Source organism: Enterovibrio sp. FF113, assembly GCF_041439165.1.
GTDB lineage: Bacteria > Pseudomonadota > Gammaproteobacteria > Enterobacterales > Vibrionaceae > Enterovibrio > Enterovibrio norvegicus_A.
This window is the reverse complement of sequence record NZ_JBGONO010000001.1, coordinates 309,436-367,106: the sequence shown is the minus strand read 5'-3', so window position 1 is coordinate 367,106 and position 57,671 is coordinate 309,436. Positions and strand designations below refer to the sequence as shown.

The 57,671-nt window shown below is 46.1% G+C and carries 53 protein-coding genes (2 of these 53 only partly in view); 28 read left to right on the top strand and 25 right to left on the bottom strand.

What is annotated here, in order from left to right; translation table 11 throughout:
• Positions 1-406, top strand: partial view of an alpha/beta fold hydrolase gene (locus tag ACED36_RS01755; RefSeq protein WP_016961549.1) — the 3' end only. It extends 512 nt beyond the left edge of the window; only the last 406 of its 918 coding nucleotides appear in the window; its start codon lies beyond the left edge, outside the window; it ends in the stop codon at positions 404-406.
• A gap of 52 nt (positions 407-458) precedes the next feature.
• Here ACED36_RS01755 and speB read toward each other — a convergent pair whose 3' ends face one another.
• Positions 459-1,373, bottom strand: a complete 915-nt coding sequence (speB, locus tag ACED36_RS01750) for an agmatinase (RefSeq protein WP_016961550.1) — start codon at positions 1,371-1,373, stop codon at positions 459-461.
• A 284-nt stretch (positions 1,374-1,657) separates the two neighbouring features.
• Here speB and ACED36_RS01745 point away from each other — a divergent pair, with 284 nt between their 5' ends.
• On the top strand, positions 1,658-2,785 hold the full coding sequence (locus tag ACED36_RS01745; RefSeq protein ID WP_016961551.1) for a patatin-like phospholipase family protein: 1,128 nt from the start codon (positions 1,658-1,660) through the stop codon (positions 2,783-2,785).
• A 128-nt stretch (positions 2,786-2,913) separates the two neighbouring features.
• Here the strand turns inward: ACED36_RS01745 and ACED36_RS01740 are convergent, their stop codons facing one another.
• Positions 2,914-4,548, bottom strand: coding sequence for a methyl-accepting chemotaxis protein (locus ACED36_RS01740; protein WP_016961552.1), 1,635 nt, complete (start codon positions 4,546-4,548; stop codon positions 2,914-2,916).
• 506 nt (positions 4,549-5,054) lie between these two features.
• Between ACED36_RS01740 and ACED36_RS01735 the strand changes: the two genes are divergently transcribed.
• The 5 genes from ACED36_RS01735 to ACED36_RS01715 all read left to right on the top strand — a co-directional run bounded on the left by ACED36_RS01735 (position 5,055) and on the right by ACED36_RS01715 (position 9,453).
• Positions 5,055-5,390, top strand: coding sequence for a zinc ribbon domain-containing protein YjdM (locus ACED36_RS01735; RefSeq protein ID WP_016961553.1), 336 nt, complete (start codon positions 5,055-5,057; stop codon positions 5,388-5,390).
• Positions 5,391-5,594: 204 nt separating this feature from the next.
• Positions 5,595-6,950 (top strand): AarF/ABC1/UbiB kinase family protein, encoded by a 1,356-nt coding sequence (locus tag ACED36_RS01730; RefSeq protein ID WP_016961554.1) that lies wholly within the window; start codon positions 5,595-5,597, stop codon positions 6,948-6,950.
• A 132-nt stretch (positions 6,951-7,082) separates the two neighbouring features.
• Positions 7,083-7,718 (top strand): YdcF family protein, encoded by a 636-nt coding sequence (locus ACED36_RS01725; RefSeq protein WP_016961555.1) that lies wholly within the window; start codon positions 7,083-7,085, stop codon positions 7,716-7,718.
• Positions 7,719-8,164: 446 nt separating this feature from the next.
• Complete coding sequence (locus tag ACED36_RS01720; RefSeq protein WP_371732659.1) at positions 8,165-8,686, top strand: type II secretion system protein; 522 nt, start codon at positions 8,165-8,167, stop codon at positions 8,684-8,686.
• A 293-nt stretch (positions 8,687-8,979) separates the two neighbouring features.
• Complete coding sequence (locus ACED36_RS01715; RefSeq protein ID WP_016961557.1) at positions 8,980-9,453, top strand: GNAT family N-acetyltransferase; 474 nt, start codon at positions 8,980-8,982, stop codon at positions 9,451-9,453.
• A gap of 310 nt (positions 9,454-9,763) precedes the next feature.
• Here ACED36_RS01715 and ACED36_RS01710 read toward each other — a convergent pair whose 3' ends face one another.
• Positions 9,764-12,016, bottom strand: a complete 2,253-nt coding sequence (locus ACED36_RS01710) for a peptidase U32 family protein (protein ID WP_026023857.1) — start codon at positions 12,014-12,016, stop codon at positions 9,764-9,766.
• Between the two features lie 180 nt (positions 12,017-12,196).
• Between ACED36_RS01710 and ACED36_RS01705 the strand changes: the two genes are divergently transcribed.
• Together ACED36_RS01705 and ACED36_RS01700 are read left to right on the top strand one after the other, a co-directional pair.
• Positions 12,197-12,850: a glutathione S-transferase gene (locus tag ACED36_RS01705; protein WP_371732650.1), complete on the top strand. Its 654-nt coding sequence runs from the start codon at positions 12,197-12,199 to the stop codon at positions 12,848-12,850.
• A 215-nt stretch (positions 12,851-13,065) separates the two neighbouring features.
• Complete coding sequence (locus ACED36_RS01700; RefSeq protein WP_017003343.1) at positions 13,066-13,554, top strand: ABZJ_00895 family protein; 489 nt, start codon at positions 13,066-13,068, stop codon at positions 13,552-13,554.
• A gap of 40 nt (positions 13,555-13,594) precedes the next feature.
• On the opposite strand, the gene ACED36_RS01695 is transcribed toward ACED36_RS01700, so the two are convergent.
• Positions 13,595-14,590 carry a DMT family transporter gene (locus ACED36_RS01695; RefSeq protein ID WP_017003344.1) on the bottom strand — a complete coding sequence of 332 codons (996 nt, stop codon included), beginning with the start codon at positions 14,588-14,590 and terminating at the stop codon, positions 13,595-13,597.
• 149 nt (positions 14,591-14,739) lie between these two features.
• Here ACED36_RS01695 and ACED36_RS01690 point away from each other — a divergent pair, with 149 nt between their 5' ends.
• Positions 14,740-15,195, top strand: a complete 456-nt coding sequence (locus ACED36_RS01690; RefSeq protein ID WP_026023860.1) for an Lrp/AsnC family transcriptional regulator — start codon at positions 14,740-14,742, stop codon at positions 15,193-15,195.
• Between the two features lie 123 nt (positions 15,196-15,318).
• On the opposite strand, the gene ACED36_RS01685 is transcribed toward ACED36_RS01690, so the two are convergent.
• Entirely contained in the window at positions 15,319-15,792 is a 474-nt protein-coding gene (locus tag ACED36_RS01685; RefSeq protein ID WP_016961563.1) for a peroxiredoxin, read from the bottom strand.
• Between the two features lie 837 nt (positions 15,793-16,629).
• On the opposite strand from ACED36_RS01685, the gene ACED36_RS01680 reads away from it, so the two are divergent.
• From ACED36_RS01680 to ACED36_RS01655, 6 genes are all read left to right on the top strand, one after another.
• Entirely contained in the window at positions 16,630-16,917 is a 288-nt protein-coding gene (locus ACED36_RS01680) for an acyl carrier protein (protein ID WP_241819116.1), read from the top strand.
• The gene (locus tag ACED36_RS01675) at positions 16,910-18,160 is read left to right on the top strand and encodes a beta-ketoacyl synthase (protein WP_371732649.1); all 1,251 of its coding nucleotides are present in this window, start codon (positions 16,910-16,912) and stop codon (positions 18,158-18,160) included. Before ACED36_RS01680 ends, ACED36_RS01675 begins: the two co-directional genes overlap by 8 nt.
• Before the next feature lie 26 nt (positions 18,161-18,186).
• The gene (locus ACED36_RS01670; protein WP_371732648.1) at positions 18,187-18,696 is read left to right on the top strand and encodes a 3-hydroxyacyl-ACP dehydratase FabZ family protein; all 510 of its coding nucleotides are present in this window, start codon (positions 18,187-18,189) and stop codon (positions 18,694-18,696) included.
• Positions 18,697-18,931: 235 nt separating this feature from the next.
• On the top strand, positions 18,932-19,282 hold the full coding sequence (locus ACED36_RS01665) for a GNAT family N-acetyltransferase (RefSeq protein ID WP_016961567.1): 351 nt from the start codon (positions 18,932-18,934) through the stop codon (positions 19,280-19,282).
• Complete coding sequence (locus ACED36_RS01660) at positions 19,275-19,883, top strand: GNAT family N-acetyltransferase (RefSeq protein ID WP_016961568.1); 609 nt, start codon at positions 19,275-19,277, stop codon at positions 19,881-19,883. Before ACED36_RS01665 ends, ACED36_RS01660 begins: the two co-directional genes overlap by 8 nt.
• Positions 19,880-20,491, top strand: a complete 612-nt coding sequence (locus tag ACED36_RS01655) for a CPBP family intramembrane glutamic endopeptidase (protein WP_016961569.1) — start codon at positions 19,880-19,882, stop codon at positions 20,489-20,491. Before ACED36_RS01660 ends, ACED36_RS01655 begins: the two co-directional genes overlap by 4 nt.
• On the opposite strand, the gene ACED36_RS01650 is transcribed toward ACED36_RS01655, so the two are convergent.
• The 4 genes from ACED36_RS01650 to ACED36_RS01635 form a co-directional block, all read right to left on the bottom strand.
• On the bottom strand, positions 20,486-21,730 hold the full coding sequence (locus tag ACED36_RS01650; protein WP_016961570.1) for an ABC transporter permease: 1,245 nt from the start codon (positions 21,728-21,730) through the stop codon (positions 20,486-20,488). The genes ACED36_RS01655 and ACED36_RS01650 overlap by 6 nt on opposite strands.
• Positions 21,727-22,389: an ABC transporter ATP-binding protein gene (locus ACED36_RS01645; protein ID WP_017006517.1), complete on the bottom strand. Its 663-nt coding sequence runs from the start codon at positions 22,387-22,389 to the stop codon at positions 21,727-21,729. Before ACED36_RS01645 ends, ACED36_RS01650 begins: the two co-directional genes overlap by 4 nt.
• Complete coding sequence (locus tag ACED36_RS01640) at positions 22,376-23,497, bottom strand: efflux RND transporter periplasmic adaptor subunit (RefSeq protein WP_017006519.1); 1,122 nt, start codon at positions 23,495-23,497, stop codon at positions 22,376-22,378. The genes ACED36_RS01645 and ACED36_RS01640 overlap by 14 nt, the downstream gene beginning before the upstream one ends.
• A 124-nt stretch (positions 23,498-23,621) precedes the next feature.
• The gene (locus ACED36_RS01635; protein WP_241823952.1) at positions 23,622-25,319 is read right to left on the bottom strand and encodes an ABC transporter ATP-binding protein; all 1,698 of its coding nucleotides are present in this window, start codon (positions 25,317-25,319) and stop codon (positions 23,622-23,624) included.
• A 927-nt stretch (positions 25,320-26,246) separates the two neighbouring features.
• On the opposite strand from ACED36_RS01635, the gene ACED36_RS01630 reads away from it, so the two are divergent.
• From ACED36_RS01630 to ACED36_RS01620, 3 genes are all read left to right on the top strand, one after another.
• Positions 26,247-26,540 (top strand): hypothetical protein, encoded by a 294-nt coding sequence (locus ACED36_RS01630; protein ID WP_016961576.1) that lies wholly within the window; start codon positions 26,247-26,249, stop codon positions 26,538-26,540.
• A 178-nt stretch (positions 26,541-26,718) separates the two neighbouring features.
• Positions 26,719-27,141 (top strand): VOC family protein, encoded by a 423-nt coding sequence (locus ACED36_RS01625; protein ID WP_371732647.1) that lies wholly within the window; start codon positions 26,719-26,721, stop codon positions 27,139-27,141.
• 222 nt (positions 27,142-27,363) lie between these two features.
• A complete protein-coding gene (locus ACED36_RS01620) occupies positions 27,364-28,179 on the top strand; it encodes an alpha/beta fold hydrolase (protein ID WP_371732646.1) in 816 nt (271 codons plus the stop codon).
• A 130-nt stretch (positions 28,180-28,309) separates the two neighbouring features.
• Here ACED36_RS01620 and ACED36_RS01615 read toward each other — a convergent pair whose 3' ends face one another.
• Positions 28,310-31,285: a methyl-accepting chemotaxis protein gene (locus ACED36_RS01615; protein WP_241823329.1), complete on the bottom strand. Its 2,976-nt coding sequence runs from the start codon at positions 31,283-31,285 to the stop codon at positions 28,310-28,312.
• 333 nt (positions 31,286-31,618) lie between these two features.
• Here ACED36_RS01615 and ACED36_RS01610 point away from each other — a divergent pair, with 333 nt between their 5' ends.
• Positions 31,619-32,029 carry a hypothetical protein gene (locus ACED36_RS01610; protein WP_241823330.1) on the top strand — a complete coding sequence of 137 codons (411 nt, stop codon included), beginning with the start codon at positions 31,619-31,621 and terminating at the stop codon, positions 32,027-32,029.
• 93 nt (positions 32,030-32,122) lie between these two features.
• Here the strand turns inward: ACED36_RS01610 and ACED36_RS01605 are convergent, their stop codons facing one another.
• The 10 genes from ACED36_RS01605 to ACED36_RS01560 all read right to left on the bottom strand — a co-directional run bounded on the left by ACED36_RS01605 (position 32,123) and on the right by ACED36_RS01560 (position 41,601).
• Positions 32,123-33,154, bottom strand: coding sequence for a YeiH family protein (locus tag ACED36_RS01605; RefSeq protein WP_371732645.1), 1,032 nt, complete (start codon positions 33,152-33,154; stop codon positions 32,123-32,125).
• 322 nt (positions 33,155-33,476) lie between these two features.
• On the bottom strand, positions 33,477-34,646 hold the full coding sequence (locus ACED36_RS01600) for a UxaA family hydrolase (protein ID WP_017003358.1): 1,170 nt from the start codon (positions 34,644-34,646) through the stop codon (positions 33,477-33,479).
• Positions 34,647-34,649: 3 nt separating this feature from the next.
• On the bottom strand, positions 34,650-34,937 hold the full coding sequence (locus tag ACED36_RS01595; protein WP_016961583.1) for a UxaA family hydrolase: 288 nt from the start codon (positions 34,935-34,937) through the stop codon (positions 34,650-34,652).
• Between the two features lie 39 nt (positions 34,938-34,976).
• Positions 34,977-35,999 carry an alcohol dehydrogenase catalytic domain-containing protein gene (locus ACED36_RS01590; RefSeq protein WP_017003359.1) on the bottom strand — a complete coding sequence of 341 codons (1,023 nt, stop codon included), beginning with the start codon at positions 35,997-35,999 and terminating at the stop codon, positions 34,977-34,979.
• A 57-nt stretch (positions 36,000-36,056) separates the two neighbouring features.
• The gene (locus tag ACED36_RS01585) at positions 36,057-36,836 is read right to left on the bottom strand and encodes an SDR family NAD(P)-dependent oxidoreductase (RefSeq protein ID WP_016961585.1); all 780 of its coding nucleotides are present in this window, start codon (positions 36,834-36,836) and stop codon (positions 36,057-36,059) included.
• 13 nt (positions 36,837-36,849) lie between these two features.
• A complete protein-coding gene (gene hisD / locus ACED36_RS01580) occupies positions 36,850-38,151 on the bottom strand; it encodes a histidinol dehydrogenase (protein WP_016961586.1) in 1,302 nt (433 codons plus the stop codon).
• A 122-nt stretch (positions 38,152-38,273) separates the two neighbouring features.
• Complete coding sequence (locus tag ACED36_RS01575; RefSeq protein ID WP_016961587.1) at positions 38,274-39,584, bottom strand: TRAP transporter large permease; 1,311 nt, start codon at positions 39,582-39,584, stop codon at positions 38,274-38,276.
• A gap of 9 nt (positions 39,585-39,593) precedes the next feature.
• Positions 39,594-40,109 carry a TRAP transporter small permease gene (locus ACED36_RS01570; protein WP_016961588.1) on the bottom strand — a complete coding sequence of 172 codons (516 nt, stop codon included), beginning with the start codon at positions 40,107-40,109 and terminating at the stop codon, positions 39,594-39,596.
• Positions 40,110-40,192: 83 nt separating this feature from the next.
• The gene (locus ACED36_RS01565; RefSeq protein WP_016961589.1) at positions 40,193-41,347 is read right to left on the bottom strand and encodes a TRAP transporter substrate-binding protein; all 1,155 of its coding nucleotides are present in this window, start codon (positions 41,345-41,347) and stop codon (positions 40,193-40,195) included.
• Between the two features lie 26 nt (positions 41,348-41,373).
• The gene (locus tag ACED36_RS01560; RefSeq protein ID WP_017003360.1) at positions 41,374-41,601 is read right to left on the bottom strand and encodes a hypothetical protein; all 228 of its coding nucleotides are present in this window, start codon (positions 41,599-41,601) and stop codon (positions 41,374-41,376) included.
• Between the two features lie 233 nt (positions 41,602-41,834).
• Between ACED36_RS01560 and ACED36_RS01555 the strand changes: the two genes are divergently transcribed.
• A complete protein-coding gene (locus ACED36_RS01555; RefSeq protein WP_017003361.1) occupies positions 41,835-42,890 on the top strand; it encodes a LacI family DNA-binding transcriptional regulator in 1,056 nt (351 codons plus the stop codon).
• Positions 42,891-42,993: 103 nt separating this feature from the next.
• On the opposite strand, the gene ACED36_RS01550 is transcribed toward ACED36_RS01555, so the two are convergent.
• Together ACED36_RS01550 and ACED36_RS01545 are read right to left on the bottom strand one after the other, a co-directional pair.
• A complete protein-coding gene (locus ACED36_RS01550) occupies positions 42,994-43,563 on the bottom strand; it encodes a hypothetical protein (protein ID WP_016961592.1) in 570 nt (189 codons plus the stop codon).
• A 2-nt stretch (positions 43,564-43,565) separates the two neighbouring features.
• Entirely contained in the window at positions 43,566-45,710 is a 2,145-nt protein-coding gene (locus ACED36_RS01545) for an LruC domain-containing protein (RefSeq protein WP_371732644.1), read from the bottom strand.
• Positions 45,711-46,150: 440 nt separating this feature from the next.
• On the opposite strand from ACED36_RS01545, the gene ACED36_RS01540 reads away from it, so the two are divergent.
• The 7 genes from ACED36_RS01540 (at position 46,151) to ACED36_RS01510 (ending at position 54,853) form a co-directional block, all read left to right on the top strand.
• On the top strand, positions 46,151-46,705 hold the full coding sequence (locus ACED36_RS01540; protein WP_016961594.1) for a response regulator transcription factor: 555 nt from the start codon (positions 46,151-46,153) through the stop codon (positions 46,703-46,705).
• Positions 46,706-46,800: 95 nt separating this feature from the next.
• Complete coding sequence (locus ACED36_RS01535; RefSeq protein ID WP_016961595.1) at positions 46,801-47,370, top strand: chemotaxis protein CheW; 570 nt, start codon at positions 46,801-46,803, stop codon at positions 47,368-47,370.
• 3 nt (positions 47,371-47,373) lie between these two features.
• On the top strand, positions 47,374-49,536 hold the full coding sequence (locus ACED36_RS01530) for a CHASE3 domain-containing protein (RefSeq protein WP_371732643.1): 2,163 nt from the start codon (positions 47,374-47,376) through the stop codon (positions 49,534-49,536).
• 23 nt (positions 49,537-49,559) lie between these two features.
• Positions 49,560-50,453: a protein-glutamate O-methyltransferase CheR gene (locus ACED36_RS01525; protein WP_371732642.1), complete on the top strand. Its 894-nt coding sequence runs from the start codon at positions 49,560-49,562 to the stop codon at positions 50,451-50,453.
• Positions 50,446-52,029 (top strand): chemotaxis protein CheB, encoded by a 1,584-nt coding sequence (locus tag ACED36_RS01520; protein ID WP_371732641.1) that lies wholly within the window; start codon positions 50,446-50,448, stop codon positions 52,027-52,029. Before ACED36_RS01525 ends, ACED36_RS01520 begins: the two co-directional genes overlap by 8 nt.
• The gene (locus ACED36_RS01515; protein WP_371732640.1) at positions 52,029-53,834 is read left to right on the top strand and encodes a chemotaxis protein CheA; all 1,806 of its coding nucleotides are present in this window, start codon (positions 52,029-52,031) and stop codon (positions 53,832-53,834) included. Before ACED36_RS01520 ends, ACED36_RS01515 begins: the two co-directional genes overlap by 1 nt.
• A gap of 65 nt (positions 53,835-53,899) precedes the next feature.
• Positions 53,900-54,853: an Hpt domain-containing protein gene (locus ACED36_RS01510; RefSeq protein ID WP_016961600.1), complete on the top strand. Its 954-nt coding sequence runs from the start codon at positions 53,900-53,902 to the stop codon at positions 54,851-54,853.
• Between the two features lie 150 nt (positions 54,854-55,003).
• Here ACED36_RS01510 and ACED36_RS01505 read toward each other — a convergent pair whose 3' ends face one another.
• From ACED36_RS01505 to ACED36_RS01495, 3 genes are all read right to left on the bottom strand, one after another.
• Positions 55,004-56,389: a methyl-accepting chemotaxis protein gene (locus ACED36_RS01505; protein ID WP_016961601.1), complete on the bottom strand. Its 1,386-nt coding sequence runs from the start codon at positions 56,387-56,389 to the stop codon at positions 55,004-55,006.
• 4 nt (positions 56,390-56,393) lie between these two features.
• Positions 56,394-57,536, bottom strand: a complete 1,143-nt coding sequence (locus ACED36_RS01500) for an ABC transporter substrate-binding protein (RefSeq protein ID WP_016961602.1) — start codon at positions 57,534-57,536, stop codon at positions 56,394-56,396.
• A 126-nt stretch (positions 57,537-57,662) separates the two neighbouring features.
• Positions 57,663-57,671 carry the 3' portion of an ABC transporter permease gene (locus tag ACED36_RS01495; protein WP_017003366.1) on the bottom strand. Its footprint extends 1,107 nt past the window's final position, so only the last 9 of its 1,116 coding nucleotides appear in the window; its start codon lies beyond the right edge, outside the window; its stop codon occupies positions 57,663-57,665.

The following is a 57,671-nucleotide window of genomic DNA, read 5'->3' as shown; positions in this document are numbered from 1 at the left end:
ACCGCATACCTCACAGCAGTGGCAAACCATGATTTCAGCCTCGATCAGACGGTTGGATAACGGTCACTACACGACGCATTATGACCCCAATATTCTTGCTGGATATGATGAAAATGCACCTGTATTGAATCTTTGGCGTCAATTTACCAAGCTAGGACAGCCAACGATGTTGATGCATGGTTTGCATTCCGACGTGCTCACTAAAGACATCGTTAAACGCATGCGCATAGTGCAGCCTGCGATGGCAGTGAATTACTATCTTGGCTGCGGTCATGCGCCCAATATGTTTTTTAAATCTTACCGGCAGGATGTGATGCACTTTATCGAAAATCATTCTTTGCCACTTCAGCCGAATGAACGCGATATACAGCCAGCAGCCGATGAACAAAAACGAAACGCGGGTTAACAATGAGGGGTGGAAACGCGCGTTCGTCGCAGCTGTTAACGGATATTTCTTACTACTTCGATGCCCAAAGGTGAAGCAACTCTGTGGCGATGGTTGCTCCCGCCAATGCGGTGATCTCTGAATGGTCAAAAGGTGGGCTCACTTCAACCACGTCCATTCCCACCAAATTGATACCACGCAATCCGCGTAGAATTCGTAGCGCTTTATCAGAGGTCATGCCTCCGATCACTGGTGTGCCTGTGCCCGGGGCAAAGGCGGGATCTAAGCAGTCAATATCGAAAGTCAAATAGACAGGCTGGTTGCCCACCAATGCTTTGACGTGGTTGGCAATATCCTCGGCGGACATATCAATGGCGGCTTCCGCGCAAATCACATTGAACGCGTGATTGTCTTTGTCATAATCGGTACGGATCCCGATTTGTATCGAAGAAGATGGGTCAATCAACCCTTCTCTCGGGGCGTGATAAAACATGGTGCCGTGATCGTAACGACTACCTTGGCTGTAGGTATCTGTGTGTGCGTCGAAATGGATCAATGCCATTTGACCATATTTGGCATAGTGGGCGCGAAGCAGGGGGAGCGTCACAAAGTGGTCACCGCCGAGCGTTAGTAAGGCTTTGTCAGAGGCTAGAATTTGACTTGCCGCGTCCGTTGCCATAGCAACGAAGTTTTCACTGTCACCACAGGTAAAGACCAGATCTCCGGCGTCAACAATATTGCATCGATCTCTAAGATCAAACGGCCAAGGATAACGAAAACCCTCCCATGCAAGATTCACCGATGCGCGTCTTACCGCATCTGGGCCCAAGCGTGCACCCGATCGCCCCGTTGTCGCCATGTCATAAGGCATCCCCAAAATGACGATATCCGCTTCCGTCTCGGTGGGATCGTTGACCATGGGGAGACGGAGAAACGAGTAGGGATTGGAATAAAGTGAGTCATCTTTTCTCGAAAATACGTTTTCCATTGTCGCCTCTTTTTCACGTTCGTACGCTTTTTTTCAAGCGCAATTGGGTCAGGCGCGATAACCATTACTTATCAAGTAAACGCGTGCCTTTCTTCAAGGTAGCAGCAAGGAGAAAATGCTTTGTCTATTTTCTGCGGCAGTCAGCCATTGTTTGTAATAAAGCGATGGGACTGCAACAAACTGTGATTCCATTCGGTTTGTTGTCCGGTGAATAGAAACCTTCACCATGATGTCTTGAATAGTGGTCTATACAGAGTGCAGAACTTTCACATTGAGGGAATATCATGGCGACAACACGTAGAAAGAAAAAACCGACAGTTTGCTTAGTGCTTCAAGGCGGTGGCGCACTCGGTGCTTACCATATTGGTGCGTATCAGGCGCTTGAAGAAGCAGGGTTTACACCTGATTGGTTTGCGGGGATTTCTATTGGCGCGCTAAACGCTGCGATTCTTGCGGGGAATGCGCCAGAGCAACGACTGACTAAACTTGAGCAATTTTGGGAGCGCATATCACGCCCCGGCACAGACATTGATATACCGCCTGTGATGGCGCAAACATTCAATAATGCGAGCGCACAGCAGGCATTATTGTTTGGTCAGCCTGATTTTTTCACACCGCGCCCGATTAGCCCTTTACTTGCTCCTCCAGGTGAAGGCGCAACCAGCTTTTATGACACAACACCGTTGTTTTCCACGTTGAGCGATCTAGCTGATTTTGATCTGATCAATAAAGGTGAAGCGCGTTTGACCGTTGGTGCAACCAGTGTGACTAATGGCGACTTGGTTTACTTTGATAGCCGTACTGACACGATTGAACCTGCGCACGCAGTCGCCAGTGGCTCATTGCCTCCCGGTTTTCCCGCCACCAAAGTGGGAGATGATTATTACTGGGATGGCGGTGTGGTTTCCAATACACCATTGAACGGCATTCTTGACTTGGCAGGCGATGACGAATTGCTGATCTTTATGGTGGATTTGTGGAATCCGAAAGGTGAGTTGCCTCAAACCATGAACGAAGTCTTATGGCGAGAGAAAGAAATTCAATACGCGAGCAGAACCAGTGAACATATTGAGGCACTGGTGGCCAAGCGCAATCTCGATCATTTGCTGACTAAAGCCCCAGAACTCTTAACCAGCAAGGACGTACCAGCGGCGACCAGCCTTAAGGCGGATAATAAAATTGATATCGTGCATATTACATTTGATCCGATACAAGGCCATATCGCACTGAGTGATACCGAGTTTTCCCGCCGTTCCATTCGTCTGCGCCGTGAAAGTGGTTACACAGATATGAAGCAAGCGTTGGAAGCGTCTCCTTGGACGCAGCCAAACGAAGGTTTACCTGCTCATGTTCACCGTCGTCAATGTCATGGCGGATGGCTGGAAAAAAAGAAGCTAGATAAAGTGTCGTAGAAAAAAAACTGCGGTAGTTCAACGTGCAGTTTCTAGTATAAAAACAGTATAAAACGCAAAAAGCCCCGGTCTCGGGGCTTTTCACTTTCTCACACAGGCAGTGGAGGAACGAAGTGTGAAAAATTCGGTTAAGCGGGCGCAGACACTTTAAAGCGTCCCACAGAACGCCTAAATTGACTCACAAGGCCGTTTACCTCGCGGGCCGAACCTTGTACATCAAACGCGGATTGGTGGTTGTTTGTTGCCATGTCAGCGATGTCTTGAATCCGTCTTGCCAGTTCTTGGTTCGCGCTGGATTGCTCATGTAGCGATCGCGACACTTCTTCAATGATATTGATGAGATCTTGCGATTTCTGGTGCATTTCACGCACAGATTGCTCGGCGGAGTGGGTTTGCGACATATTGTCATTGACCACAAGCACACTGTCTTCAATATGGCTGACCGTGGCTTCAATACCTGAGCGCAATTCCTGAATCGTGGACGCTATTTGTTTGGTCGAATCTGACGTGCGTACCGCGAGGTTTCGTACTTCATCGGCAACAACAGCAAAACCACGTCCTTGATCGCCAGCGCGCGCCGCCTCTATTGCCGCATTCAACGCGAGAAGGTTGGTTTGCTCAGCCACATCGTTAATGACGCTGATAATGCCTTCAATCTCTTTCGAGTGTTGATCAAGTTCCGAAACGGCACTGCTAGAGCGCTGAGATTTCTCCGACATTTGGTCCATGTTTGCAATGGTTTGGCGCATGTTGGTGGCACCTTGCTGCGCTTGAATACCACTTTCGTCAGAGAGCGACTTCATTTTGTCCGCATCATGGGAAATGGTATTAATGCTGGCAGAGAACTCTTCCACCAAGGCCGCGATACTGCCTGTGTCTTCAGATTGACGGGTGGATGCCCCAACAATGTGGTCTGAAAGATCTTCCAGTTTCGCGACTTCATTATTCAGCTGATTTGCGCCAGACGCGATACTCGTTAGCGTTTCTTCAAAGGCATTCATCAAGTTGTTAAATGCGCGGCCAAGATCGGTGATTTCATTTTTGCCTCTTGGGCGAAAGCGAACAGTGAGATCAAGATTTTTTTCCGCGCTTTGCAGCAGGTTTTTCAAGTTATTGATCGGCGTTGTGATGCTATTAGCAATCGTAAAAGAGATAGCCATCAATACTGCGGCGATAGCGGCGACTAACAACAATAAGCGGCGAACATCTTGATAAAATACTGTATCGACGTCATCCACATACAAGCCTGTATTTAATACCCATCCCCAAGGTGTAAAGGGAAGGGAATAGGCCACTTTGGGATAAGGCGTATCGTCTCGTCCTGCTTTTTTCCAATGGTACTGCACGAAGCCACCCCCGTTTTTTGCCACTTCCACTTGATCTCTGATGATATGAACGCCGTTTACATCTTTCAAATCAGCCAGATTCTTACCAATCAGATTGGTCGCGATAGGGTGGTGAACCATGTCCGAGTTCATGCTGTAAATCATGAAGTAGCCATTTTCGCCGTAGCGCATGGCATCAAGCGCGTTGACTGACTGTTGCTTGGCTTCCTCCATGCTGATATCACCGGATTGCGCTTGTTGATAAAGCCGTGTCACCAAGGTCTCCGCTGTTTCGACAAGTACTTGGATCTGATTCTTACGTTCTTCCAGCATGTTGTCTCGTTTCACGACAAGGGTAATCGTCGTGACTGAAACCAAAGACAGCACCGCAATGGCAATGATTAATGACAATCGTTGCCGAATGGACAAGGCATTCATGATTTCCTTCCTTAAATGATATTTAACTCATTAAATAAAATGAAAATTATCTGCCATGAGTCTAGCAATTCGCGTCAATGCTGCTCGGTTTTCATACAGGTGTTTAAACGGTAAAAGCACGTGATAGAGAAAGTGTTTTTCGTCTATTAAAATAGGCATCAAGAAAAACAAAGGGCTGGCGAGTCATGGTTAACGAAATTATTCACCACATGAATTTTTTGTTGCGAATTATCTCATCTCAAATATGTGAACTGGTACGGTTTGGCATGTAGAGAAAGAGGCGAAATTTGGGAGGGGAAAGGCAATTTCGTAACAAGACATGGGGCAATAAGTAAGCGATAAGTAAGAGATAAGTGAATGGGAAGAGTGAGATAGGAATAGGCGCTAAGGGAACTAAGCATTAACCCTATAAAAAAAGCGTGCTTATCACGTTTGGCTATATCCGTGCTGCAATGATTGGTTTAGACTACCGCCCTCTTTACCCATGTGAACCGAGGTAATCATCAATGTCTCTACCAAATTGCCCACAGTGCAACTCTGAATACACCTACGAAGATGGCGCACTATATGTCTGCCCTGAGTGTGGTAACGAGTGGTCACAAGATGCATCTGCTGATGCTGACGACGTTAAAATCATCAAAGATTCTAACGGTAACGTCCTGCAAGATGGTGACACAGTCACAGTCATCAAAGACCTGAAGGTGAAGGGTTCTTCACTGGTGGTTAAAGTGGGTACGAAAGTTAAAAACATCCGCCTGGTAGACGGTGACCACGACATCGATTGTAAAATCGACGGTGTTGGCGCGATGAAGCTGAAATCTGAGTTCGTGAAAAAAGTGTAATCCACACAACATTAACTGAAAAAGCCGCGCCTTGACGTAAATTCAAAGCGCGGCTTTTTTGTCTCTGCTGTTTTATCCCGGTTGAGTTTACCCACTGATTCGTACCGGCGACTTGCCTTTATTGGCGTTGGTTAATATCGTCAAGAGTGAACGATTCTTATCGAGACTCGTATTGGAAGGTAAATCAAACACGCTGGAGGCATTGTGGCTGGGTACGATAACGGAAAAGACGGTAAGAAAATTCCTAGTAATAGACTCAGCCGCGTCGGCATGTTCGGTTCTGTGGTCACCAAAGTCGCCACCAACATGGCCGCTGAAGGTGCCAAGCAATTCTTATCGGGTAAACGCCCTTCAGCGAAAGATTTGCTGCTGACCCCCAAAAATATTTCCAGCATTACCAACCAACTCGCGCAACTTCGCGGCGCGGCCATGAAGGTTGGGCAATTGCTGAGTATGGATGCGGGAGATGCGCTACCCAAAGAGCTTACTGACATTCTTGCCAAACTGCGTTCCGATGCAGCCCCAATGCCTGCAAAACAATTGGCGTCGGTGTTGGAAACTGAATGGGGGAAAACCTGGCAACAGCACTTCATTTCATTCACGTTCAAACCCGTTGCGGCCGCTTCTATTGGGCAAGTCCACTTTGCGTATGGTGATGATGCCTCAGAACTGGCCATTAAAGTGCAGTACCCCGGCATCAAAAAAAGCATCAGCAGCGATGTAGACAATGTTGTTACTCTGCTGCGTTTGACCGGTTTAGTGCCGAAAGAAGTGGATTACAAAAGCCTGTTAGATGAAGCGAAAAAGCAGCTTCATGATGAAGCTAACTACGAACTCGAAGCGGAAATGGGCGACACCTTTTATCAACTACTCAAAGATGACAACCGTTTCATCGTGCCCAAAGTCTATAAAGAACTCACTACGCCTTCCATTCTGACCATGAGCTTTGAACAAGGCGAGGCGATCGAGAACTTGCAAGATTTACCTCAAGTGGCGCGGGATAATTTGGTGACTAACTTGTTTGAGCTTCTGTTTAAAGAAGCGTTCCAATTCAAACTGGTACAGACTGACCCTAACTTCGCCAATTATCTTTATCAAAAAGAAAGTGGGAAAATCGTGCTACTCGATTTCGGCGCGACGCGACGTTACGGTGATGCGATCAGCGAGGGTTATCAAAAACTGCTGACATGCGCTGTGAACAACGACAAAGATGGTGTGTCAGATGCCATGGCACACATCGGATTTTTCAGTAACCATATCTTCCCCGAGCAAAAAGCCGCGGTGGTGAACATGGTGATGATCGCTTGCGAGCCGATCCAATATGACGGCGACTACGACTTCGGCAACACTGACCTCGGCAGTCGTATTCACGAAGCAGGCATGGCACTGAGCATGGAGCAAGGCTATTGGCACACCCCGCCAGCCGATGCATTGTTTCTGCACCGAAAAATCGGCGGCCTGTTTCTACTTGCCGCACGGCTAAACGCCAAAGTGAATTTGCGAGAAGTCTTTAAACCGTTTCAATGGGAAACCCCGCCAACGTGCAAGCGAGCAGGTTAGGTGCGAAAGCAACCAAGCATTTAAAATTACAGGCTTAGGGTCATACTTTTGATCACCCTCTTTTGAAAATTAGGGTGGGTAGGAGTAAAAGCGAAGTAACGTTTACCCAAGTTCATACAAAGGACAGCCTGTATGCCAAGCCGCATTTATAAACATCTCGAAACCCTTTGGGATTATCACCAACTTGGCCATGCTCCTCAGCCTTCAGATTGCATCTTCATTCTTGGCAGCAACGACGTACGCGTCGCGGAATATGCCGCTGCACTTTATCGCCAAGGCTTCGCACCTTACGTGATGGTATCCGGCGGATTTGGGCGATTCACTAAAGATGAATTCGACAAAACCGAAGCGGAAACCTTTGCCGACGTCCTCATGGACGAAGGCGTACCAGAATCCGCAATTATTCTAGAAACCAAGGCCACGAACACTGGCGAAAATGTCTCTTTCGGGTATCAAGTCATGCTCGAAAAAGGGCATGATTTCAAACGTTTTTTATTGGTTCAAAAGCCCTTCATGGAACGTCGCGCTTACGCCACTTTCGTTAAACAGTGGCCGGGTCAATACAACAGGGCGTTAGTCACTTCACCGCCGCTCTCGCTGGTGGAATACCCAACAGACAACATTCCCTTTGATAGGGTGGTAGAAGCCACGCTGGCAGACTTCGAACGCGTAAGAGATTACCCCGCCCAAGGCTATCAAATTGAACAAACTATTCCTGCGCATGTTACTGCTGCTTATGATGAGATTAAAAAACAGGGGTTGTGGTGAGAGCAGTGGGTAATTCGCTGGCATAACAACCTTAAAAATACCGGTTCGATCAGTGTGGTGAGCCATAGCGTTGATCGAACACTTCTCCACGCTTGAAAAGCCGGTGACATGCTTACCATTTAACCTATTTCCTAACAATCTAATAAATATAGAGTAAAAGCTTGAAGGTGATTCAAAGTGCAACGAGAGCCCGTCGTGTTTCTTGAACATTGTGATATGTTTAGTTTCATAAATAGGGCGAAGATGGCTGATTTCTCGTCGTTTTGATTTTTCCGGAGACATTCATGCGTTGTGGTAAATATATTTTTGAATCAAAGGGAAGTAGTCTTTTAAAGGCAATAGCTTGTTGTTAGTGGGTGCAATGGTGCGTTTTAATACACCGTTTTAATGTCTAGTAAATGTGATGGTGCGAGAGCGTATTAATAGAGGTTTAACGATATAGTGTAATATTAAAATGGAGTTTTGTTTATTACAGGAGGTTTGACATTTTAAAGGGTCCACGAGGGTTTACATTAATAGAATTGATAATGGTTATAATTCTATTAGGGGTTGTATCCGTGACAGCACTGCCGAAATTTTTTGATATGAAAAGTAACGCAAGAACGGCATCTCTTAAGGCTGTAAAAGGGACGATGAGAACTGCAGTCGATTTTACTTATAGTAAATCTGCAATTAAAGGCAATCACAATTTAACTGCTGGATCAGATGTTTATGTTGAAATAAACGGGAACCCTGTCTCAATAAAATTTGGAACTCCGCTTGCCAATTATGACGGTGATAAAGGTAGTTGGGATGATTTGATTCACTTAGATTACGAGGTGTTTTCAACTAAAATAGTGTCGGGGCATTTTGTTGTTTTTCTTAAGGGAAGCGCGGTTCCAATTAGCCTAAATGACGAATGCATTGTTCTCTATAAGCAAGCGAATAAAATTGAAAACCCTCCAAAAATTAAAGTAAATGGTTGTTAATTACAAGAGGGTATTGATATGCACATGAATAGTATTTTAAAGAGATGAAAATTCGTCCGCGTTTCGACCCGTTATATAATGTTACCCAGCAATGTTTCCTGCTTGATCTTGGCATATACATCAAAAGGATGGTTAGGTCGAAAAGTCAATTCTAATAGCTTTCTTGTTAATGCCCAGATGCCACAATATACAGTTGAGACAAAGATGGAATCCTCGGGTGTTTCTGTTGACACCTCGCATGTCTATCCTCTTTAAGGGGAGACCATGCGATTGGTTCTGAGTTGGGAGTGAAAATGGAATTTAGGTTTGAAAAAGCGAACCCAGAAGATCTAGATGCGATCCTCAAGTTAGGTGAATCAAGCAATGAAGAACACGTTGTTCCTCTACTCAGTGCTGATGGGAAGAAAGCGTTTCGAATAGCGTTTACGGCCGATATTAACAACGTAAAAGATGCCCAAATTTACTCTGTGATCAAAGCGACTGTTGACGACGAAATTATCGGTTATGTCGCTTGGCGGGATGAAAGTTATATTGGTCATCTTTATGTTAAAACCGAATATCACGGTTTTGGTGTGGCTAGGCGTTTAGTTGAAGAAATGAAAGCAGCAAGTGGCGCAGCGTTAGTTCGCGTGAAGGCATCGATTTATGCGCTTGGCTTCTACAAGAAGGTGGGATTCGCACCAATATCTGACGAGTTAAGCATAAACGGTATTCGTTATGTTCCAATGGTACTTGATGTTGAGCAGAACAAAGAGCAGCGTATTTAAGCGGGTTGCTTTACGCGTAGTTCGCTTTGCCCTTGAGAAAATTGAGCGACGGGTATTTGAAAGCGACGACCAAGTATAGAAATCCAAGTTGTGCGTTGTAACGAGAGGTCAAAGATCAAGAAGTCGATTGTTCCCGAGGAATTTAAGCACTATTTCGATGATTGGCACTTTTCCCCGTGGTCGAATCAGATGGAACGGTGTACTTAGCTGGCCTACTGCCGCAAGAAAAGATAAGCCAATTAGCCGCGATTCATCATCGCGGCTTCGTTGACTTTTTAATGCGCCTCAACAAGGTTAACTAGGGGCAGTCTTACAAACCTTGTTGGTATTGATCGTTGGTGTTGATTGGCACCATCGTGAACAACTCTTCTCGAACACTGACATCGCCATTTACGAGCTTTTCGAAGTGCTTAACGAGTTCAACTTTGTCCGCTTTTTCTTTCGAGCCGCCACCGATGTTGGTCAAATCAATAAAGAACTCATCAAACAAGTCAGAGAAATCTGTCACGATGTCCATGTTTAGGAATTGTTCGTGGTTATAGATGCTTGGGTAGCCACCTTTTTGCTTATCAACCGCAAACGAAATGCCTTTTACATTGGTAATCGTCGTTGCTTTCTCACATCGCAACATACAGCCCGCTTCAATCGCCGGTTTGTTACAGCCCACCGTTTGTTGGAAGAAACACTGACGGCTTGTCATCATCAGAATCGGGTGATAAATGCTGTAAGCCAACTTGAAGTTTTCAGGACGACGAATGTGTTTAATCTGACCTTTGTTGATCTCGTTTGAAATAAACGCACCCGCACAGTTTAACGATTCTTTCATCGTGACTAACGCGTGTGAGTTTGTTGTGTTCAGGAACGGACCCGCAACCCATTCAATGCCCATTTCATAGGCCTTATACGCAATACCCGTGTTATTGGTGACGATGCGTGCTGGTTTGACTTCTTCTAGCACTTTTACGGCTTCATCGTAGTCTTTACCAATCAACACTGCAGGGAACCATGGGATCAAGCGTGGGTTTTCTAAGAAGATGTTGATGTACTTGCGATCGCGTTTTTTGAAGCTTTCAGGGAGCTTGAAGTAGATATCAGCATCCGTGACATCGCATACATTTAGGTCTGCGGTATCTGCAATCAGCATAGAGAGTTTTGGCTTCTCTTCTACTTTTGGCTGTTGTGGGAATGCAGGGACGTCCACGTGCTTAATAACGTCTTTAGATCCGTTCATTAAGAATGCAACGCGATCTTTCATTTCCGTCAGTTCTCGGAATGGGATCGCTAAGTTTTCGCCTAAGTTAGAGAAATCATAACCGAGTAATTCGTAGTTAGGATTGATCACACCTTTAAAGCGTTTTTCTAGCTCTTTTGAGGTGATGGCTTTTTCGCCCGCTTCTCTGAGCAGTGACGTTGATGTCACTTCAAACACTTGTTGGTCTTGTTCACTTGGCGTGACAACCACAGTGAGTGGCTCACCCAGCGTTGCCTTGAACGCAATGGTTACGGCAATTTTGTCGATACTGAGCGTTTTCACTTTTTCTTCGAGTGTCGCGCCAATAGCATTCTTGTCGTTATAAAGGTCGGTTCTGACTTCTTGAATTTGAACCACGTCAATCGCATTGCTCTTTTCAACCGCATAGTTAACGCTGTTGTCACGAGGGTTATCGATAAACATGTCTTTGGTTAAATTGCCTTTTAAAAATTTGTTGGTTAAACCACGGTTGAATACTTTATGCAGATTGGAATCATCTTCATACAACTCACCCGTCTCAACAAATTTATTAATATTTTTACGCCAGTTTTCAACAACCGTATAAACGTAGTGAGCACCTTTAATACGGCCTTCAATTTTCAATGAGTCAACTTGCGCATCCACCAGTTCAGGCAGGTCAAAATACGCGGAGTTATCTTTTAGGTTTAGTGGGTACTTAGTACCGACGTTGGTCACTTCGTATTCGTCACGACACGCTTGGCTGCAACGACCACGATTACCTGAGTTACCGACGCTCACAGAGCTTGAGTAACACTGACCAGAGAAAGCAATACATAGCGAACCGTGAACAAAGACTTCCGTTAGCATGTCATGTTCATGCGCCACAGCTGTCATCTCTTTGATTTCGTCGATATTCAATTCACGAGATAAGTTTACGCGTGAAGCACCGACTTTTGATAAAAAGTGAAGCTGGCCTTCATTGTGGGTCGTTAACTGAGTCGAGGCGTGAACATCTAACGTTGGGAAATGCTTTTTAACGAGGTTAAACACACCTAAATCTTGAACAATGATGCCATCGAGTGTCGTGTTCACTAATTGATTGAGTAACTTCACGAGTGATTTTATTTCATGTTCTAGGATAACAACGTTTAAAGTCAGAAATACTTCACAACCGTATTCATGAGCTAATCGTAATACGCCATTTAACTCATCAAATGAAAGATTGGATGCACGGTTACGGGCATTGAAAATGTCTAAGCCACAATAAACGGCATTTGCCCCTGCTACGATGGCTGCTTTGATCGCTTCTACATCGCCACCAGGTGCCAATAATTCAATTTTTCTACTCATTGTGAGATTGCTCGCTTCGTTTTTTGTCATCGAATTTTTTGAGGAGGCATTCTACTCGCCTCACGCTTTCATTGCCACTCATTAGGCTTTTGTTGATCTAGGTCATGTCTGCACAGGCGTGAATCCCATTGCCAATTCAGTTACCATTGAGCTATTGCGTTCTTTTTTAAGTCTTTCATCATGACAATGCCGATCCTATATTCATTGAGACAGTGCCCATACGCAATGCGAAGCCGTCTTGCCATTTTACATGCTGGCCAAATCGTCATTTTGCGCGACATTGATATGAAAAATAAGCCTGAAGACATGCTGTCTGTATCACCTAAAGCCACGGTGCCGGTATTGGTGCTGGGTGATGGCAACGTGATTGATGAAAGTATTGAAGTGATGGTTTGGGCGCTAACGCAATCTGACCCGAGAAACCTACTTTATTCGCACGATAAAAATCAGTTACCCGCCATGCTTGAGTTGATAAGAAGCAATGACGTGACGTTTGTCGGCGCATTGCAAAAATACCGAGCGGCTTCTCGTTATCACGATGACAATAAAACAGAGCACCGCGATACATGTTGTGAGTGGTTGATGCCTATTGAACAGAGGTTGTCTCAGCACGCCTACATAATGGGAGAGCAACCGAGTTTGGTTGATTACGCCATCTTGCCATTTATTCGCCAATTCTCCCGTGTAGATAAGAAATGGTACGCCCAAGCGCCATTACCGAATCTACGAGCTTGGCTAACCAAGCATTACAACGATCCGACGTTTTCTAAAGTGATGGTGAGTTATCCCAAGTGGAAAAAGGATGATAAGCCAGTTGTATTTGGTGATGTATAGAACCCTATGCCGCCCAAACTCTAACTTCCCCGATTAAACAGTTGCAACGCCTCATTCAATACTTGAACTCCCTCGTGAATGACACTGTCACTTGTTGCGTCTCCCATAAATGAGTCTGTCATCACATGGAGGCAGTGATTTAATACGCACCGTATTAAATCATCATAACAACAACACACCACCGTCAGATTAAATGGCTGTACAAGGACGTAACCATGACCGCAAACGAACACATTGCAAACTTTCAAACCAACACCAAGGAACCCAAACTTTGGCAAGTATCTCTCTCCTTATGCCTTATCTCTGTGCTAATGGGGATCACCATTTTGGCCGTCGAGGTCATCTTTGGCTTAGAAATGCCAAATTCCGGCGTGCTTTCTACCGTTATTCCTACCATGATGACGGGCTTTTACTTTGGTCATAAAAACGAAGCCTTGATGGTTTCCAGAACGCGTTGGCTTGCCGTGATGGTTTGGACTGGCATGAGCTTGCTCTATGTTGCCGGCCTTATGCGGTTTTACGATTTTACGTTAGCCGACCTGACCGCTGAGTTTGGTAGTTTGTTTGTGTGGATCGGTTTTGCTTTCATTTTGATCATGACAGTAGTGAGTTACTTCATGATCAAATCTGGTGAGAAGATAGGCATTAAGAACAGGGTTAAGGTGAGGGAGAAACAACTAGCTAAAGAGAAACAAAGCGAATAAATAGTTCGCTCTGAAACTCTGATAGCTGGCATCACAGACATTATTTTTGGTGCGAGGGCGGTTGATAGTGCATTGAAGTATCTTGTTTCAAGAAGATATTACTCGCCACTAAGCTTCCTAAGCACACAAACACCAGCGCGAGACTTGTCATTGCATCAGGTTGTTCGTTGAAAATTGGAATGGCGAGCAGGGTAGCAATAACAGGTGTCGCACTACCAAATGCCGCACTTCGTTCCGCCCCGAGTTGTTTAACGGCATATAAGTAAGTGCAAGACGCGAGAATGCCCGCCCCCACGCCCTGCAATAACGTATGACTGAGCACGTCTTTCCAAGGCCATGCTGAAGCGGGAGTGCTGCTCAAAGTGCTTGGCAGCCACCCCGCACTAATGGCAACGCCTAAAGTAAGGCACGAAATGACCGCCAATATGCCCGAACATGCAAGGGCTTCAAGGTTGGCGACACGCGCACAAATCGTGAACGTCGCCCACATCAGGCTGCCAACCAAAAACAAGAGATGTCCCTTTGATTGCGCCCAGTCATAATCGCCCCCGAAGCTGCTTCCTAGGTTGGTGGCGAGAAAAAGTGCTGTTCCGATGGCAATAGCGATTAGCCCAATAATGCGGTGTGAGCTTAAAGGCTGCTTAAAAAACAATACGGCAATGGCGGTCACAAATAGCGGCAGCGTGCCCGGTACGAGTGCGCTGCCATGTGAGACAGGCACTGTTTGCATGGCGGTACTGGCGACCAGTAGATAGGGCAGTCCACTGCCGATGAACATGCCAATCAGGTATTTATTTGGAATGGCTCTAATCTGGAGTCGAGCTTTATAGACGAACGGTGCAAGCAACAACGCGGGAACTAGAAAGCGCATCAACGCGAGATCGGCAGGTTGAAGTTCTGAATTCGCACCGCCTTTTAACGAAATAAAAAAGCCAGCCCAAAGCAGCAATGTCGCCAACATGGCGAGATAGCCGGCTGTTTTGCTTTTTGAAGATGATCTTTCTGGTGTTTTTGACGCTAGCTGACTTGTCGTCATGAGTGATTCCATTTCTGCACATGATCCTAAAACGCTATTATCGTGCACCACGATTGGCGATAGGTGGCAACTTTGAGCTTCATATCGTTATACGTTGATGGTTTCCGCTATTATTTTTGTATATTTTGATGATTAGCGGCGTGTGGTTGATGGATCGTATTGATAAGCAACTTTTGGAATTGATGCAAAAAGACGCGAGACTGACAACTGCAGAGCTTGCGGATTTAGTCGGGCTTTCACCGTCGCCCTGTGCAAGGCGAATCAAGCGGCTTGAAAAGGACAAGATAGTCGGGGGTTATCACGCTTCACTTTCTCGCGATAAAATTGGTATTGCGATGACCATGTTTGTTGAAGTGAGTTTGAACAATCACCAAGTGACGTCAGTGGATGATGTTGAACAAGCCATTAGCGATATGCCGGAGGTGGTGAGTTGCCACGTGGTGTCAGGCGCTTACGATTATTTGCTGGAAGTGGTTGCGAAAGATCTGGCTGGCTATGAGCAATTTACCCGCAAGCTACAATGCCTGCAAAACGTGAAAGACATTCACACGCAATTGGCGATACGAAAGGTGAAAGATCGCGGAATTTTACCCATCTATATCTAATACTAGCGTTTAGATCCGAGTGTTTTGGACTTGCGGTGTAATGCCAGTAGTTTGATGTTAGCGCTATGTTCAAGTGACAAAAAACGGAAGCTGACGCTTCCGTTTTTTGTTCTACAAAGCGAGTTACAGCGCAGTAAGGATAGCTTCAGCTGAACTCACTTCAAACGTTTTTGGTGCTTCAACGTTGAGTTGTGTCACGACACCATTTTCAACAACCATTGCGTATCGTTGTGAGCGAATACCGCCAAACGTTGCGGTGTCCATTTCTAATCCTAATGCTTTCGTGAAGCTGGCGTCGCCATCCCCAAGCATCATGATTTCGTCCGCATTTTGTGTTTCTCCCCACGCTTGCATCACAAACGCATCGTTAACAGACACACAGATAATGCTGTCGACGCCTTTTGCCTTAATTTGGTCGGCCAGTACGATGAAACCAGGCAAATGAGATTCTGAACAAGTGGGTGTAAACGCGCCAGGAACAGCAAACAAAACGACTTTTTTGTTGGCAAATAATTCGTTGGTATCGTGATTCATCATGCCATCTTTGGTGAGCTCGCTCAAAGTGGCAGACGGGAGGGTTTGGCCTTGCTGAATCATGTTAGCTGTCCTTATTGTTGTGATTGCAACCAGACTAGCCCGATTCGCCGTTGAATACCACGGAGAGAAACTAGGTGTATAAATTGATAACTGTCAGTATCCTCTCTAAGTCATCAAATGTACTCGCAGAATAACGACTACCATCAACTAATCTACTGACCCGCAGTGACATTTAGTTAGCAAAGCACTGAAGAAATCTTTAGGTTCAGTCGACGCTTTAATCTTGAAAATTTTCGGCAACGTATTTATTCAAGTTTTCAAACTACACCCGATAACAGAGCGGTGATTCAAATTAGCTGAAGTTCGGTGACAAACACGTTTAACATTGCACTTATCAATATGCATCATCGATAAAGATGCGATGTATCATATTGGGTAGTAGGGGGGTGTAAATCGTTTAAATGACGATTGTGTCTTTTATTTGAAATCTGAGTAATGTGTTTTTTACCATCAGTCTCTAATTTGGCTATAGTTGATATCTAATTTTTAGACGATTGTTTATAATTAGTGTGTCAGTAATTATCATGAGGTTTGGCTTATATTTTAAGTTGGAACATTAATGGATGACAATTTAGGGAAATGTGCTCTCACCCTGTGAGGGTTTCTGATAACCTCACGGAAAACACCCCCTGAAAGCAGTGCGCGCAGCGTTTTATTGGGTAAAAGAAACTGAAGGCGCACAGTGTTGCGCAGGATTTAAAATGGCGCTTAGAGCAGCGCATGCATGTCTAAGATAATTGACGCTGATAAAAGCCCTTGTTAGTATTTTAATGAAAAATATATAACACAGAAAATACGTTGCTAGTGTGGCCGTTTATAGACTCGGGTGGTAATAGAATGAGCTTTATTATAAAAGAAACACAATATTTAACAGACTCAATAATATTGGAAATCATGAGTCGATTAGAGTCCGAATCAGAAAGTGCCATTGCAGCGAAAGACATTCTACCCTCAATGTCACTACGTGGTGATCTTGGAATGGATTCCATGCAGGCTGTGTCATTGACACTCGACTTAGAAGATTCTCTTTCAATCTCTATCGATGATGAAGACTTAATTAAACTTGACACTGTTGGCGATCTTTTAAACATCATTGAATCCAAGTTAAGTGAAAAAAATGGATAATCGTAGACGTGTTGTGGTGACCGGTGTTGGTGTCGTTTCATCAATAGGCAATGATTTTGACACGTTAACGGAATCTTTGAAGCTTGGTCGTAGTGGCATTCGCGCAATGGAATCTTGGTCTGAGTATGGATTAACGAGTCGCGTTGCTGGTTTGGTGCATTTAGATGAGTCCAAAATACAGTCTGCGAACATCCCTTTGAAACTCCGAAGAGCGATGCCCACCTCAACGTTGTATTGCAGCGTTGCTGCCAGTGATGCTATTTCTGCCTCTCGTTTAACGCCAGAAGAACTCGCAGACCCGCGAACAGCTTGTCTTGTTGGCAGCGGTGTGGCTGATGTGAGTGTGATACACAGAGAAGGGGCAAGGTACTACGATGGTCAGGTTCGTAGAACTGAACCCTACACTGTCCTCAAATCCATGAGCAGCACGGCGAGTGCAATACTCACTAAACTCTTTGGTATTACTGGGCGAAGCTATTCAATATCGTCTGCTTGCGCTACCGGAGCACACAATATTGGGCATTCGTACGAACTCATACGTGATGGGGTTATAGATAGAGCAATAACCGGCGGTTGTGAGGAAGTGAACGAGCTGATTGTTGCTTCTTTTCAAGCCTTGAGAATGGCGCTGTCTACTGGCTTTAATGACACGCCAGAAGGCGCATCTCGCCCTTATGATCGTGATAGAGATGGCTTTGTGAACAGTGGTGGGGCTGGCGCGCTTGTATTGGAGTCGCTCGATTCCGCCTTAGCGCGTAACGCGCCCATTTATGCTGAAATCGTGGGCTATGCAGCGAATTCTGACCCGTACGATTTAGTGCTCCCTCAAGCCGATGGCGGGACATTTGTCGACTGTATTGCCAGTTCATTAGAAGACGCGGGAATGTCCTCTGCCGATATTGACGCTATTAATACGCATGGGACAGGAACAGTGGCTGGTGACGTGGCCGAGGTTAATGGTTTACGTAGAGCATTTGGAGGCAATGTTCCGAGGTTCTCGTCTACGAAATCTATGACGGGGCATGCGATTGGCGCAGTAGGGGCCATTGAGTTAATTGCCTGCATTGCGATGCTGAAAGAAGGCTTTATCGCGCCCTCCATCAATATTGATAATATCGACCCTTTGTTTGCTGATATGCCCATCGTGCGCGAAGCCACACAGGCTGATCTGAAAACAGTCCTGTCTTTAAATTTTGGCTTTGGTGGCACGAATGCGGCCACTATCCTGCGAAAAATGGACTGACATTGCTGTGTCAGTGAGTAGGGTATATGAATAGAAACATCATTGATGGGCTGAGGGATACGCAAGGCGTGCTGGGTAAAGCGGCTATTCGCTCGATTTTACCCTATGGCGATGCATTCTTATTTGTGGATTCAGTCAGTGAATTGACCGAGTCTAACGTCGTCGCGCAATACAACATACCTGAGTCCTCTGAGCTGATTAACGCGCATTTCAAACACGTTAGCATGATGCCGGGCGTTTTGATGGGGGAAGCACTCGCGCAAGCCGGTATTGTTTTACTGCATTACCGAAGTGAGTTTGAAGAAGAGACGGATATCATTGCGAGTACCGTGAATCAAATGCGGTTTAAGTCGCCAGCGCTACCTGGGGATACCCTAGAAGCGCATGTCAGCATAAAAGCAATCAACCGTTTAGGTGCAAGGTTAACCGGCAAGTCCTATGTAAATGGGCGCGAAGTGCTGTCTGCCACGTTTGATCTTACGTTTATAAAACGGAAAAATCTTATTGAACATATTTCTCAACATGTCACGCGTTGAGAGTATGTTGCATCAAATGTCTCCTATCTGATCGCTAATTTATTTAAGCAAACGTGAATATAAAAAAACGTTTAAATTAAATGATTAAATGATTAAATGATTAAATGATCCAAAAATATGAGTGGTGATTTTAGTGTTGTTTAGATTGGCAACAGTGGATGATTTTTTAAATATAGAATCATCGTATTTCAAGTGTTCGACGTATAAAAATCTTGCTTATCCTCTTGGTTGTTCAATGTCAGAGCTTGATGCTGCGTTGGGTGATGGTGATTTTGTTGTTTTTAATGAAAAAAAGACCAAGGTTGGCTTCGTTAGAATAAAAGCCATGTTCGAAGGTATTGCCTATCTTGATATCCACTTGTTACATGATTTTGCTGATGAACATATCCAGGCAGTGATGAGTTGGCTAGCTGAACAATACCATCTCGGTAAGTATTACGTTCAGTTACTCCCCAATGAGCAGCGAGAAATAGATTGCTTAACACGTCTAGGTTTCAGTGAAGAAGCGCGACTAAGAAACCAGATTTTTGTTGAGGGCGCGTATTACGATTTATTAATGATGGGGAGTGAGGATAAACGTGTTTGATAGTGTTCGTGGAATCTATTGCGCTTTGCGCCGTCCAAATATCGAAGATATAGATACAATAGCTCGCTGGTTGGATGATCCTTACCTTAATTCGACGGTCTTTGATAGCTCTACCTATGTCAATGGTGCTAAGGAGCAAGCCATGGCGTGGCTTGAACAGAACGCGACTGTCTATGGTGCAGAAAGCCTTTTAGGATTGGTGTGTTCTGTCAAAAGCGGTAAACCAATAGGGATGGTCTGGTTCAATAACATTGACTGGAAAAGCCGTACTGCCGATCTTCGCTACTTAGTCGGCGAAGAGGCGTACCGTACCAGCGTCTTTGGGCCTGAGATAGCACTGTTAAGTCTTCAAATGGCATTTCAAGTCATGAATTTACATAAAATCTATGGCTATGTTTTATCCGGAAATGAGGATTCAATTCGTCTTGCGGAGTTTGGTGGAATAAAAGAAGGGGTACTTAAAAATTACGTTCCTGTCGGTGATGGATGGAACGACTACCATCTTTATGCCATGTTTTCAGATGACTTCCGAGATTTCTTACAAAAACACAAAGAGGGTGTTTTACGCCGTCACTTTAAAAAAGGGATTTTCCAAGAGTGAGTTTGCTCGCTCTACTGTTTATTGCAGTTATCGTTTTGTCTTTTCTTTATCCGCGAGTCATTGGGGATCGTCTAGCTTTCTTATTAATGCTGCCCGTGATCGCTTATACGCTCTATTTCTATATAGATTGGCAGGTTATACCTCTATTTGAAATGAGCGCGCTTGTTGTAGGTGGCATATGTGCTGGTGTCGCCTTGCTGTTCGCCGGATTGCCAATAAGTTCACCTGAGCCGATAACATTTGTTATTAACTGTTTTCAAGGGTTTAAGCTTCTTAAGAAGAATCGAGACTATCTCTTATTTCAAGTTGGGATCACGTGTTACGAAGAGCTCATATGGCGAGTGTTTTTAATTAGTACATTATTATTGGTGCTTCCACCATGGGTTGCAATCTGTCTCTCTTCGTTACTATTTTGGGTCGTTCACGAGGAAAACAGACCGTTAGGATGGCATTCGCTAGAGTTCTTTCTCTTCGCGATATTGCTTGGCGTTGCTTACGCTGTGACTGATTCAGTGCTATTTGTTTGGATTATCCATTTAACCAGAAATGTCCTTGTCCTGTCAGCGACATATTATGAAGAGCAGCAAGCGAAAGCCATGCCTTCATGAATCCCTGAGCGCATCCACTGGCTTCATTTGTGCCGCTCTTCTAGCGGGTAAATACCCCGCCACCAACCCAACCAATATCGACACGCAAAGCGCAATGCTTACGCCTAGCACGCCGGGAAACAAGGGAAAGCCAGTAAAAAAATTCAATACAACACCGATGAGCATCCCAACGGCTAAACCCGCTAACCCCCCAATCAGACAAATGAGTACCGATTCGATGATAAACTGAATCATTATGTGGCTTCGATGTGCACCAATTGCCGCTCGAATACCAATTTCTCGTGTTCGCTCCGCGACAGCAGTACTCATGATGCCGGCAACACCGATGGCTCCTACAATTAAAGCACTAGAAGCGGCAATAATGCCGACAATCGTCACGCCGCCAAGAATATTGTCAGTGGTTCTGATGTAAGACGCGAGGGTTCCGCTTTCATATTCAAACACGCCTTGATAACGTCTCGATAGAACACCTTTTAGCTGGGAAGCCGCCGCTTCAGCTGACTCAACCGTTGAGGCTTCAGCTTGAATGTAGTTCACGTCGTTGTTGCCGTTAAGTGCCTGTACCAAAGGGTAACTGACCAAAATTCGATTGTTCACATCGCCTCCAGCAGAACCAATGCTAGCGAGTAAATCCCGACTTTTAGCGCGCAGAACACCAATAACTTGATATTCACGGCCTGATATTCGAAGTGCACGACCTAAGGGGTTAACGATGCCCGGGAACAGGTCAGACGCAACGGTTTCGCCAATCATTGCAACAGGCCGACGATTTCGGATTTCTATTTCTCTAAGGCCTCTTCCTATACGTAACTGGTCATTGTTGATGGTTAAATAATCCCGATTAACACCACTCACTTGTGCGTTGCTATATCGATTACCAGCTTGAACGATAGGTGCTTGTCCCCGAGGGGTAACGATAGGGCTGATGAGGCTGACAGATGGGCAGCAATCTCCTTGAACGGCAATCAAATCATTGTTATTGATGCCCGTCCCTGTTCGTGTTCGTTTGTGTGGATCTTTGTTGCTTTGCGCGCGATATACCCAAACAGACTTGAGACCAAATGTTTCTAGTTCCTGCATGACGAATGCTTTCCCGCCCGTACTCACGGTATCCACTGTCATCACTGCGGCTATACCCACAGCAATGCCAATCATACTGAGCATTGATCTGCCCCAGTTTGCCAGCATCGCAAGTCGTGCTTCAATAAACAGATCAGGCAGAATTCGCCATCCTTTCATATCACTATCCTACCGTCTCGCATGTGTACGACTCTGTCAGCCGTTTTGGCTAAATGTGCATCGTGAGTGACCATGACAATGGTATGGCCCTCAGCATGAAGCGCCTTAAACAAATCCATAACCTGCTGCCCGGTATGGCTGTCTAAAGCACCTGTTGGCTCATCCGCAATAAGCAACTTAGGCTTGTTAACTAACGCTCGCGCAATAGCAACACGTTGTTGCTGGCCGCCTGAAAGTTGGTTGGGTAAATGCGTTGCGCGATCTGCTAGGCCTACGCGTTCAAGCGCGGCAAAAGCAAGCGCTTGACGCTGTGAGGGCGGGGTACCTTGATACACCAACGGAAGCATGACATTCGCTAACGCATCGCGGCGTGATAGCAAATTGAATGATTGAAAGATGGTTCCAATCAATGAAGAACGAAGCGTAGCAAGTCCATCAGAATTAGCGGTATGAACAGCCGTGCCGTCTAAATGGTAGGTGCCTGTATCAGCGTTGTCTAAGCAGCCAATAATGTTGAGTAGGGTGCTCTTTCCTGAACCAGAGGCACCCATTATCGTCACAAACTCCCCGCGTTCTATCTTCAGATCAACACCCCGAATGATGGGTAAGGGAGTGTCTCCGCGGAAATAGGATTTATGCAAGGATTCAATGTTGATCATGGTTTTCTATAAACCTTGCTGTGCGCCCATTCTCAAGGTATCCGCTATCAAACAACGCAACCCTTTGCCCTTCTTGAACGCCACTGAGTATTTCGACGTGTGTGTCGGTTTCTAATCCTGATTCAACAGATTGTAGGTGGATGGCACCTTGTTCAATCAGTGCAACCTCAAAAACGCCAGGTTCGCGTTCGCGCAGCGCGCTGTAAGGCAGGCTGAGGGTGTTTCCACGTTCTTCTATTACGATTTCAATATCGATCTGTTGTCCCAATAGCAGTTTTGGGGCATCTGTGCCCAACCCCATGCGCACGGGAAACGTATTTAAGTATCGTTCTGTTGTGCGTTCGATAGCGGGACCAATCCAATGAATCTGTGTTTGCCAACCTTGGTTGGGAAAGGCATCAGATTTCACATTAACGACTTGGCCAACGTGAATCCTGCCACTGTCAACGGCATCTAAATTCGCCTCAATTTCCCATCCTTTAATGGCGACGAGTTGGAAAAGTTGTGTTCCGGCTTCAACCCATTGCCCTGATTCAGTCCATTTATCAATGATAACGGCATCAAAGGGCGCATCTAGCTTTTGCCAGTCTTGCTCAATAGCACTCATTTGGGCATCTGCTTGGGCAATAGCAACGGCTGCTTGCGCCGTTTCCATTTCAAATCTGACCTGATCTAGCGCTTCGACAGAGACGAGATTTCTATCAGATAGCTCTGATACTCGGTTGTAGCGTTGCTGCTGCTCCTTCAAACGAACAATTTCTTGCTGAACAACAGCGTTGGCGCGTTTGAGTCGAGTCATGGATGCACGGTTATCCATGGAGGCCAGCGTGTCATCTTTCTTTACCCGATCACCACGAGCAACATAGACCTGCTCGACGCGGCCATTTACTAACGCAGTCAAAGAAACGGTACGGTCATTAATAACCTCACCAGTCACTCGAATGATGTAGGCCATATCATTACGTTGCACTTGCACCCCCGATAGGTTCAGCGGTGGCTTGTCGTAGAAAAAGTAGCCCGCAGTAGCAGCGAAAACCAGAACAACGATAGCGAACATGCGCTTAAAATAGCCTTTCATTGATCGTTTACCAGGCTGCTTAAGTTTCATAAGAGATGCATTCAATTATCTATCCCTAATAATTAACAAATCATGACGAGGTGGCTTATTCGATGTTTCCATATCAAAGAGAGCAGTTATTTATTTTTCGTAGATAAGTCAAACTGTCATCCAATTAAGCTTCTTTGGTGGCAGTTTCTGTGACTCGAGTAGAGTTACGTAAACTATCATTTTCAAGGTAAACGACGCGATCGACTGCATCAAATAGGCGATCATCATGGCTTACAATCACAACAATTTTTGACTGTTTTTGTGACCTAATAATATCGATGAGCAACTTTACAGCTTCACTGTCTAAGTTGTTCGTAGGCTCGTCCATTAGCAGAATAGGTGTATCCCGCAGTATGGCTCGTGCCAGGCCTAATTTTTGAATTTGGCCTCCCGATAATTCTGAATGCGCATCTTTAATGACATGATCAATACCTTTATCTAGTCGATCAATCCACTTATCCAGACCGACTAGAGACAGAGCTGTCTGAATTTTGTCTTGATCAATATCCTGGCCGAAAGTAACGTTATTTCGAATGGAGTCAGAAATAATGTGGATTCGTTGTGGGACCATCGCAATACACTGAGACCGATTTGATAAGCCGTTTAGGTCAATGGTATCTAGTTTTATTTGCCCAGATTGAGGTTTTAGCTCTCCACTCAGGATGGTGAGTAGCGTCGACTTGCCAGCACCGTTACCACCATTAACCAAATGCGCTCGACCTCTATCGAAAACCAAGTCTAGGCGAGTGAATAAGGGGTAGTCATGATGATAGGAAAAACTCATGCCTTCTAAACTCATTGATTCAAATACGGTGAAATGTTCTATTTTTGGGTCAGAATTATCAGCTAAACCTTGTTTAGGCGGTACCTGAGATAAATCGCATAATTCTTTTACGCGCATTAACGCTGTCAATTCATTGGGGAGGCTTGAAACAAACTCAATAATTCTAATAAGAGAGGGCACCATCAAGTTTAGCGTTGCTGTGTAGGTGATTATTAAGCCTATAGTGAGTTGCTCCTCAATGACCATGGCACCGCCAAGATACCAAATGATGACCATAGCTAGCATGGGAATCCCCATAATAATCATGCTAACTTTTGTGTCATAGAGTTGCCGGATATAACGTTTACTTTCCAATCGCTCAACGGCTTTTCGACAATGAGTAAGGAAAAAATTTTCAGCATCGTATATCTTTATTTCGGCATCAGCTTCAATGGTTTCTTGTATGACAGTGAGCTTTTTTGCGGAGGCATCAGTTTCATCTTTAGAAGAGGACCACAATGCACTGTCGAACCTCATGTAAACAATGACAGCAGCAGGCAATAGGACAAGAAGTATTGAACTTAATTGCCAGTTCAAGAAAAAAACGATCACGAGCAATACGATAGATAAGACGATGTGATGAATTGCGCCTGATAACCCATAGGGCATAATGACTTCAAACTGGTCGATATCTCTTGTAACTCGAGACAACAAATCGCCGTTATTAATTTTGAGTCGATGATTATAATTCATGCCCAGTATGCTTTTAATGACATCCTGGTTAAAGTCAATCATGATCTCTTTCCGCACCTTTAGGCGAAACCATGCGTTAACATAATTTAGTATTAGGAAGCAGCTATAGAGAATAGCAAGTAAAAAAACGGCCTTTAGAAGTAAATTAGAATCTTCACCAGGTAGAACCTGATCGATGATATAACCAGATAGGTAGGGGAGTGGGGCTTGAAATGCTGTTAACAATAAAGCCATTAGTAAAAAAGAAAACGATTGATGTTTTCTTTTTGCATAGATGAGATTATACAAATAAGAAATTCGGGTCACAGTCTGATCCGGACGTTGAGGAAAACCCGCTTTTATTGTAAAAAGTATATAGACTTAATTTTCAAATATCAGAGCCTAACGATAAAGAGGGGATGTTAAGTCATCCCCAAACTTCATGGTTAAAACACCAAAATTGAAATTTTCTATAAGGTATTTTAAATATAAGCCTATAAATAAATCAACAAATATACTCTATTGGCGTGATTTATGGTGTCCCACAGCAAGGGCCTGGCTTATTAGGCTCCTTTTTCTTCGTGGCAAGTACAGGTCCTTTTTTCGCAACAAAGTTTATTTTTTTCATTATCTTTTCCTTCTATGAATAAAGCCAATGATTGACGTGGTTAATGTGCACTGCTTATTGAATAAGCAAGTACCATTCTATTGTTGTGGTAGTGTTTTTAAAAGTCAACCATTAACGAATATCAGGGCGAGGTATGAAAATATAATTGTTAAAATGATGAAGGTGTCTTTTGTTTAAGACCTGAAAATATTATTTTTTTTCATTAGTTTCTAATTGGTTATTTATTAATTTCTAATTGACCTCTGGTTGGTTTCTAATTAGTTTCTCATTTATTTTTATTATGTTCGGCTTATTTTTAAGTTTGAATATTGGTTGTTCAACATGTCTGTTCTCACCCTGCCCTTGGAAGGTAAGTCTCCTTTGTTCTTGCGTTTTAGGACAAAGTTATTAAGTCTAACTTTTCTATGAGTGGATGATGTTGTCAGCGCGATCAGGATAAAGCGCACGATTAATAGCTTTGGAGGGGGGCGTAGTCGGGTGACGGATGAGTGTCTATTTTTTCGCTTTGAATTGACTGTTTTATCTGAGGATTGCGCTTCACGTGGTAAAATTGATTCTTATCTGCCGAACCAGTGAGATGTCGCGCAGACTTTTTTTCTGGGATTCAGTGCCTTTAAGGGGTCAGCATGAATGTAGACAAAGCGAAAAAACGAATCGCTAAACAGGTCAAGAAAGGCTTCAAGGGTTACCCCCAAATTTCGATACAGTACTTTGGGGAACGTGCAGATTGCGCTTCTGAAGTGGCCGTGCAGTTCACGCTCGATGAGGGCTCAGAGGTTCAAGAAGAGCGTTTTGCGAGTAAAACCGATGCCAGAGAAAATGAAGTGATTCAATCGGCACTGGTGAAGATTATTGAGCGCGCCAACGCCAGCACTGTTGTAGAAGTAGAGGGTGTTTCACCTATTTCTTCACCCATTTAATCTAGCGTAAGTGACAGAGAAACATAGGCGTTAGCAAAGCGCTCAAGCATGATTTTGAACCTCCTGAAATGCAGTGAAAATGACACTGCGTATGAAGGAGGTTTTTTTGGAAGGGGTGTTTGTGCTTTTCAATGACTATAGCCATGATGCTAACAATACAAAATGGGAAGGGTAGGCAATGAAGCAGTCAATTGTGCATATAGCGTTAGTTGTCAATGACTACGATGAGGCTATTGATTTCTACGTCAACAAACTGAAGTTTGAGTTGGTTGAGGACACGTACCAACAAGAGCAAGATAAACGTTGGGTCGTCGTTTCGCCACCGGGTTCAAGCGGCGTAACATTGCTATTAGCTAGGGCTTCGAAGCCTGAGCAGCATGATTTTATTGGTAATCAATCTGGTGGACGCGTTTTTCTGTTTCTCAACACCGATGATTTTTGGCGAGACTATCACCGAATGGTCGATGAGGGGATTAAGTTTGTCAGACCACCGGCTGAACAAGACTATGGCGTAGTAGCGGTGTTTGAAGATCTCTATGGAAACCTATGGGATTTACTGCAACTGAACCCTGATCATCCCATGTCGATAAGAACGATTTAGTTCACCACTCGGTGGCGGTTTATTCTCTTATATGAACAATGTATATGGACTTCTTTGCGGTTCGTATCTGATGTTATGTCAATGCATTTTAGACAGTAAACCTCAGGTGAGCCGTCTCACTGTATCAATGCGGATAAGCGTGTTTTGACGCTCTATTTTCTGTACCCTAGTGACCATTCTGACTGCCTCGGCGCACACGTGAAAAATAGACAGGGAATTGAAATGGAAAAAATTCAAATAAACGGCAGAAACATGTCGTATTTAGATGTGGGTGAAGGCCCAGTGGTGGTGTTCGGGCATAGCTATTTGTGGGACAGCGCCATGTGGCAGCCTCAAATTGAAGCGTTAAGTAAACAGTATCGCTGTATTGTGCCGGAGCTATGGGCGCACGGGCAATCTGATGCTGCACCGGACTCAACCACGTCACTGTTGGATTACGCTGATGATGTGCTTTGTCTAATGGATCAATTGGGCATTGAGCAGTTTGCGTTGGTGGGCCTGTCTGTTGGCGGTATGTGGGGAACCGAGTTGGTATTGAAAGCCCCAACTCGCGTTAATGCACTGGTGCTGATGGATACTTTTGTCGGCTACGAGCCAGAAGTCGCTAAGGCTAAATACGTGGCTATGTTTGACACCATTGAACAATTGGAAATGGTTCCGCCGCCAATGGTCGATGCTATCACGCCGTTATTTTTTGCTAGCAATGCCGAACAAGACACCCCTGAGCTTGTTGCTGAATTCAAAAAGAGGTTGTCAGCGCTTTCCGGTGAAAAAGCGAAAGCGATTGTTCACGTTGGTCGCATGGTGTTTGATCGCCGTGATACCTTTGATGATATTGAAAAGCTCACGCTGCCAACACTGGTGATGGTGGGTGCGGAAGACAAGCCTCGTCCGCCACTTGAATCGATGCTGTTGCATGATGCGATAGACGGAAGCGAGTTCATCTTAATTCCCAAAGCAGGGCACATCAGTTGCCTTGAACAGCCTGAAATTGTGAATGAAGCGTTGACACGTTTCCTTGCGAAGAATTTCGCTTAAGTTGTTAATTCGAGCTGACTGGCTTTCGCGTCTTTCAAGCGGCGATAAATGAATGCCCTTGGATTCAAAAAAAGCACTGTGTGATGATTAATCAAACAGTGCTTTTTTGTGTATTTACGAATAACGCAGATTAATACTTAAACCGTCGAATCATGGCATTCAGGTTTTCCGCTTGCCCGCTTACGCCGTCCATATTGTCGTTAATTCGGGTTAAGATACGTGCGCTTTGCTGAATGCTATCGCCCACACCTTCTACGCCGTCAGATGCATCTCTGACCCTGTCAAATTGTGCTTTGATGGATATATTCACACGATCGAAATTTGCGCATACTTCGCTGCTGGACTCGGTAATTTTTTTGAGTAAATCACCGGACAGGTTCACTTGCTCTGCGCCCAGTACGATGCGTTCATCAGATTCGATAATTAGCGCTGAGATCTCTTTTGCTGCTTCTGCGCTGCGTTGTGCAAGATTACGGACTTCACCCGCGACGACGGAGAACCCTCGGCCTTGTTCGCCCGCTCTTGCGGCTTCCACGCTGGCATTGAGTGCCAACAAGTTGGTTTGGAAAGCGATGCCTTCAATGGTACTGATGATCTGCTGCATTTTGCGACTGGAATCGATAATCGACACCATTGCGCTTTCGATTTGCTTTACCAACACTTCACTTTCTTGGGCATGCTCCAGCGCTTTTTGTGAAACCGAGACCGACACGTTGGCGTGATCTAAAGCTTCATCAATGTTGCTGCGCATGGCGCGCATCAAAGTGGAAACGTCTTTCAGGCTTTTTACTTGAGTAACAATTTGTTGGTTTAACCCAGAGACTTCTGCGGACGTTTCTTCTGATGTATTAGACACTGTTGAAGCGGTGCTCTGAATCTCTTTAAGCATGACAGCCAAGCTAGCCATTGTTTGATTGATACCCTGTTTCAGGGTTTTGTAATCGCCATGAGCGTCGAGAGTGAAATTGTCGGTCAGGTTACCTTGTGCCAACTGCTCCAGTACTTGTCGTGTATGCGTCAATATGTGCTCGATATTCTCCGCAGACTGGTTCACTGAGGTTGCTAATTGGCGCAAATCACCAGACACATTCATGGTGTCACATCGAGCGGAAAAATCACCGTTCGACACCTGGTTCATCACTGACACAATATTGGCAATCACGGTGCCTGTTGATGTCGAGGCCCCGTTTACCGCCATTTTCATTTCATTCATCTTGCCCTGTGCGTTCAACGACACCGTTTGCCCGAAGCGTCCTTCGCTCATTGATGCCATCACATCACAGATATTGATGATGATCCCTTCAGTGTTGGCTATCGATTGGTTGATAGATTCTTTCAACGACGCCAGATCGCCCGCAGCAGGGGCAGTAATACGCGGGTTATAGTCACCCACTTCAAGTGCCGCCATCACGGTTTTAGTGTCAGCGATAAAGGCCGCGGTGGTCGCCGCAGAGCTGTTGACCTGATTTTTCAGCGTCGCTAATTGCCCTTGGGCGTCTTTCACCACGCGATTACTGAAGTCACCTTGCTCAATTTGGGACATAACGTTGCCAATGTCTTCGACGGTCGCTTCTAGTTCCCCTGCGAACTCATTGATGCTGCGCTTTAACACCAACAAATCACCCGTCATTTCGGTGTTCACTCGTTGGGTAAAGTCGCCTTGAGAAAGGCCATTCATGGTGGTGGAAATCGTTCCAACTGCGTCGTTGAGCGATGCCAGCATAGTATTAAGTGCTTCGGCAGCTTGTCCCGCTTCATCTTTGCTGTGCACTTTGGCTCGGTTTGAAAAATTCCAATTTTGTCGCAATGCGAGAATGAAAGCGGACAATTCCTGAATCGGACGTGAAATGCGAAGACCAAACGTTTTCGCGGTGAACAACACCAGTGACACCATAATCACCACAACCAACAAGTAGATAATCTGCAGGGTGAAAACGGCTGCCAAGGCTTCGCTGGACTCTTGCTCCACCACCACAAGCCACTCAACATCAGGGCTAACGTTCACCTTTTGATATACCGTCAGAGTGGATTCACCGTTGTAGTTGTCACCGTGTAAAGCCGCAGGTGGTTCGGAGGTGGTGCTTGCCATTGCGGCGTCAATCGCTTCGGTATTAACGACAATGTTATCTTTAAACGAAGAGAGAACGGTAAGTTCTTCGTTATGAAATGTGTCTGATCGTAATCGTTTGTCTGAACCAATTACGAAGGATTCGCCCGTTTCTCCTAAGCCATAATCTTTGCCCATGACGGCAGATATTTGATCAATGGGCAATTGAACAATCAGTGCGGAAACTGCCTCTCCGTTTGTATAAATAGGCGTGGCGATAAAACTGCTTGGAGCATCATAAGACGGACGGTATTGCTGGTAGTCGACAAAGTGGGTTTTCACCGATTGCCCCGCTGCGAGCCGCTCACGCAAGCCAGAAAAGGCATGACCTAATCCGGACTCTGCGAACGGGCCGTCAATCAGGTTCGTGGCAAAGTCGACTTCTTTGTGAGCGGAATACACAACGTTGCCAGATTCTAAATCGACTAAGAAGATGTCGTAGAAACCAAAATTTTCAACGTAATTTTGGAAATCTGCATGGAAGCGACGATGAGTAAAGTCATACTCTTGGTTGCCTGCTTGTGTCAGGGCTTGTTTCTGTCCAAGAGGGTTAGGGTTGTTAGTGATGTAAGCATGTTGAAGTGCGTATGCTTGTGGGCCAATGGCTTCAAATAGCGCGTCAGCATCCAAGGAAATATCGTTAATTTCTTGGAACTTGGTGTTGAATTGTTCTTGGTAATAGCGCTGAATATCAGGCAGTTGGCTCTGTTTAAACGGCGGGTAATTGTTAAACGCGTTATTAAACGCTGGGGCTGCGGAAGCCGTCATTGGGTTATTGGCGATGCTTAGAAGAACACTATTGCTGTTTTTGAAATAGCTTTCTAACGCATCTCCCTTTAAGTGGGCGATGGCTTGGAGTGAATCACTTTTTTGCGTCTCCATGGATGACCATGAGCTATACAGACCAATGCCCGCCGTGAAAATGGTAGGAACTAGACCAATGAGGCAAAGAATCACCGTTAGTTTCTTTACCAGAGCAAAATCCTCAAACTTTCGCATCCACGTTTCAAACACAGTGCCATCCCGTTAATGAAGTGAGTGTTTCGATGTTAAGAGTGTAGAAAAAAATCACGTGACTGTGTAGTCAGTTGGTCAGGGTAGGTGGATGAATTTTAAGTAACATATAGATATGGGGATTAGGTGTGACAAGGTTCACTCGCGGTGTGTTACTTTTATAAAGACTAAACAAGTATCTTTATATTGCTTGGGTATAGGAAGCTTTGCGAAAAATACGCGGTTATAAACGGGCAATACTGGTACGTCGAAAGTCAATTTGTCCTCATAGTGAGTGACACATAGCAGATGATAAAGCGATAAGGGGGGAGGTTGGCGTTGGACGAAAATATCTCACAAAACGAAGAAAATGATGCGGTGCTGAATAAGCCTCTCTCGTTTGTCGTTGTGATGGTCGGTGTTGCATTTGCAGTGCTGAATCTTCAATTGGTGTTCGGTGATGGGCAAACCAGTCTGTGGCAAATAGTGATCTATGGTCTTTTAGCGTTCATAGCCATTTTTGTTGTGATGTTCTGGGTGTTTGATTCTAAGAATACGGTTGTTAATGACCAGTATGTCGCTAAAGGTAAAACCAAAATCTGTTGGCGTGAGGTCACGGCTTTTAAAGCGAACGATTTTTCAATTGTTATTACGGCGGGTGACAAAAAAGCAGTGATTAATTACTACGCATATTCCAATCCAGAGGGTTTGATGGCGCGCATCAATCATCTGTTGAACAAGCGAGGATGACGTTGCTCGGGTGCAAAACGCGACAGGAGTAAAAAGACCACGCAGGAAATTCTAGCGTGGTCTTTTTGTTGGCATTAAGCGCTTCAGGCTTAGCTAGCCCAACCAATAAATCCCGAGCAATACCCACGCTGCAATCGATAATGTTTCGATCACCACCATTAAAATGGGCTCGTAACCGATGGTAAAGAGCTTCTTCACAGAGGTTTTAATGCCTAGCGCCGCAACGGCTGCGACAAGACACCACGATGATAGCCCAGACAATGTACTGGTTACTGATGCGGGCAAAATGTGTGCACTGTTGATGGCAACACACACACAAAAGCCAACCACAAAAAGTGGCAGTAGAGGAATGTCCGCTTTCTCACCGCTTTGCTCCGGGTGACGGCGAAAGTAAAGCGAGATGATCAGAATCACGGGCACTAGAAGGGCAACGCGAAGAAGCTTGGTGATGGTGGCAAATTCACCCGCTTGAGGGGAAATGGAGTATCCCGCGCCGACGACCTGCGCGACATCATGAATAGTGCCGCCAATAAAGATCCCGGCAAGCCTGTTATCAAAACCGAGTATGTTGACAAAAATGGGGTAGATCACCATGGCAATCGTGCTGAATGCCGTCACGGCTATCACGGTAAATAGTGTATTGCGCTCACTGTATTGATGCTTAGGTAAAACGGCTGAAATGGCGAGTGCCGCTGACGCGCCACAGATGGCGACCGAGCCTCCAGTTAGCACACCAAATTGAACACGGCGTCCGAGCAATTTGGCAACAAGCATCCCGATGGTGATGGTCAGTGCGATACCGCATGCGACCCACGCTAGCATTTCCCAACCTAACATCATCATCTCATCGATCGTAATGCGAAGCCCAAGTAATGCCACGCCAAATCGCAGCACTTTCTTAGCCGCAAACTCAACGCCGGGCTGGCATTTCGAATCGTTAGCCAAAAAGTGGAAAGCGATGCCCAATAAGAGGGCGAAGAGCATTTGCGGTGCACCATAGTGAGCAGAGAGAAAAGTGGCTGCAGCAGCAACGGTGACAGAAAGTAATAAGCCGGGTGCGAGTGTTCGAGAATGTTGGCTAAGCGTCGGCCAATCGGGGATCATTTTTTTTGTTTTCGGCAGCATGAAAAACATCCATATTATTGATTTAACGTTTTTATTTTTTGGCTTTTTGACTCATGCCTTCGCTCGATGTGGGCAGCTTAGGTTAAACACAAATCGTCACGGAGAAACCGCCAACGCGGGAATTTTTGTGTGTCGGCAGGAGCAAATCTTTTGTTCGCAGGCCGTTATAAATTCGAGTTAGTACGTTTGAGCAAATACCGTACCGCTTATTGATGGTTATCTGTGCGTTCAGTTCTTTAAGGGAAAGGTATACGGGTATTCTCATATCCTGAGCAGAGAAAAAAGACGCTGAGTTTCCTCAGCGTCTTTTTATCGTGCGTGATTACGCACTGCGGTACAGTTTGGTCAGTACGAATTCGCGGTGACCGAGAGATTCCGCTGCGGTGTAACGGCCATTTGCAGTACGAAGTGTCATGTCGATCAGCGCATCACCCGCTGAGTCCATGTTCAGTTCGCGAGCAAGAATACCCGATACGTCAACATCAATGTGCTCGCCCATGGTACGCACGGTACGTGGGTTTGCAGTGATCTTAATAACCGGAATAATAGGGTTACCGATTACGTTACCTTGACCTGTTGGGAACAAGTGAACAGCAAAACCCGCTGCCGCTTGCAAGGTCACACACTCTGCGGCTGCAGAAGACGTGTCCATGAAGTACAAACCTGGACCCGCTGCTGGGCGTTCAGCGGGCGTCAATACATCAACAAATTGCGTGTGTTTACCGATTTTCTGGTAGTTACCAAACGCTTTCTCTTCGATGGTAGTCAACCCGCCCAAAATGTTACCTTTGGTTGGTTGGCTGTCTGACAAGTCAGAGGTTTTGTTTGGTTCGATAACCTCGTCCATGTATGCCTGCCACGTGTTGAGGAACTTCTCACCAATTTCTGGTGAAACAGCACGCGTTGCACAAATTTGCTCTGCACCGGTTAGCTCGGAGGTTTCACCGAAACACAGGGTTGCGCCTTGCGCAGACAGCTTGTCACACAGGTTGCCCACGGTTGGGTTAGCCGCGAGACCTGATGTCGTATCAGACTCACCACACTTCATTGAGATCCAAAGCTCACTAACATCGCACTCTTCGCGTGTGATTTCACTGGCTGCTTGAACGTAGTCTTTCGCAACACGAGAAGCCGATGCAATGGTGTTGATGTCGCCGTTTTGCTCGATAGCAAAGCCTTGAACTGGCTTACCAGAAGCTGCAATACCTTCAACAACACGTGCTGTCCATTCAGGCTCGATACCGATAACAACCACAGCAGCCACGTTCGGGTTACAACCGGTACCAATCAACGTACGGAAGTGAAGTTCTAAATCTTCACCAAATTGAAGGCGACCGTACGGGTGAGGAATCGCCATCGTACCTTTAATGTTGTTGGCAACGGCTTCACATGCGGCATTCGACAAATCGTCTAATGGCAAAATGATGACATGGTTACGTACACCGACACGGCCATTTTCGCGGCGATAGCCCATAAATTTATAGTTGCTCATGGCTTACCACCTCTTCGTTTTAACGTTTTGAACGTGAACATGTCCGCCTTTCGCGATGTTCGCAATTGCTTTGCCGATGTCGTTGTCATATTTCAAGATAGTGTCGCCATCTTGAATATCGTTGAGCGCAACTTTGTGGCCAAGCGGGATAGCATCTAGTGCCAGTATTTCGATGGTTGCATCCGTGTCCATTACCCATCCAACAAGCGTTTGGCCAGCTTCTAAGCCCTCAACCACAATCACGCCAACGGAGTCGGTCGAATCGTGGACGAGAAAATCTGGTTTTTGCATTTTCATCTCCTTTTGAATAAACGTTTTTCTTTTCTTGGGTTACTTTTCGGGCCGCAGCACAACTTTGGCAGCGGCTATACGTCCGTTAAGTAAGTCGTCAAAAGCGTCCGCACCTTCGCTGAGCGGGCGTTCTTGAATCCAGTTCAGCGCGCCTAACGCGCCGTTATGCATGGCTTCCACTGTCGCGTGGAAATCTTGCATGGTGTAGGTGTAGCTTCCGGTGAAGATCACTTCTTGTAGCGTGAATTTGCGTACATCAAGACCTTCAATGCTGTCTTGTAACCCCACATGAACAATCACGCCGCCAGGTTTTACCGCGTCAGATGAGCCCATGCGGGTGTGCTTGTTACCTACACAATCCACCACTAAATCAATGGCGTTACTGGCAACAAGTGGGTTAGTCAGTGGGTCAAATACGGTGCATATACCCGCGCTTTTTACAGTTTCACGTCGTAATTCGTTGGTTTCCGCAAGGAAGATTTGACGACAACCTTGCGCATGCAGTGATAAGGCTGCGGCTAAACCGACAGCACCGCCGCCATAAACCAGCGCCTTGCTTTCAACCAATGGGCGAGTGATTAAATTGGCGCCTTTGGTCACGGCATGCCAGCCTGTTGCGATGGGCTCTGCCAGTGACGCCGTTGTCATGGACATGCCTTCTGGGACAGGCACAAGATTGCGTTTTGGAATCGCGACGTATTCAGCGAACGCGCCTTGTCGTGGCGCCATGGAAATAATTTCACGAGCGCCACATTGGTTTTCAAATCCGGTGCGGCACGCGCTGCAATGTCCGCAACTCACTAAGGGATTGATGACCACGGCTTGGCCGTCGAGATCTCGATTTCCCGCGTTGTCAGCACCACATACAATGCCTGCGCCTTCGTGACCCAAAATCAATGGGGCAGGGCGGCGTGAATCATGACCGAGGTAAGCATGAAGATCTGAACCACAGATGCCGACGGCGTCGATGCGCACCATGACTTCACCATCTCGAAGCACGGGCATTTCTGCATCTTCGATATAGGTGAGTTCTTTCTCTCCGGTGTAAACCAGTGCTTTCATCGTTGAGTCCTTTTGGTCAAGCCAATGCTGTTTATGACTGTGTTGCTAGGATTTTGCTTACTTGGCGGTATACCCGCCATCAAGCGAAATCATTTGCCCCGTGATGTAATCAGACGCGCGAGACGCCAAAAATACCGTTAATCCATCGAAATCTTGCAGCTCACCGTTTCGTCCGACTGCAGTCATGGCCGCATGGTGCGAGGCGAGTGAATCATCGCTAAACACCCTTTGAGTTAAGGGCGTTTCGAAAAAGCCCGGTGCAATGGCGTTGGTGGTGATCCCTTCTTGAGACCAAGCTTCTGCCATCGCGCGAGTGAGCTGTGCGACACCGCCTTTTGATGCGCCATACGGGATCGAATTGGCAAAGGCGCGGTACGATTGCAACGATCCGATGTTGATGACTTTCCCGTGTCCTTTTTTTCGCATGCCTGACAAGCAGGCTTTGGCGAGAAAAAAGGGCACTGACAGATTGAGATTGAGTGTCGTGTCCCAAGTGTCGATTGAAATGTCATCCGCAGGCTGGCGCAGATTCACGCCTGCCGCGTTCACCAAAATGTCTGGCGAACCAAAGTGTGCCGATGCGCGTTGTACAAATTCATCGAGCAATTCGCGCTTGGTTAGGTCCACGGTTTCAATGGCAGAATCACCGCCTTCTCCGGCAATCAAGGCGGCGGTTTGCGCCAAGGTTTCTGGGTGACGGCCAGCCAGCACCACTTTGGCGCCAGCGCGTGATAAGGCGTATGCCATGCGTTGCCCTATTCCAGAGCCTGCGCCTGTGACCAAAGCTACCTGACCACTTAGGTCGAATAAGTGCTGCATGGCGTTATTTGTCATCATCCCGTCCCGTCCGTTAAGGCTTCAGATCAAACTGTTCATCTGGGAAGTACTTCGCCAGACGCGCATCACCGGTTTTCGCGTGGGCTTCCATGCCTTCAAGGCGAGAAATACGCGCGGTTACCTGTGCGACATCTTTGCAAGCTTCAATCGATGAACGTTGATAGGTGACGACCTTGATAAACTTGCCCACACTCAGGCCGCCTGTGTACTTGGCTGCGCCTTTGGTTGGCAGAATGTGGTTAGGGCCAGACGTTTTGTCACCAAACGCGACATTGGTTTCTTCACCAAGGAAGAGTGAACCGTAGTTGCGAAGATTTTGAAGCCACCAATCCAAATCGGCGGCATGAACTTCCAAGTGCTCAGAGGCATATTCATCACTGACTTTGACGGCTTCTTCGCGGGTGTCATAAATAATCACTTCGCCATAATCGCGCCATGCGACTTCAGCGGCCTTGCTGTTCAGTTCAGGCAGTTCTGCAATAAGCTCTGGCATACGTTTCATGACAGTTTCTGCGAGCGCTTCTGAATCAGTGAGAAGCCATGCAGGCGTATTCGGCCCATGCTCTGCTTGACCCAGCAGGTCGACCGCAACCAACTCCGGATCCGCATCTTTATCAGCAATAACCATCACTTCAGAAGGGCCAGCGAACATGTCGATACCGACTCGGCCATAAAGCTGACGTTTTGCTTCGGCGACAAATTGGTTACCTGGACCAACAAGAATGTCAGCGGGGTGACCGGTGAATTGACCAAAAGCCATGGCTGCGATGCCTTGCACGCCACCAAGGTTCAAAATGGTGTCAGCGCCACACAGTTTTAATGTGTACAAAATTGCGGGGTGCATACCGCCTTCGCGGCCTGGTGGTGAACACGCAATCACATGATCAACGCCGGCAACTTTAGCGGTCGTCACGGACATGATGGCGGAAGCAATATGGGAATAACGCCCGCCCGGTACATAACAGCCAGCCGCTTGCATTGGGATCAATCGCTGACCTGCAAACAAACCTGGTGATAGCTCTGTTTCAAATTCGTTCATGCTCGCAAGCTGTGCTTTTGCAAAGTCACGAACACGCTCGTAGGCAAAGTGGATATCTTTTTTAAGCTGCTCAGGCACTTTTTCTGCTGCTGCATCGATCTCCGCTTGAGAGACAACGATGTCACCGTGCCAGTTATCAAATTTTTTGGTGTAAGCGATGCAGGTTTCTTCCCCACCTTGTTCAATGTCTTTCAACATGCCTGAGACAATTACGCGAACATCGTCTTCTCCGGTTGACGCATTTTTCTCGGCTTTTTTTAGATACTTAACAGCCATGTTGATAAATTCTCCGTTAAATTTTGGGCGCAACTCTCCTGACCGGCTTTTTTTGGAAAAAGCCGGAAAGGCATTGGGTTTTAGAGTGAGTCCAGTGTTATGAGCTATTCCGAAGCGTTGAGTTAATCAAGTGCCCAGAGTGAAAGTTCAGGAATAAATGCCAGCATCAATACGACTGCCAACATAGAGATAACGTAAGGCCCCGATCGTGCTGCGATCTTCAATACCGAGGTTCCCGTCAATCCAGATACAACAAAGAGATTCAGACCAAGTGGTGGTGTGATGAAACCAACACCCAGTGATGTCACCATCATGATGCAGAACTGGACGTCTTCCATGCCAATTTCGCGTGCTAACGGCAGCAGAATTGGGGATAGGATCAGAATGTTCGGCGTTGTTTCCATGAAGCAACCCGCCAAAATCAGTATGCCAATCATGATGAGCGTCAGCAGCACATGACTGTCTGTCAAAGAGGTCATACTTTCAACAAATGCCTGCGGTACGTTTAGCGCAGCCAGTGTTTGTGCCAGTGGAAGGCTCAGTGCAATGATAGGCAAAATAACGCCATTCACTTTTGCAGAGCTTTCAAGCATTTTTGGAAAATCGCTCACCTTTAAGGTGCCTTGGAACAAACCAATGATGATGGTAGTGACAACCGCAATCGCCGCTGCTTCTGTTGGCGTGAATATGCCTGAGTAGATACCGCCCAAAATAACAAACGGAACCATTAGGGCGTATCGCGCATCAATGATGACGGCAATCCAGCGCTTGAACGAAAAGCCTTGGCGTGCGTTTTCATATCCGTGTATGCGGTTCATAACAACGTTGGTTAGCATGATAGCCGCCATGACCATGAGCCCTGGCACCGCAGCCGCAAGGAACAAGGTAGATGCGGATATACCTAATACTAAACCGATAATGATGTAAGCAATGGACGGCGGAATGAGAATGCCGGTACAGGCACCTGCTGCCACCAATGCACACGCATAGGGCTTCGGATAGCCTTCTTTCACTAAGCGATCAATCGTCATTCGACCGACGGCAGCGGCACCTGCAGCATCAGAACCAGAGATACAAGCAAAGAAACCACAGCCCAGTACGGTTGCGCTACCAAAGCCTGCTCGTGCACCACCTACACTCGCTTCCGCGACATCGAGCAGCTTGTTAGAAAGGCCGGTACGCACCAACACGTCACCTGTCAGGATGAAAAGAGGAACGGCGATCAGTGCGAAAGCATCAATGCCGTCGAACAGGGATTCACCAAACAGTGATAAAGGCAAAACATCCGTGATATAGAGCAGGGCGATTGAGCCGAGTCCCAGTGATACCCATACAGGGACGGCGAGTGCAATCAGTACGAGCATACCGATCACTGGGCCATAAAACTCCCAGCCGAGGTCGACAAAGGTTTCTGTTTGATAGTAATTCAGCATGTCATTCTCCTAATCAAACAACTTGTTGCCTTCAAACACAGGCGTGCCGTGTATGAGGCTGCGTGTATCTCGAATGATCGATTGAACGAGTCGGAACAACATCAAGGAGAACCCTAGTGGCACGGCTGCCATAAACCACGCTTGGCTAATGCCTAGTCCATGTGTGACTGAACCAAACTTAAGTGATACTTCGATAGGGTGAAGCGACCAGTAGAAGGCAAATAGCGCAACTACCATGGTTAATAAATCACCGAACAAATACATCACGGCTTTACCACGCTGTGGTAAGTAGTGGATCAAGACATCAATACGAATGTGAGCACGCTCTTTCACTGCGGCAGATGCACCTATCCATGCAAGATAGATAAAGGCATATCGAGCGACTTCTTCCCCCCAAATAGAGGAATAACTGAAGACAAACCGGCGGATGACTTCCATTGCGATCGTCATGACGATCGTGCTGTAGAAAAACAGCAGTAGCCAACGTTCGCCATTTTCATCTATGTTTTTTAGTAGAGCTTTCATAGTCTTAGTCCAACGTGCGTTGTGGTAATAGAGCGAGTAGCCTCTTGAGGAGTATTAACCCAAGAGGCCAAGTTACTCAGCAGTTACACGTCGTGAACATAGAAACGGCTGTTACCGTTTGCTGCATCAAGTAGTTTGTTGAAGGTGGCTTTCGAGCCTGCAAGTTGCAGTTTGAAATCATCCCACTCTGGGCGCTGATGACCAGCTTTGTCGATCCATTGGCGCATCTCATCAGGGTTAGGTGCGTAGAATTCAACACCGGCGTCGCCAAGTTCTGCCATGGCATAAGCACGGGCCGCTGGGACTTTTGCAAGGTTTTGAATTGACGTCACTTCACTCGCAAATTCAATGCCTTCTTGAATATCTTTCGGCAAGCTATTGAACCATTCAAGGTTACAAGAGAACACTTGCGAATCTGGCACCGCGCGGTTGAACGTCACTGATGAAAGCACGTCTTTAAAGCCAAATACATTCAACGCTTCTACCGATGGGTCCAGTGCATCTGCAACGCCTTGCTTGATGGCAGACGGTGTTTCACCCCATGCCACTGGTGTTGGGTTTGCACCCAGCAGGCGATACATTTGTTGAAGGATTTTTGAACCCGGTACGCGGAATTTCACGCCTTCAAGTTGATCGGGTGTTTTGATGGGGCCTTCTAGACCTTTTCTCAGTGCAACAACGCGTGGGTCGATAACCACATACCAAAGCGGTTTAAAGCCTTTGGCTTCAACACGCGGGTGAATTTCTTCTTCCCAAGCTTTTGACGTGACAAGGTTGATGAATTTTTGGTTTTCACCACACCAGTAAGGAATATTGATTAAATCTACAGCAGGCGCAAAAGGTGCAAAATTGGAAAGGGAATGTTGCGCTGCTTGAATGGTACCGGCCTGCACTTTTTGAGCCAATGCACCACCCGCACCCAGTTGACCACCCGGTGCCAACTTCACGTAAACCTGACCTCGGGTCATGTTTTGGATGTTTTCTTTAAAATCAAGTTGCATGATCGGATAGCTGCGCGATGCACCAATGATGTAGGCTGTCGCGATGGTCATGGTGTACTTGGCACGTTTTTGACGTTCTCTTTCTTCGTTGACCGCGGCTTGGGCGGAGGTTGAGGTTAACAACGCTCCCGATGCACCAGCAACCACAGCGGCGGTAAAGCCGACTTTTTTCGCTACTTCTAGGAAACGGCGACGCTCTGCACTTTGTGGGGAGTCATCCTTTTGGCGAACAGACATAAATCTACTTCCTTTCTGCGTTTTAATTAATTTGCCGAGCCGCTGTTTGCTTCTTTCTCGGCAGACAGCATTGCGACAACGAAGGTCAGGGATGTAAGGAGGAGGAGGAGAAACTCTCCCACATCATCGACACGAACAATGGGTGTGTTCCCTAAAGAAATTTGAGCCTTGGTGGCAAGAACGTTAAGCAAGTACAGCGAGAAGAACACTAGAGGTAAGATGTAGCGTTTCTTGATGTGAAATACAGAGCTCATGGTTCAACCTCTCAAGAGTCAGTTGGCGGCAGACGCCGTTTTATTATCTGTTTTGTATGTATAGCACTTAGCGTGTTGTGAATATATTGTTAAATGTAAGCGCTTACATTGTGAAGAGTAGTGGGCGAGTGGAACTGCTGTCAAGTTTTTGACGGCAAGAATTTTATGCGAAGCTATAATCAGTTAAATTGTGGCTTTATAATCTCAATAACGAGTCAAAGAACTAACGAGTTATGGTGAAAGAGATACAGCCTTTGCGTAAGCGCTTACAAAAACGACCTTCTGATGCTCCCACTGCGGAAAATGTTGCTATTGCAGCGGGGGTCTCTACGGCGACTGTGTCACGCTATTTGGCGAATCCAGCATCTGTCAGCGAGAAGCGGGGGATACTGATTCGTTCTGCGATTGAATCCCTCGGTTATATTCCTCATGGTGCTGCTCAAGCGCTTGCATCACAGCATTCAAAAACCATGGGCGTGATTGTTCCCACATTAGATAACGCAATTTTTGCCGAGGGGATTCACGCGTTTCAACGACGCTTGCAGGAGAAAGGATATACATTATTTATCGCCAGTTCGGATTACTCAGTTGATGAAGAATTAGCGCAAGCGGAAAGGTTGATCACGCGAGGCGTTGATGGGCTAATGCTGGTGGGGGCGGAGCACCATCCGCAGTTATTTGAGATCCTAGATAAAAAGCAACTGCCTTATCTGTATACATGGTCGTTTAAGCCACAATTGGATCATCCTTGCATTGGCTTTGATAATTACCGTGCATCGGCGCGATTAACCGAGTTTTTGTTGCAACTTGGGCACACTGAATTTGCCGCGATTCCGGGTATTACGCGTTTGAATGACAGAACCAAAGACCGCCTTGCAGGATGCTTAGATACCCTGAAGAAAGCCGATATTTTCTTAGCCAAAAATCGCATTATTGAATGTAAGTATGATTTAGCGGAAAGCCGTCAGGCACTGCGGAAGCTACTGGAAAATTCACCGCGTCCCACCGCCATTGTTTGCGGTAACGATATTATCGCGATGGGGGCGTTATTAGAGTGCCAAACCTTGGGTGTACGTGTACCAGAAGATGTTTCCATTGTAGGGTTTGATGACGTAGCAATGGCGTCGCACATTCATCCTGCACTCACCACCATGCAAGTTCCCTCAAAGACAATGGGCGAGAAAGCGGCAGATTTTTTGTTGGCCAAACTGAGTAATGAGCCCGTTACAGACAAATTGGAGCTGGAAGCAAAGTTGGTGGTAAGAGAAACCACCGCCGCCGTAAAATGAGGTAGAGCCTAGCGGTCTATCAGTCAGCATTAATCAAAATAAAAAGGGCGGTATCAAACCGCCCTTAGTTATTTTTACGTTGTGCTTTCAACACTTGGTCACATTACCAAACCCACTGTGTTTGCTCGTTGGTGATCCGCATTTGAATAGGTGTTGTACCGTCGTAGAAGAATACTTCGGCCAACATGTAGTATTGCGAATCGGCGAGCAGGTAATCCACATCACCGAATCCACTCTCTAACGTTTTTGCGGTGATTCGGCTGTTATAGTCGGCAGAATATGAGCCATCTGGGTTCTCTACAAAGCCGCCATATATCGACACATAGGCTTGGCTTATCGAGTAGCTACTAATATCGACTTCTAGGCTTTGCGAAACAACGGGGTCGTAGCTGAAGCCATTCGGCACCACCATTTCTGACATCTGCGTAGCATCACTTGTTACCGTCGGCGGGATATCCACTACCTCGGGGTTGGCACCAGTCAGCACAGTTGGTGTCGGATTGCTGGTACCGTTGGAGGTATTTGACGCTGTTGTACTGCCACCGGCTTCCGTAGCAGAACCCGTAATGGTAGGGCTTCCGCTTGTTGATGCTGAGCCACCATCACCTCCACCGCCCCCACAAGCTGTTAATAGTAAGACAAGTGAAACGGTTACAATCGAATAGATATTCATGATTATTCCTCCGGCTCGAAAACAGTGCCTAGCGTGGCTTTTTCGTCCATATACCAGTTGGTATTGTTAACACCCGACGTTTCAGCGTAACCCGCAAACTCAGGGTAGGCCGCAATCAGGTCAACGTGCTCTTGAGGCCATTTCCATGCGTCGTTGATTAGCAGCGCCCAAGGTAGGTTTGCTGACGTTTTGAAGTAACGGTTTTCCGCTGGGTTACCCGCATCAGACCACCATCCATACCAGTAGGCATCGAATTTCTCTGTAGGTGCTTGATCGGCTAAATGTATTTCTAGCCCGCGACCGGGGTTGTACCACAAACCATCGCGGACATACGGGCCAGGGGTAGCGAATATGAACGGGTCATAAGGCATGTCCATCAGACCGTAGGTATTGACGCCATCATGAGGGTAGATATCGATTTCGAACTCAAACGAGATCGCTTCTTGGCAATATTGTGCCGTTCTGTAGTAGTTACATTCTACTGGCACTTTTTGTTTGAGATCGTCCGTGATAACGAAGATGGCTTCTGTGGCATCCGACTCCATTCCATTGCTTTCTTGTACCACACCGTTGTGTTTCATGGTGGTTTGCGCATTGTCTATATCAACACGGTTTAGACCAGGAAGTCGCATGGCGAAACCGTTGTGATAACCCGCGCCGTAGGCAGCGAGGTATCCGCTGATGAGGATCCGTGTCGCTTGATTGTTTTCGTCCAGTGTTTCTGTGATGCGGAAACGTATCACCACATCATTCATGTCGTAATCGCCTTCTTTTGGCCAGTTGTCTTCAAAGGCCAATGTGGCGTAACCACGCTCGTTCGGGTAGTGCACTAATGTTGTGCCAGACTTCATTACGGTGACAGGGTGATCTTCTACCTCACCGGTGGTTGCACCGCCGAAATAATCGAGACCGGCTTGCTCTGAGAAACGGAAGCGACTGAAGGTGGAACCGACTGCGGCATCTGAGGGGACGGCAATACTCAGTGTATTCGTGCCGGCATTGAGAGCGGAATCGCTGACAATTTTCTCATCGGCGTCTTCAAAGTCTCCATCTTGGTTCCAATCGAGCCAAGCTGACAGATAACCCGTGGTTGAGGCTTGTACGGAGATGATCGCAGTGTTACCCGCTTCGATTGCGGTAACAAAACCCACACCATCCTCATCTTCTGAGCCTGCTTTATTGTCATCCAGTGGGGAAATTAGACCATCTCCTTCGCTATCGGGAGCAACTAAGCCTAAGTAATACCCAGTACCAACTTCATGTCGAGGACCGTTTGAGGCCAGAAGGGTTTTGTAGCTGTCAGGCGCATCACCGAAATCAATGGTGGAGTCTTCATCAATCACCGGTGCATCTTCACAGCGCGCCCCATCGTTTAAACCTGACTTGGGACCGTCTGCAAATTTCACAGCGGTCACACTGCCGGAATCAATCTTTTCTTGTGTCGAGAGGTCTATACGAAAGATATCGCCGTCTTGGTTTCTGGAAATGTAATAGTAGCCATTAACATCGAAGTAGCCCGCCCCAAAGGTGCCAGTCACACCGACAGAGCCAATGTATTTGGTTGAGCCGTTATTTGTATCAATTTCATACAATTTACCGTTGCTATTGTTCACAGCGTAAAGTTCGTCGTTCCCAGGGTGGAAAGCAAAATCTGTGATACCCAATGGTGCAGATGTTGAGATCGTTTCAGCCGTTAATTTTGCGTTAGGGTCGCTGTCTAACGGTGTTAAATCAACTCTGTAGAAGCCTCTACCTGGCCCGTATAAATAGTAATAACGATCGTACACGTCTCCGACGTAAAAGGAGTAATTGTTGGGAAGGCCACTTACCTTAATAACATCCGCCTGAAAATCTTTGTCCAAACGGACGACTTTCTTGCGGGTCTTTTCGAACCCGTAGATGTATTTTTCCTCAAAACCTACACCGTCACCCGTACCATTATCAAACCCCACGGCGTTGATGCCCTGATTGGATAATCCCACATCATTAGTGAAAAGGGTGGTGGAACCTGTCACTAGATTAACGGAGTACACCTGAACCGGACTTGATTGGAATAAATAGGCTTTGCTCGGGCATGTTTCAAATGGCGCTGCAATCGCAAAGGGCGAAACAGTTGTCAATAGAGCTGCTGTCAAAAGGCGTGACATGGAGATCTCCTTGAGTTGGTGTCTGCCAGAGTTCTTTCAAGGAATGTGCCAGCTTTAATTACTTGATTTTTATGAGGATATATTCAAATGAGATTTTTCTGGATATTGAAATAGTCAGAATGACAATCAAAAAAAATGGGCGGCGAGTATTTTTGTCAAAATGAGAAAATAAGCACATTTCGTGCGGTAAATAGCTCACCAGCATTAAGAATATCATCGTGATTTGATGGGGGCGTCGTTGATTGAGAAGCAATAAAACAGGGCAAGGTAATATAGCAGTGAGCGCTACGCTTATTCTCATCAATCTGATTCAAACAAAACAGATTCTCTTTCTTAACGAGATATGACTTTCATCAGCAATCCCTGCTATTCCAAACTATATTGAGAAGTATGTCTCGTATTTGATTCACCCTTGGGTGCGTTTGAATAAAAGGGTAAACATGAAAATTATTTTTGCAGATGACATGGCTGACATGCGAGAGAGCATCATTCAATCGCTCGAAGCTGTTGAAGGCGAATTCGGCCCTTTTGAAATTCTTGGCCAAGCGAAAGATGGACAAGAACTTATTGCTTTGGTCGAGCGGCATCCAGATGTTGATCTGGTTTTAACGGACTTGAGAATGCCAAACATGGATGGGTTGTCCGCATTGGTTTATCTCAAAGCCAATATCAAAGTGAAAAATATATTTGTTATATCAAGTGAAAATATTGTTTCAATTGGCCAGGCAGAAAAACGCAAAATCGAGGCTGATTTCAACGAGAAAATGGGCTTGCTCGACAAGATAGCGCACCGAGTGATTGATAACGAAGTCGTGGAAGGAAAAATAAACTCGATTTTGACAGGGTGCGAAAAACTGCGTCTTGACCCCATTAAAGTGGCTGAATACTACGGTGCATCGGGGTACATGAGAAAGCCGATTTCCAGACGAAAAATAGCCAGCCTATTTGAGGGAATGCTGAATCCCCAAGGTTTTGTGAATATCGGCCTTGTCTAGGCTTACGTCCAAAATAACATGAAGTGCTTATGTCTTAGCAGACAATACAACCGTTGTGTAGGCGATTAACGAACGGATGATTTGAGGTGCAATCAATGAGTAAGGTATTGGATCAGCAGACGTCATGTTTATCACAATATGCTGGCGGCGCATCGTCAGATCACAACGCTTCAACACGATTAGCCCAAAAGAACCTTGTGTTTTCACTTGCAGATGAACAATACGGCATTCCTTTGTCCTCAGTAAAAGAAGTGATTGGCTTGGTAAAAGTCACGCCTATTCCTCATGTGCCTCCCTATTTTAAAGGTCTTATTAATCTTCGTGGCCGCATCATCTCGGTGATAGATTTGAGGTCGAAGTTAGGGCTTGAAGAGAAAGCTTACGAGCCGAAAAAAACCTCCATCATTATCAGTGATGTCAACGCGTTAACCATAGGTAGTATTGTTGATGATGTGAATGAAGTGGTTGGATTTGACGAAGCGCAAATTGAGCGTGATTTGGATATCTCACACAGTATTGGTCGTGATTACATTACTGGAGTCGCCAAAGCAAAAGGGAACCTAGTGTTGCTGCTTGATATACATAAAGTACTGGACCCTGATGACCTAGAGATCATCGGCCATCATGTTTCGTTCTCCTCCCAACAAAATAACAACGAGGGATAAACTATGTTTGAGCGTCTCTCTCTTCGCGCAAAAATCATTTTAGGTAACGCCGTTAGCCTTCTGTGTTTGGTTTTCTTGGGTGTACTGAGTTTGAGTAGCATCAAAGAGCTTAAGGAGACAGATGACTGGGTGGATCATACGCATCGTGTTATTCATCAGGCTCTTCAGATTGAAAATGCAGCTATTGATATGGAAACGGGCATGCGAGGTTACTTGCTTGCCGGTGATGAATCATTCCTTGCGCCTTACCGTGCCGGGAAGTCACGTTTCACCACACTGATCAGTGAACTTAAAGTCACCGTCAGTGATAACCCTCCACAAGTTCTTGTACTTGAAAAAGCAGAGACAACCATTGCTGATTGGCAGCAGTCAGTCACTGAGAATGCGATTGCGCTTCGGCGTGAGATTGGCTCCACTCAAAGCATGAATGGTTTGTCGGCGGAAGTGAACAAGGACAAAGGGAGAGCTTACCTTGATCGTTTTGGATCGCTGATCAACACATTCAAAGCTGAAGAGAGCGCTTTGCTTTCTCAGATTGACGTTGCAGTTGGGGACGTCGAGGACATTAACGGCACCAGAGAAGCATTGTCGTCGATGAAAGCCAAATTACAGGTGATGGAACAAGCCTCTCTCTTAGAAACGACGGTGTTGACGATGGCATCTGGCGTACGAGGTTACTTACTGACGGGTAATGACGCCTATCTTACGTCATATACGGCAGGCCGAAACAGCATTGATTTTCTGCTCAATGACCTGAAAGTGAGCGTTAACGATAATCCTAAACAAATGCGGACGTTGAACGACATTGCCTCCGTGATTTCAGAATGGCAAACACAAGTATTTGATAGGAATATCGAACTGCGTCGTGAAATTGGAGAAGGAAAAACGATGAACGATATCTCAAACTTGGTTGCTCAAGGGAGAGGTAAAGTGTTCTTTGATGAATTCCGACGTCAAATTGGCGCCTTTATTGATCGTGAAGAGCAGCTATTAAGTGAACGTCAGGCGACACTTGAAGAGGCGCTAGTGGCGACGAACAATTCACTGATGTTTGGTGTCATTGCCGCAATACTCATCACTATCCCGATTGCCATATGGCTTAGCCGTTCCATCATGCGTCCTTTCCAATCTATTTTTCGCGGATTGCACTCATTCAGTTCGAAAGAGTTGTCAGATCTGAACATGGCATTCAACAGTGTGGTGAAAAAAATGGCCGACAGTGCTGGGCGTTTGGCCACAGTGGCCAGCAGTATCGATAACGTGTCACAGAACTTGTCTCAAATCTCAAATCGTCAAGCAAGCTCAGTAGAAGAAACATCCGCAAGCACCGAAGAGATCTCGGGTATGGTACGCATCAATGTGCAATACGCTGAAGAGTCAAAAGATCTCTCCAAAGAAGTGGGTGAAAAAATGACGGGCTTGGATGATGCCATGCGGATGATCTCCGAATCTAATCATAAGATCGCTGAATTGGTCAAAATCATCGGTGAAATTGGCGCTAAAACCGCCATTATCGACGATATTGTATTTCAAACGAAGCTTTTGTCGTTCAACGCGTCGGTTGAAGCCGAACGGGCTGGCGAGCATGGGCGTGGGTTTGCTGTTGTTGCACAAGAAGTCGGCAACCTTGCACAAATGAGTGGTAAAGCCGCCACAGAAATCTCCGCCATTGTGAAACAGAGTATTTGTGAGGCTGAAACGATCGCAAAGGAAAATACCTGTCGCGTTGAAAAAGGCTCTAACATCGTCGCGGAAACAAGGAGACAGTCAAACTTGGTTCTCGAAGGTGCCTCAAAGATTTTTGATGCCTCGAACGAACAGGCACGAGGCATTCAAGAAATCAGCAATGCGGTTGAGTCGATAAACAAGGCTACGCAGCATGCTGCCTCCATCGCTGATCAAGCGTCCAGCTCCAGCTCCGAGCTTAATAAGCAAGCGGAAGATCTCAACCGAATGGTACTCAACCTGAACAGTTTCCTTCGTGGGCATGAGACAGTGATAAAGGATGAACTAGAGACCACCGTCAATGTGGAATTACGAGATAAGTACGAAGCACAATCGTTGGAGGGCATTCGCCGTCAAATCGACAATGCCGCTCATTCGTTACCTGACGCGCCAAAAGAAGCAGAAGATAGTGATAATCAAACTGCGTGGAATCGGCTTTAGATTGACGGTTAGGGGCGTGTAATATGCATTCCGAAAACCAGGGTCAAACACGGTCTTACTTTATTGAGCCACCGAGTGTTGGCAATACACAAGGGATGACACAAGCCGAGTTTGACTATTTTTCAACGTTGATCTTCCAGCACGCCGGAATAAAGCTGGAAAATGAGAAACGTAGCATGCTTGAAATGCGGCTGTATAAACGTTTGAGCGCGCTTAAATTACATACGTATAGCGATTACATGCGGGTGCTTCAAAAAGACACGAGTGGCGTAGAGCTGGTTGCCTTTACCAATGTCATTACGACAAATAAAACCGCCTTTTTTCGTGAGCAGCGACATTTCAACGTACTTCGCAATGACATTCTCAAGCACCCGCGCTCGGAAAAAACATTCATTTGGTCTGCTGCCTGTTCTAGTGGTGAAGAACCTTTTTCACTGGCCATGCAGTGCGAAGCCATCAAAAATGAACGCGCTAACTTCGACTACCGTATTCTTGCTACCGACGTTGATACCCAGCGCCTTGAGGCATGTGGGCTAGGTGAATACCCAAACGAGCAGCGCGAAGACATTCCCCCCCTTTTCCAGCACCAATTCATTGAACGTTCGGCGCGCGATGCGAACACCTTTACCGTGGCTGAGCGGTTAAAGCAAAACATAAAATTTAGGCAGCATAACCTGATCCATTACCCTGAAAAGTTTGGCATTCAATTCCAATACATTTTTCTGCGCAATGTCCTGTTCTATTTCCCACGCAGCACAGGAGAAAAAGTGGTGCGTGCGTTGGTGAGCCAATTGCAGCCCGGCGGACTGTTCTTTGTCGGATTAACAGAATCATTGCAGCACATGGATGTTGGTTTGGAACTGGTTGATGTCTCTGTCTATCGGAAACCCGAGCTAGGGGGGTCTGTCGATGAATGACGTGCAAGTTCACTCGGGTGAATATCAATTTGCTCTCCGCCAATCAATGTGGCTGCAAACTGTTGTTGGTACCTGTGTCATTGTGTGTATTTGGGATGAAGAAAACCAGAGCGGGGGAATGTGTCACTACCGTTTACCTGTCGCGCCAGAGGCTATCACGATGGGAGAGCATGCCAATGATTATGGTACGTGTGCCATTCCCAACTTATTGAAAAAATTTAAACATTCATCGTCAAAACTCGAAAACTTAAGGACTTGGGTGCTCGGTGGTGGGCAGGTGCATGATGGGGAGTTTATGCAATCCCAGCAAATTGGAGAACGCAATGTCCTCGTGGCATTAGACATTCTTGCCCAATATGGATTACCTATTGTTGGCGCGTCAGTAGGGGGGAGTTCTGGTCGGCAAATACGCTTTAACCCAAAGTCCGGTGTGGTCGATTTTCGGTTTTTGGATGACACGCCTCGTGATGCTGAGAGTGCAGAGTCAGCACTTGGGAGTAGGGCACAATGGGTGTATGTCGTCTCTGCTAGCGAAACATTCATCACTTTGATTGAAAAGACGCTTGGTACTGACCCAAGTATTCATCTTCATGTTTTACCCGATTTAGAAAGCGTGAGTCGATACTTCTCCCATCAAGCGCCTCAAGCTCTGATCATTGACGCTCAGAGTTTGCCCACAGCCTCGTTAGTATTCACATCATTACCCGCCGTGTTTACGCCTCTCAACTTACCCACCGTGGTTGTAGCGGACGGTGTGACGGCTTTGAATGGAACACACTATCGAACATTGGTACGCGTGGTGGGAAATCGAATATTAGTATCGACACCGCAATGTCTTGTTAAAGTGCTAGCGTCGGCAATACACCTGAATACATTGTCCGCGCCGCTTAAAACACAATTGGCGGCGTTGCCTTCAACTCACCCATCAAACAATAGGAAAGGAAAGCCGACAGGGGTGGTGCTTATTGGTTCATCAACCGGAGGCGTTGATGCGCTGGACGTACTTTTAACGCAGTTCCCAGGTGACATGCCACCCATTTGCATTGCGCAACATATCCCCCAAGACTACTCAATGGCATTGGTAGAAAGATTGAACACAAAAACCCCGCTAACGGTAAAAGAGGCCGTCGATGGGGAAGTTTTGACCCAGTCTCATGTGTACTTTGCGCCAGGTAATCATCACATCAAGCTGGTGCAATTGAGTGATGGCAACGTGGTTGTCCGAGCCACGCTCGACCCGCCAATAAACAGCTTTAGACCTTCTGTGGACTACCTGTTTGACTCTGCAACCAAAATCAAAGGTTTGCATATCGTCGCAGCGTTATTAACAGGGATGGGAAGCGATGGCGCGAAAGGACTTCACCACTTGAAGCATCAAGGTGCATTTACCCTAGTACAAGATGAAAAAAGTTGCGTGGTATATGGCATGGGGCGTGTTGCGAAAGAGTTAGGCGCAGTATGTCGAACCGTACCTATTCATGAAATGGCACAGGCGATTATTGAAGCCTACCAAGGCGCTTTCGCCTCCGAATTGTCTCATGGTAAAACGGACGAACTCACTAAGGAGTTGCGTTAATGCCTCAGTCTGATTTGGACACTGTCGTGAATGCATTGCAAAAAGACTTTTCGGATGTTGCCAATATCCTGTCTCTGCCAGTGTCCACGCGTCATGTTAAGCAGGGTTTCTCGGGGTTGAGTGACAAGCTTCTATCCGTGGTCGAAGATGATCCGCGGTTCGTTACGACCCAATTCCTTATTCAACAAACGGTTATCTTGCTTGAATTCTTAGAGGTGGACTCGACAGAGACCAATGAAGACCTGTTGGTGTTATTGGACTCCATCATTGAAACGGCACGTTCAGAAGCGGCGCCATATTCAAAAGGCGATGACGCGTTTGACGAAGATAATGCGTATGAAAACGAGCATGGGGATAATGTTCAGCAAAAAGAAAACATGGTGAACGCGCTTAACGCGTTGGCTATTTTCGCCATAGACACATTTGGTATAGACGTTACCTTGATAGAGGATGCGCCTGTATTTGATGACGATGTATTGAGTGAGCTTGATTACCTTAGCTCTCTTATTGACTCAAATGCCGAACACACTGAGCCCCACTCAGACCGAATCCTCCATGCAAAGAACAAGGTAAAGGAAGCGAGAGAGTTAGATGTTCAGAACAAGTTTGAACCGACGACGAAGGTTAAATCACACCTTCTCGAACATCTAATGAGTTATTCCGAAGAATTAGTGCAAATCCGAAATACCCTCGCGGATTTTGCAGAGAAACAAGAGAGCCTCGCGCTGACTGAGTTGTCAAACAAGTTGAAGACAGTGTCGGACGGCATGCTCAATGACCTATTGAAAACGCAAATGCGCCCAATAGGAAATTTGCTGAGTAAATATCGCCGTATTGTGCGGGACCTTTCTAAGGAGCTTGGCAAGAAAGTAGATGTAGAGATTGTTGGCGAAAACATAGAGTTAGACAGCAACGTCATCGACGCCATCAATGAGCCTTTGACACATCTGGTTCGAAACGCTCTAGATCATGGATTTGAAACCCATGATATTCGCGCTGCATCTGGGAAATCCATGGTCGGCAGGCTACTCATTCACGCCTATAACGAGGCGGGGAAGGTCGTCATTAACATTTGTGATGATGGTAAAGGCATCGACAGAGAAAAGGTGTTGAGCAAAGCCCTCTCTAACGGATTAATCACCCAAGAAAGCCAGCATCAACTCACGGACAAAGAGATACTAGAGTTGATCTTCCATCCTGGCTTATCAACTTCGGACCAAGTCAATGCCCTCTCGGGTAGAGGGGTGGGCATGGATGCGGTTAAACGAAAAGTCGAAGACATAAAAGGCACCATAGATATTCATTCTGAGAAAGGCTTAGGCACTGAAATCGCGCTTATCTTTCCGTTAACCATGGCGACGTTAAAAGTGGCTTTGTTTGATATTGGCAACGTGACCTATGCCATCCCCTCTTCTGATATTTCGAACATTGTCGGTATCAGCAAAGAAGAAGAAAGTTTGAGTGTCCGGTTCGATAACGGCCATCCTCTTTTATATCAAAACAACAAAGTTATTCCGCTAATTGAACCCCATGAATATTTGGGGGAATTGACAGAGAAGCATGTCTTTCGTCGCGCGTATCAACAAGGCATGCGTCATAGCGTTGTGGTGTTTACCCATCGGGGTCAGCAATGGGGGCTACCCGTCGACCATGTACGGGCGTTTTTGGACATCGTCATTAAGCCGTTAGATCGCTCAATGAATGGCAACGACGTGTTTGCGGGGGCGGCGGTACTTGGCAGTGGGGATTTGGCTTTAGTGATGAATCTGAAGAAAGTGATTCAATTTGCGCGGAGCTATCACTGATAAGATCACTGTTCCCCTTTCTTTCTTATACTTAACAATAACGTCATCAAAAACAGGTGAGTGGAATGAAACTCTTAGGCAGCTTTTTGTTAGATTTCGAACTCATTTCGGCAAAAGACTTGGCCGATGTCATGGTCGAGCAAATTCGCCAGACGCCAAACAGCTTGGATATCATCTACGAAAAGAAATTGATCACGCCGGAACAATTCCTATCCATTGTCACGCTGCAAAACGACGAACATCTCGACCTACGTTCCGCCTGTATGCGATTGGACATTTGGCGCAATGAATTCTTTGATGCCATCAACGACGAGGTATCAAAGCGGCGCTCAACATTGGGGCGCATACTCGTTGAAAAAGGCTTGGTAGAGCCCCATGTGCTACTGCCGATCCTAAAACAATATCATGCGTATCGTGCTGAAAATAACAATGACTTTGCTTTGTTCTCTGAAAATACACTGTTAGACCTCAGCGAAAGCGAAGCAGAAGGCAGCGCCGACGAATTGCATTTTGAACCGGATTTTTCACACGTACAGGCCAGCGATCCTTCTGACTATATTGAGCTTTTCTCTGAAGAGAAAGAAATCGAACTCGAGCTGATAATTCTGGCTATTGAGGCATTGGGAAGTGATAAAAACAAAGCGGACCCTGAAGAGTTGTTAAACCAATTTTTCACTGATTACCATTCCCTGAAAGGAACAGCACGAAGCGTTGGCGCACTGCTCACCGAAAACCTTATCCATGAATCTGAAGATCTACTCACCTTTTTCAAACGCTTCCTTCATAAAATTCATCATGCCGATTTTGCTGCGTTAGCTGCGATCAATTTGAAAGTGTTGGATGTTCTCAGCAACTTGAGAAACGAGATGGCGACGTCAGGCTCTGAAGAACACTATTGGCGTACTCCGGAATTAAAAGGTAAATACCTCAAAACGCTGGGGGACATTAAGCGTCTCAATGAGGAATTGGAAAACCGAGGGTATGAAGTGAGCCTGGAAGACGTACAGGATCTTTTCTAGCGCAACAGTGTAGTGGACGAATGTCATCGTGCTATCTCTGCATTAAAGCTTAAAAAATGTATTCATGGGACAAACAAACTAAGAAATTCAGAATGTTCAGAGTTTCAACGACTTCGTTTCGCGCAGTGTTCGTCGCTCGTTTCTTTGCGGCTAGCTCGCTGCCTTTTTCCCTTCGATAAGGCCTTTCATGATGTCGGTAACTTGTTTGAGTTTTAAGCTCTGATCTTTGTAGCTCATCGAGACTTGAGACGTTTCATTGGCAATGTGATGGTTGTTGTTCACGATACCCGCCATCGACTCCATCGCCGAATTCACCTGTACGATGCCTTTCATTTGCTGATTAAAGGCTTCGCTGAATGAATCAATTTCTTTAGAGAGCCCTTGAATTTGGTCGGAGATGCCGGAAAAGCTGACTTGAGTTTGTTCTGACAGCGCTTTGCTTTCTTTCACGCGAAGCTCTGTTTCTTTCACAATCTCTCCGACCGTGACCATGGAATCTTTCAGTAACTTGTCGATATCTTGCGAGGCTTGGCCTGACGTCAAAGCAAGCTGACCGACTTCTTGGGCGACCACCGCAAAGCCGCGTCCATGCTCGCCAGCGCGTTCGGCTTCAATGGACGCATTTAGTGAAAGAAGCTTGGTTTGGAACACGATGTCATGAATCACCTTGGTGTAATCCGATATTTTTTGAATGATGTCGTTAATTTCTTGAAGGTGCTTATTTGAATTTTCAATTAATACAACAGAGTGCGCCAATTTTCCCATGTTCTTGCTGCCTTCATTGCTAAGCGCAAGCGTGCCTTTTGAGACATCTAAGCAACCGAGAACGTTTTGATTGGTTTGTTTCACCATCTCGGTGATTTCAGAAATCGCCGACACATTGGAATCCAGTGCTGCGCGTTGCTTCTCAACACCATCAGCCAAACTTTCTGCGCCTTTTAGCACAAGTCGCGAGTTATCAAGTGCGTCGTCTGACACTAAGGTTAGATCTTGCGTTATCGCAATCAGCGGCTTAGAAAGGCGCAGCGCAACGATGTAAATGATGACGCAAAGCAGCGCGATGATGGTGAAAAAACAAATCAGAATAACTTGAAGGTTTTCTTGTAACGCCGCCGTCGAATTTTTCTCATTGTAGGTAATGTTCAGGATACCCAATGGCGTGCCGTCTTCCGCCATAATTTGACCTGAATAGTTTTTGACGGCGTGATTGACCGTTTTTTGCTTTGTCTCTGTGTACGGGATGCCACTTACGTCAACAAACTCAATGTGGTCGATATCGTCATCCTGCATTCCCACTCTCACGAAATCTTCCAACGCAGACAAGTCATAATTCAGAATGTAGGATCGGCTCGATTGCTTGAGAAAGCTTGCCAGTGCCTCGACTTTTCCTTTCTGTATTTTGGAAAGCTCATTCGATGTCATTTGATGGAAAAAGAGGGCGGCAATGATCAGGAATATCGTAATGCTGCCAATCAATGGCAATAGAATACGATAGCGCAGTGACAGCCCTGAAAAAATCTTGAACCACATAGTCATAAAATCACTTCATCGTTTGAATGGGTAGGGCTTTTCCGTTTTCAATTTTTGTTAGGTAAACGTCGTCTAGACCCTGTCGGTCAGACTTGCCGAAGTTTATTTTCAGCCCGCCAAAGTCCTTATTCTTCATACCTTCCATGGCACTGATAAAGCGCTCTCGCGTTAAGTGCTGGCCCGACTGATCAAGAGCATCAACGATGACCATGGCATTCAAGTAACCTTCCAATTGCGTGTAGTAAGGGCTGTCGACGCCGTAGTTATTCATGTCGGCTTTGAAATCAGAGATAATTTTGAGCTTACTTTGATCGGGGTTTGGCATCACTTGCGAGATATAGCTTCCATCCCCCGCAGAGCCCAGTTCAGCGATCAGTTTCTTCGTGCCAACAAAGGAGATGTTAGCGAACTTGGGATAAAAGCCTTTGTCATGGGACATCTTGATAAACGCACCACAGGCTTTGTAAGCGCCCACCATAATGACGGCATCAGGCTTCTTAGCCATGATGTTGTTTAGCCCTTTTTCAACGTCGAGTGTATTGCGTTTATATTTGCCCTCGGCGTGTATTTTGAGACCTCGTTGTCGAAGCGCTCTTTGTACACCCGCTTTACCTGCTGCACCGTAACCATCATCTTGGATAAATACCGCGATCTTCTTATAACCGAGGTCGTTGATGAAATGATCAACCAACTTTTTGGTTTCATTGAAGTAACTGGCTCGAATATTAAAGATGTTTTTGTTGGCTGGATTACGCAAAAATTCTGCACCTGTGAAAGCGCCAACATAAGGAATTTTCGCGCGATTCACTTCGGGAACGACAGCTTTCGAGGTGGGAGTGCCGACAAAGCTAACAAGGGCAAAGACCTTGTCTGTGTAGATGAGTCTTTTGGCGTTCTTTGCGGCGCGGTCGGGTTCATAGCCATCGTCGAGTGAAACGACGTTGATCTTGCGACCGTGAATACCGCCTTGCTGGTTAATCTTTTCGAAGTAGGCAAGTGTGCCCGCTTTGACACCGCTACCTAGCCCAGAAGCCGGCCCAGAAAGGGCATTGCTCATGCCTAACGTGATTGTATTTTCTGATACGCCAATTTCGGCGGCAGCAGTTGTGGAAAACAGCCAAAGAAACACGATAGTGCAATGCAAGCCTTTCATTAGTAACGCCTCAGTTAATAACAGGGTTATCAATGAGTATAGAAAAGAATCCAGATGTCTCATTATTGATTCACACTTAGAAGCCCTAAGTGATTCCTCTTTTAAGAGTTACCCCCTTTGTTGACGTTAACCGCG

What these genes read in the sequence shown, in the direction of transcription:
- ACED36_RS01670 (WP_371732648.1), top strand. Translation starts at nt 18,187, where the DNA reads ATGAATAGAAACATCATTGATGGGCTGAGGGATACGCAAGGCGTGCTG.
- ACED36_RS01630 (WP_016961576.1), top strand. Translation starts at nt 26,247, where the DNA reads ATGAATGTAGACAAAGCGAAAAAACGAATCGCTAAACAGGTCAAGAAA.
- ACED36_RS01620 (WP_371732646.1), top strand. Translation starts at nt 27,364, where the DNA reads ATGGAAAAAATTCAAATAAACGGCAGAAACATGTCGTATTTAGATGTG.
- ACED36_RS01740 (WP_016961552.1), bottom strand. Translation starts at nt 4,548, where the DNA reads ATGAATGCCTTGTCCATTCGGCAACGATTGTCATTAATCATTGCCATT.
- ACED36_RS01550 (WP_016961592.1), bottom strand. Translation starts at nt 43,563, where the DNA reads ATGAATATCTATTCGATTGTAACCGTTTCACTTGTCTTACTATTAACA.
- ACED36_RS01625 (WP_371732647.1), top strand. Translation starts at nt 26,719, where the DNA reads ATGAAGCAGTCAATTGTGCATATAGCGTTAGTTGTCAATGACTACGAT.
- ACED36_RS01505 (WP_016961601.1), bottom strand. Translation starts at nt 56,389, where the DNA reads ATGACTATGTGGTTCAAGATTTTTTCAGGGCTGTCACTGCGCTATCGT.
- ACED36_RS01715 (WP_016961557.1), top strand. Translation starts at nt 8,980, where the DNA reads ATGGAATTTAGGTTTGAAAAAGCGAACCCAGAAGATCTAGATGCGATC.
- ACED36_RS01645 (WP_017006517.1), bottom strand. Translation starts at nt 22,389, where the DNA reads ATGATCAACATTGAATCCTTGCATAAATCCTATTTCCGCGGAGACACT.
- ACED36_RS01500 (WP_016961602.1), bottom strand. Translation starts at nt 57,536, where the DNA reads ATGAAAGGCTTGCATTGCACTATCGTGTTTCTTTGGCTGTTTTCCACA.
- ACED36_RS01515 (WP_371732640.1), top strand. Translation starts at nt 52,029, where the DNA reads ATGCCTCAGTCTGATTTGGACACTGTCGTGAATGCATTGCAAAAAGAC.
- ACED36_RS01705 (WP_371732650.1), top strand. Translation starts at nt 12,197, where the DNA reads ATGACAATGCCGATCCTATATTCATTGAGACAGTGCCCATACGCAATG.
- ACED36_RS01585 (WP_016961585.1), bottom strand. Translation starts at nt 36,836, where the DNA reads ATGATGACAAATAACGCCATGCAGCACTTATTCGACCTAAGTGGTCAG.
- hisD (WP_016961586.1), bottom strand. Translation starts at nt 38,151, where the DNA reads ATGGCTGTTAAGTATCTAAAAAAAGCCGAGAAAAATGCGTCAACCGGA.
- ACED36_RS01570 (WP_016961588.1), bottom strand. Translation starts at nt 40,109, where the DNA reads ATGAAAGCTCTACTAAAAAACATAGATGAAAATGGCGAACGTTGGCTA.
- ACED36_RS01525 (WP_371732642.1), top strand. Translation starts at nt 49,560, where the DNA reads ATGCATTCCGAAAACCAGGGTCAAACACGGTCTTACTTTATTGAGCCA.
- ACED36_RS01695 (WP_017003344.1), bottom strand. Translation starts at nt 14,590, where the DNA reads ATGACGACAAGTCAGCTAGCGTCAAAAACACCAGAAAGATCATCTTCA.
- ACED36_RS01685 (WP_016961563.1), bottom strand. Translation starts at nt 15,792, where the DNA reads ATGATTCAGCAAGGCCAAACCCTCCCGTCTGCCACTTTGAGCGAGCTC.
- ACED36_RS01555 (WP_017003361.1), top strand. Translation starts at nt 41,835, where the DNA reads ATGGTGAAAGAGATACAGCCTTTGCGTAAGCGCTTACAAAAACGACCT.
- ACED36_RS01710 (WP_026023857.1), bottom strand. Translation starts at nt 12,016, where the DNA reads ATGAGTAGAAAAATTGAATTATTGGCACCTGGTGGCGATGTAGAAGCG.
- ACED36_RS01735 (WP_016961553.1), top strand. Translation starts at nt 5,055, where the DNA reads ATGTCTCTACCAAATTGCCCACAGTGCAACTCTGAATACACCTACGAA.
- ACED36_RS01700 (WP_017003343.1), top strand. Translation starts at nt 13,066, where the DNA reads ATGACCGCAAACGAACACATTGCAAACTTTCAAACCAACACCAAGGAA.
- ACED36_RS01650 (WP_016961570.1), bottom strand. Translation starts at nt 21,730, where the DNA reads ATGAAAGGATGGCGAATTCTGCCTGATCTGTTTATTGAAGCACGACTT.
- ACED36_RS01575 (WP_016961587.1), bottom strand. Translation starts at nt 39,584, where the DNA reads ATGCTGAATTACTATCAAACAGAAACCTTTGTCGACCTCGGCTGGGAG.
- ACED36_RS01595 (WP_016961583.1), bottom strand. Translation starts at nt 34,937, where the DNA reads ATGCAAAAACCAGATTTTCTCGTCCACGATTCGACCGACTCCGTTGGC.
- ACED36_RS01745 (WP_016961551.1), top strand. Translation starts at nt 1,658, where the DNA reads ATGGCGACAACACGTAGAAAGAAAAAACCGACAGTTTGCTTAGTGCTT.
- ACED36_RS01535 (WP_016961595.1), top strand. Translation starts at nt 46,801, where the DNA reads ATGAGTAAGGTATTGGATCAGCAGACGTCATGTTTATCACAATATGCT.
- ACED36_RS01690 (WP_026023860.1), top strand. Translation starts at nt 14,740, where the DNA reads ATGGATCGTATTGATAAGCAACTTTTGGAATTGATGCAAAAAGACGCG.
- ACED36_RS01600 (WP_017003358.1), bottom strand. Translation starts at nt 34,646, where the DNA reads ATGAGCAACTATAAATTTATGGGCTATCGCCGCGAAAATGGCCGTGTC.
- ACED36_RS01510 (WP_016961600.1), top strand. Translation starts at nt 53,900, where the DNA reads ATGAAACTCTTAGGCAGCTTTTTGTTAGATTTCGAACTCATTTCGGCA.
- ACED36_RS01565 (WP_016961589.1), bottom strand. Translation starts at nt 41,347, where the DNA reads ATGTCTGTTCGCCAAAAGGATGACTCCCCACAAAGTGCAGAGCGTCGC.
- ACED36_RS01725 (WP_016961555.1), top strand. Translation starts at nt 7,083, where the DNA reads ATGCCAAGCCGCATTTATAAACATCTCGAAACCCTTTGGGATTATCAC.
- ACED36_RS01615 (WP_241823329.1), bottom strand. Translation starts at nt 31,285, where the DNA reads ATGCGAAAGTTTGAGGATTTTGCTCTGGTAAAGAAACTAACGGTGATT.
- ACED36_RS01545 (WP_371732644.1), bottom strand. Translation starts at nt 45,710, where the DNA reads ATGTCACGCCTTTTGACAGCAGCTCTATTGACAACTGTTTCGCCCTTT.
- ACED36_RS01675 (WP_371732649.1), top strand. Translation starts at nt 16,910, where the DNA reads ATGGATAATCGTAGACGTGTTGTGGTGACCGGTGTTGGTGTCGTTTCA.
- ACED36_RS01520 (WP_371732641.1), top strand. Translation starts at nt 50,446, where the DNA reads ATGAATGACGTGCAAGTTCACTCGGGTGAATATCAATTTGCTCTCCGC.
- ACED36_RS01530 (WP_371732643.1), top strand. Translation starts at nt 47,374, where the DNA reads ATGTTTGAGCGTCTCTCTCTTCGCGCAAAAATCATTTTAGGTAACGCC.
- ACED36_RS01665 (WP_016961567.1), top strand. Translation starts at nt 18,932, where the DNA reads ATGTCAGAGCTTGATGCTGCGTTGGGTGATGGTGATTTTGTTGTTTTT.
- ACED36_RS01540 (WP_016961594.1), top strand. Translation starts at nt 46,151, where the DNA reads ATGAAAATTATTTTTGCAGATGACATGGCTGACATGCGAGAGAGCATC.
- ACED36_RS01640 (WP_017006519.1), bottom strand. Translation starts at nt 23,497, where the DNA reads ATGAAACTTAAGCAGCCTGGTAAACGATCAATGAAAGGCTATTTTAAG.
- ACED36_RS01605 (WP_371732645.1), bottom strand. Translation starts at nt 33,154, where the DNA reads ATGCTGCCGAAAACAAAAAAAATGATCCCCGATTGGCCGACGCTTAGC.
- ACED36_RS01680 (WP_241819116.1), top strand. Translation starts at nt 16,630, where the DNA reads ATGAGCTTTATTATAAAAGAAACACAATATTTAACAGACTCAATAATA.
- speB (WP_016961550.1), bottom strand. Translation starts at nt 1,373, where the DNA reads ATGGAAAACGTATTTTCGAGAAAAGATGACTCACTTTATTCCAATCCC.
- ACED36_RS01560 (WP_017003360.1), bottom strand. Translation starts at nt 41,601, where the DNA reads ATGAGCTCTGTATTTCACATCAAGAAACGCTACATCTTACCTCTAGTG.
- ACED36_RS01590 (WP_017003359.1), bottom strand. Translation starts at nt 35,999, where the DNA reads ATGAAAGCACTGGTTTACACCGGAGAGAAAGAACTCACCTATATCGAA.